This window comes from Cupriavidus gilardii (assembly GCF_017598945.1).
Lineage (GTDB): Bacteria > Pseudomonadota > Gammaproteobacteria > Burkholderiales > Burkholderiaceae > Cupriavidus > Cupriavidus gilardii_E.
This window is the reverse complement of the sequence record NZ_JAGFTW010000045.1, coordinates 170813-227206: the sequence shown is the minus strand read 5'-3', so window position 1 is coordinate 227206 and position 56394 is coordinate 170813. Positions and strand designations below refer to the sequence as shown.

Genomic DNA, 56394 nt, shown 5'->3' with positions numbered 1-56394 from the left:
TAACAGTTCCTCGCGGGGTGGAACGCTACCTTGTCCACACAAAGAGACCTTTTGGCTGGATAACGCGTTGCGGGCGATCGCAAGATGACTGAAAAGACCGTGCTGGTGACCGGGGCGAGAGGGTTCTTCGGCGGCTTCGTCGTCGAGCACTATCTCGCCACGGGCTGGCGCGTGGTCGGCCTCGGTCATGGCTGCCCGGGCAGCGCCTGCGAGGGCCGGGCGGTCTGGCACCGTGGCGATGTCGATCTCGGCACGCTGGAGCGGCTCGAAATCGTGCCCGACCTGCTGGTGCACTGCGCGGGCAGCGGCTCGGTGTCGGCGTCGTTGAGCGACCCCTTCGGCGACCATGCCCGCACCGTCGTCAGCACGGCCGCCGTGCTCGAATACGTGCGGCGCCATTCGCCGCATACGACGGTGGTTTATCCGTCCAGCGCTGCCGTCTATGGCAATGCGGCGCATTGCCCCGCGAAGGAGGGCGGCACGGCGCGACTGCAGCCGGCGTCGCCCTACGGCACGCACAAGCTGATGGCCGAGCAGCTGTGCGCCTCGTATGGCGCGCACTTCGGCGTATGCGTTGCGGTGGTGCGTTTCTTTTCGCTCTATGGCGAGGGGCAGCGCAAGCAATTGCTGTGGGACGCATGCCGCAAGATCTGCCAGCGCGACGATCTCTATTTCGGGACCGGCGACGAATGCCGCGACTGGCTGCATGCCGACGATGCGGCGCGCCTGGTGTCCGCGGTGGCCGCGCAGGCGTCGCCCGCGTGTCCTGTCTATAACGGCGCGAGCGGCACGACCACCACGGTCAGGCAGGTGCTGACGCTGCTGTATCGCGAACTGGCGCCGTGTCGCCATCCACGCTTTTCGCAGGCGCCGCGCAACGGCGATCCGTGCGACCAGTGCGCCGATATCGGCCATACCCTGGGCACGGGCTGGGCGCCGCAAATCCGGCTGGAAACCGGCGTGCGGCGTTATGCGCGGTGGTTCGAGGCGGTGTGCCGTGATTAGGGTCGGCTTCGTCTTCGCCTTCCAGGATCGTGGCTGGCTTGGCGGCATCAGCTACTTTCGCAATCTGCTGTGGGCGTTGCACACGTTGCCCGAGCGCACCATCGATCCGGTGATCCTGACCGGCCAGCGCACGCCGCCGGAACTGCTCGAAGGCATGCCGCCGCTGCCGGTGCATCGCACCGGTCTGCTCGATCGCCGCCATCCATGGTGGTGCCTGCGCAAGGCGTGCCAGGCGGCGAGCGGCACGGACCTGATGCTGGCGCGCTATCTGTCCGGCAAGGGTATCGCGGTGTTGTCGCACCACAACCCGCTCGGACCGAGCGCGGGCGTGCCGACGCTCGGCTGGATCCCGGACTTTCAGCATCTGCATTTGCCCGAGCTGTTTTCCGCCAGCGAAATCGCGCTGCGCGAGCGTCTGTTCGAGACGCTGTGCCACGGGTCCGCGCGGATTCTCGTCAGCAGCCACGCCGCGTGCCGCGATCTGCAGCGCTGCTATCCGGCGCAGGCCCATCGCGCCCGCGTGCTGCAGTTCGTCGCCAACATGAATCCGCTCGCGCCGGTGCCGCCCGTGGCCGAACTCGAGCACCGCTACGGCTTTCGTGGCCCCTACTTCCATTTGCCGAACCAGCTGTGGCAGCACAAGAACCACGGCATCGTGATCGAGGCGCTGCGCCTGCTGAAACGGCGCGGCATCGAGGCGCTGGTGCTGTCGACGGGGCAGACCGCGGATCATCGGCAGCCGGGCTATGGCCAGCAGCTGCTGCGCAGTGTCGAGAGCGCGGGCCTGCAGCGGAACTTCCGCATCCTCGGCGTGGTGCCGCATGACGACCTCGCCGGTCTGATGCGCGGCGCGATCGCGCTGATCAATCCGTCGCGCTTCGAAGGGTGGAGCACCACGGTGGAGGAGGCCAGGTCGCTGAACAAGCCGATCCTGCTGTCCGATATCGAGGTGCATCGCGAACAGGCGCCGCCGCGCGGGGTGTATTTCGCGCCCGACGATGCGCCGGCGCTGGCCGATGCCATGGAACAGGCCCTGAACCGCGCTCCGTCGCCCGCCGACGAAGCCGAGCAGGCGCGCATTGCGCGCGACGACCTGGCGCATCGCCGCCGCCGCTTCGCGCAAACCTACCAGCAGATCGTGATGGAGCTGGAGCACTGACTGCGGCCTGCCGTTGCGGCCACCGGAATCGGTCAGCGTGCAAGGGGCTTGCGCTTGCCGATTGCGCGCGCCGGCGTGCCCCCGTAGACGGTCCAGGCCGTGGCCAGCGATTTGGTGACCACCGAGCGCGGTGCGACCACCGCGCCTTCGGCCACCGTCACGCCCGGTGACAGGAAGCTCTCCGCGCAGATCCACACGCGCGGCGCCAGCGTGATCGGGAAGGCGATCAACTGGAAGTTGGGGCTGTTGTAGTCGTGCGAGCCGGTGCACAGATGCGAGCCTTGCGACACCACGCAGTACTCGCCGATGTCGATCCGCTCGATGTTGTACAGCGTGACCCCGTCGGCGACGCCGGCATTGTTGCCGATGCGCAGATTCCACGGCGCCCAGATCCGGACGCCGGGGTAGACATGGACATTGCGCCCCAGTTCGGCGCCGAACAGCCGCAGCAGCGCGGCGCGCCAGGCGTGCGCGGGCCGCGGGCTGGGACGGAACAGGAACAGCCAGACCCAGTTCCAGATCTGTCGCTGCACGCGGTTCCCCAGCGAGAACGAGGGGCCCATGGTCGGATCGTCTTGCGTAATCAGCATCGGCTGTCCTGGTAGGCGCGTGGCGGCAAGCGCGTGAAATACCCGGAACGATGGTGCGCCGGCACACGGAGCCGGTCGGTGCGGCCGGACACAGACAGGCTCGCTTCGGCGGGCGGGCGGACGGCATGGAATGGGACTTGCACGAGGGGTGGATCCTGCTGGAGGGCTTTCATGCGGATCCACCATCTGAATTGCATCTCGACCTGTCCGCTCGGCGGGCGCCTGATGGACGGGCGTTCGCGCTCGATCCTCGAGCGCGGCGAGCTGGCCTGCCACTGTCTGCTCGTCGAGTTGCCGGAGTGCCTGATGCTGGTCGATACCGGCATGGGCCGGCGCGATGTGCAGGACCCGCGCTCACGGCTGAGCGGCTTCTTCCTGACCCTGTTGCGGCCCGATTTCCGCGACGAGATGACCGCTTATCGCCAGGTGGAGGCGCTCGGCTTCGACCCGCGCGACGTGCGGCATATCGTGCTGACGCACCTGGACTTCGACCACGCCGGCGGACTCGACGACTTCCCCTGGGCCACCGTCCATCTGATGGCGGCCGAACGGGACTATGCGCGGCTGCAGCGCACCTGGCTGGACCGCCAGCGCTTTCGCCCGCAGCAGTGGTCGACGCAGGAGCGCTGGCGCACCTATGCGCCCGACGGGGGCGAGCGCTGGTACGGCTTCGACCGTGCACGTACGCTCGACGGCCTGCCGCCGGAGGTCGCGATGATCGCGTTGCCGGGTCACACATTCGGTCATGCGGGTATCGCGGTGCAGGCCGAGGGCGAGTGGCTGCTGCAGGCAGGCGACGCCTACTTCCATCACGGCGAGCTGGACTCGGTGCGGCCGTGGTGCACGCCGGGGCTGCGCTTCTATCAATGGATGATGGAAAAGGACCGCGAGGCGCGGCTCGCCACGCAGCGGCATCTGCGCGCGCTGAAGGAACGGCGCGACGGCAATGTGACGGTCTGCTGCGGCCATGACGTGGTCGAGTTCGAACGGCTGTCGCGGCGCTCGGCCCGCGTGCCGGCCCGCGCGTTTGCCTCCGCGCCCTGATTCGCTCGGCCCCAAATATGCAAGCCCGTGGAGCAATTTCTGCAAGCGGTGCCGAGCGGCGCAGGGACCGCATGTCGCCGATGGTCGGCCAACGCCGGCATGCGGCTTGCGTGAAGAGGGCGTAGATCACCGCATCACCGCATCACCGCATCACCGCATCACGACATCACCACATTGCCACTTCACTACATCGACAGTCAGGAGGGACAGCATGAAACCACGAGATCTGCTGGTGGTGGCCGCGTCGTGCCTCGCGCTGGCCAGCCAGCTCGCGATGGCACAGGGCCGTTCGAGCGGCGGCAGCGGCAAGGCCGGCTCGACCGGCATGAGCGATAACGCCAGCGCGCAGGGCACGACCGGGACGGGCGCGACCGCGTCGGGGACCGGTGCCGGTGCGGGAACCGGGGCAGGGACATCGGGCGGTGCGGGTGGTGCAAGCGGTCCGGTCAGCGGCGGCGCGCGCGGTGCGGTGGGGCCGGGGCAGGGCGCGCAGTCGAGCGCCCAAGGCGCTGCACAAGGCGGCGGTGGCGCGCAGGGTGGCGCCCAGGCGGGGGCCGGCGACTCCCGTCAATCCCGTGCCGGCGATGTCGAGCATGGCGGCAGTCCGACCACCGGCTCGCCGTCGGGCGGGCGGCAGCCGCCCGGCAGCGCGAAGGCGGCGCCCGGCGCCGGTGCCGGCAATACCGGGGGCGGCACCGCGGCCAACCGCGGCGGCGACGCGACCAGCGGCAAGCCGGCAACGGACTCGCGCCGAGCCGGCGGCGTATCCGATTCCACTCAGGGGAGCAGCCGCGCCAGCGCCGGCGGCGGCAAGGCCAGTACGCCGTCCGGTGCGACCAAGGGCAGCGGCACGTCGGACCGCGGCACAGGGGGCGGCGGCGTGACCAGCGGCAGCGACCGGTAAGGCTTCGGACCGGGCGCCAAGGCTTCCAACGTTCGCCGACGTTCCCCGACGTTCTCCGAGGCGCCGGGCCGATCCGCTAATCGGTGCCGACGCTCGCGGCCGGCACGCTGACCGCCGTGGCTTCGCCGCACAGCGCCTGCATCGCGGCCTCCCATCGGCCCAGCACCGCGTCGCGGTCCAGATGCCGCTCGGCCCACGCCCGGCCCGCCTGGCCGAGCGCATCGCGCGTGGCAGGGTCGGCGGCCAGCCCGTCGATCGCTGCGGCCAGCGCGAGGCCGTCGCCGGGCGCCACTACACGGCCACAGCGCGCCGCCAGCCGGGCCAGCTCGGTGCCGGGATGCGCGGTCGCGATGACAGGGCGGCCGCTGGCCAGCATGCCGGCCAGCTTCGACGGCAGCACCAGATCCGCGGCGTCGGCCCGCTGCGGGAGCAGATGCAGATCGGCGGCCGCCAGCAGCGCCGGAAAGCGCGAGGCGGGCTGCAGCGGCAGAAAGCGGACCTGCCCCAGCCCGGCACAGGCCTGCTCCAGCGCGGGCCGACCTGCGCCGTCGCCGCACAGCACGAACCAGATGTCGGGCCGATCGCGCAATTGCCGCGCCGCCTCGGCCAACACTTCCAGTCCCTGCTTGTTGCCCATGTTGCCGGAGTACAAGGCCACCGTCGCGTCGGCCGGAATGCCGAGCCGACGGCGATAGAGACTGCCGCGGCCGGGCTGGATCGCGCGCAGGTCGACCCAGTTCGGGATCAGCTGCGTGCGTTCCGCCGGCGCGCCCTTGTCACGCGCGAGCCGCAGCATCGCTTCGGAGATCGTCGAGACGCAGTCGAAGCCCGCCATCGCGTGGCGCTCGAGCGCATACGCGAGCCTGCGCAACAGCGGTTGCTTCAGCAGGCCCAGCGCGAACGCGGCATCGACCTCGTAATCCTGAACATGCAGCCAGGTCTTCGCGCCGGTCCAGCGGCCGAGCAGCAGCGCGGCGGGGCTGCACAGCAGCGGGGGCTCGACCACCATCACCACATCCGGACGCCAGCGCCATTGCGCCAGCAGGCAGGGCAGGCTGCTCAGCGCGAAGCTGGCCAGATGCAGCACACGCTTGAGTCCCGACGGCTGGCGCGGCACCCAGATGGGCGCGCGCCATACCTGCACGCCGTCGTGTTGCTCGCGCCGGTATTGCCACGCCCGATAGCCGGCGCCAACGCGCCAGGCGGGGTAGTAGGGCGGCGCCGTGACGACGCGCACCTGGTGGCCCCGCGCCGCGAACCAGCGCGCCTGTTCGCCGGTGTACTTGCCGATGCCGGTCAGCTCGGGGGAGTAATTGAGGCAGTACAGGAGGATCTTCATCGGCGCGCGCCGTTCCGGAGCCGCGGGCTCAGCGCAGCGCGACCAGCCGCGGCTGGCGTCGCCCGGGGCTGTCCAGGCGGCCGCTTTGCAGCGCGTCCTGATAGGCCAGCCGCAGGCCGTCGACCAGCGATACGGTCGGCTTCCAGCCGGTCGCCTCGATGCGGTGCGAGTTCAGCCGCTTGCGCGGCGTGCCGTCGGGTTTGCTGGTGTCGAAGCGGATGGCGCCGCGGAAGCCCACCGTGTCGGCGATCAGTTCCGCCAGCACGCGGATGCTGACCTCGTCCGGGCTGCCGACATTGAAGAACCCCGGCGCGCCGGCGTGGTCGCGGTACTCCTGCTGGGGCAGCGCCATCAGATGCACGCAGGCCTGACCGAGGTCGTCGGCGTAGAGGAACTCGCGCAGCGGCGTGCCGGTGCCCCACACCACCACCTCGCTGGCGCCGCTCTGCCTGGCCTCGTGAAAGCGCCGCAGCAGACCCGGAATCACGTGGCTGTTCTCGGGGTGGTAGTTGTCGCCGGGACCGTAAAGATTGGTCGGCATCGCGCAGCGGAAGTCGGTGCCGTATTGCCGGTTGTAGCTCTCGCACAGCTTGATGCCGGCGATCTTGGCGATGGCGTAGGGCGCATTGGTCGGCTCCAGCGCGCCGGTCAGCAACGCGGCTTCGTCAATCGGCTGCGTGGCGAAGGCCGGATAGATGCAGCTCGAGCCGAGGAACAGCAGGCGCTTGACGCCGGAGCGCCACGACTCGTGGACGACGTTGGCCGCGATCAGCAGGTTCTGCTGAATGAATTCGGCCGGATAGGTGTTGTTCGCGTGGATGCCGCCGACGCGCGCCGCGGCGAGATAGACCTCGTCGATGCGCTGCTCGGCGAAGAAGGCGCGTACCTTGGCCTGGTCGCACAGGTCCAGTTCGGCATGCGTGCGGGTGATGACAGTGATGTCCGGACGCGCGCCGAGCGCGCGCACGATGGCGCCGCCGACCATGCCGCGATGGCCGGCAACGAAGATGCGGGTTGGAGGCTGATTCATGGCTGTGACACTGACTGTGGATCGGCGAAGTGGGACACCGGCGCGGCGATCGGGCGATGATCGGGCACACCGGACTGCACCCGGAAGGGCGTGCACTGGACGGACTCTAGCGCGCGCTTGCGCAGCCGACTGTGGGCTGGCGCACATTGACGGAACGTGGCGTGCCGCGGTGTGCGCCATCGAACGGAAATCATGCTTACCCCCCGGCATCGTGCGGCCATGCGGGTCCGTGGCTTCGCGGTTGCGGTCTCCCGGTCCGGCGATCGGCCCGCACGGCATACCCGCTCACCGACTCTGAAGGCGGCCACACCATGCAAACCACCTCGACCCTGCCGATCGGCGCCCGCACCAGCCATTCGGCGATGCTGCTGTACCTCGGGCTGGGCGCACTGTGCGCGATCAAGGTCAATGTGATCGGCGAAGTGTATATCGGCGAGTTCATCGCGGCGGCCTACGGCCTGGCCGCGCTGTCGACGCTGCGGATCGAGCGCGGCTATGCGTCGTTCCTTGGCCTGACGCTGATGTGGGCCTTCGCGCAGGCGCTGTCGGACCTGTCCAATGCTACGCCGCTGACGTCGTCGATCAAGGGGGTGCTCGCCCCCGGCGTGTTCTTCCTGACGGTGTTTGCGATCGGCACGCACTTCAGCCAGGGCAGCCCGAAGCGGATCTGGTATTTCCTGATCGGCGCCGCGCTCAGCGAGATCGTCAACCTCAGCCGCGCCCCCACCGAGGAGATGCTCTACAACCCCTGGAAATGGGGCTACGCCATGCCGGTGCTGATGCTGCTGCTGTGCTATCTGTCGATGGTGCGCGCCGGGGCGCTGCGCATCGCGCTGTGCATCCTGGCCTATTGCGCGGTGTCCGTGGTGTTCGACTTCCGCAGCGCGGCCGGTCTGCCGCTGCTGGCGCTGGCGATCTATCTGATGCGCCGCAGCTCGGTGGTGGCCTGGGTGCGCAGCCTCACCCATACGCGCGGCGGCATTCCGCTGCTGTTCGGCGTGCTGGTGCTGGTGATCGCGGCGCTCAACGCGCTGTTCTCGATGATCTTCGCGCACGCCTCGGACTTCAGCTTCCTGACTCCCGAGGCGGCGCACAAGTACACCGTGCAGGCGACCAGCGAGCTGGGCATCCTGTTCGGCGGCCGCTCGGAGATCCTGATCTCGGTGCGCGCCTTCCTCGATGCGCCGCTGCTCGGTCATGGCTCGTGGGCGGTCGACCGCAACGGCTACCAGGACGCCTACAGCGTGCTGGTGTACCAGATGGGCGCCGCGCTGGACGACAAGATCGTCGTCACCGACGACACGCTGATTCCCGCACACTCCTTCCTGATGGGCGCGCTGATCTGGAGCGGCATCGTCGGCGGCCTGTACTGGATCTGCATGCTGGCGCGCACGCTCTGGCTGTTCGTGCGCAACATGCCTACGATGCCGATCTTCTTCTACGTAGGCACCGCACAGTTCGTCTGGGACGTGTTCTTCTCGCCGTTCTCGGCCGATCACCGCTGGGAGTCGGCGCTGTTCCTCGGCATGCTGTTCGCCTGGCACCATGCCAACGGCTATCGTCAGCCGCTGCGGAGCGTGCGATGAAATTCAGCGTCGTCACGGTCTCGTTCAACCAGGCGCGGTATCTGGAGCAGGCGATCCGCTCTGTCACGGGCCAGCGCGGTTGCGAGCTCGAATACATCGTGGTCGACCCCGGATCGACCGATGGCAGCCGCGACATCATCGCGCGCCATGCGGGCTCGATCGATCGCTGCATCCTCGAACCCGACAACGGTCCGGCCGACGGCCTGAACAAGGGCTTCGCGGCGGCCACCGGCGAGATCTTCTGCTATCTGAACTCCGACGATCTGTTCCTGCCCGAGGCGTTCGCCAAGGTAGCCGCGTACTTCCGCCGCTATCCGTCGTGCGACGTGATCTGCGGCAACGGCTACGTGATCGATGGCGAGGGCGCGCTGGTGCGGCGCGTGTACTCGGACCGCTTCGGCCTGCGCCGCGCCGCCTATGGCGCCAGCATCGCGATCCAGCCGTCGACCTTCTTCCGCGCCGAGACCTATCGCGCGGTCGGCGGCTTCAATGTCGAGAACCGCTCGAACTGGGATGGCGAACTGGTGATCGACATGGCGCTGGCCGGGGCGACCTTTCGCAATGTGCCCGACTTCCTCAGCTGCTACCGCGTCTACGCCGAGTCGATCACCGGTTCGGCGAGGCTGGTGGAGGCGCATCGCCAGTTCGAGCAGCGCATGTTCCGCAAGATTCTGGGGCGCGAACGGCGCCCGTACGACGATCTGGCATCGGCGTACTTCCGCGTCACCAAGCATCTGACCAATCCGCGCGCGACCTATGAACGCGTGGTACGCGGCCCCGTGTTCGGGAGGCAGTCATGATCAGGAAAGTGCTGGCGGCCGTCTCCATCGGCCTGCCATGGCCGCTGCGCCGGCGGCTGCTGAACCGCTTCTGCGGCGCGCGCATCGATCCCACCGCGCGCATCGGCTGGTCGCTGGTGCTGTGCGACGAGCTCGAGATGGGGCCGCACTCGCGCATCGCCCATCTGACGCTGGTCAAGGGCATCCGCCGGCTCAGCCTGGGCGAGCATGCCATTCTCGGCAGCCTGAACTGGGTGTCGGGATTTCCGCAGGGGCTCACCGATTCGCCGCACTTTCGCGATGCCGCCGGCCGCGATCCCGCGCTGGTGATCGGGCGGCATGCCGCGATCACTTCGCGCCATATCCTCGACTGCACGGACACCATCACGGTCGGCGCCTATTCGACGGTGGCCGGCTATCGCAGCCAGTTCCTGACGCACAGCGTGTCGATCCGCGAGTCGCGCCAGCGCTGCGCGCCCGTGACGATCGGCGCCTATTGCTTCGTCGGCACCGGCTCGATCCTGCTGCCTGGCGCGGCGCTGCCGGACTACAGCGTGCTGGCCGCCGGCGCGGTGCTCAATCGCAGCATGGCGGCGCCGCACATGCTGTACGGCGGCTGCCCGGCCAAGGCGGTGCAGGAGCTGCCCGAGGACCTGGCGTATTTCCAGCGGGAGGAAGGGTATATCGTCTGACCGCTTGCGCCGGGTCGACCAACGGCGCAGAAGACGGCGCGGCCAGCGAAGCCGCGCCGTTTTGCATTCGGCCGATCAGCCGATCAGCCGATCGGCATGGCGAGCGGTCGGCCCGATGCCGTCACGGCTTGACCAGCGCGCCCGCCAGTCCGTGCCGCGCAAAGCCGTGGATCTGCGGCAGCAGCACCAGCAGGATCAGCAGCTCGGTGGCCAGCACGCCGAACGAGACGGCCGGCTGCCCGAACAGCTTGCCGCCCACCACCGCGATCAGCAGCCCGGCGATATTGGCGCCCAGATACACCAGCGACAGCCGCGCATGATTGTTGGTCGAGGTCACCATCACCGATGCCGTGTGCCACAGCGAGTTGACCACCGCGGCCGCCAGCAGCCAGCTGTAGTCCGGATGGATCGGCGCGATCTTGCCGTGCGTCCACAGCTGGCAGATCCATTCGCCGGCGATGTACAGAAAGACGCCGCAGGCGCTGGCCAATCCCACGGAAGCGGTCAGCGCATGGCGGAACAACGCGCGCAGCGCGGTGGCGTTGCGCTGGCCGTAGAGCCGGCCGATCTCGGGCGACAGCGCCTGGCTGATCAGCTGGCCCAGCTGGTAGGGAATGCGCGACAAGGTGCGCATCGCGCTGAAATAGGCGACGAACGCCGGCCCGAAGATGAAGCCGGCGCACAGCACCATGCCCTGCATATTGAGGGCGTTGCCGATCGGGAAGGCATTGAGCGCCAGCGCGGGTAGCAGCATCTCGCGCAGTTCGGCGCGCGAGAACGCCGAGACGCCGGCGCGCGCCCATTGCGCGAAGGTCATCATGCGCCGGTACATCACGATCACCAGCAGCACGCGAACGATCGCCAGCAGCGTCAGCAGCAGCAGGAAGCCGCCATCGAACAGCAGCACGCCGGCCGCCAGCGCGCCGAACTCGAGCAGGCGGAACAGGTTGAACCACATGGTGGCCTCGGCGTAGCGGCCCGCGCTCCAGAACACGCCGTGCGACAGCAGCGCCAGCATATAGGTGGAGACCTGGATCGCGATCATCAGCATCGCCAGCACCGCGGCGCCGCCCGCCAGTCCGGTCCAGCCCTGGATCGCGCTGCCGAAGGCCGCGCCCAGCAGCATCGCGACGCCCGCCAGCACGGCGCCGATCAACAGCAGCAGCACCAGCGCCGATTGGTAGCACACCACCGCGGCGCGCTGATTGCCGGCGGCGATGCTCATATTGATGCGGTTGACCGCCACGCCGGTGAAGCCCAGGTCGGCCAGCCCCAGATAGACCGGCACCGCGATCACCATCAGCCAGGTGCCATAGCGCTCCGGACCCCATGCCGCCAGGAACATCGGCACGCTGAGCAGCTGCGTCACGATGGTGACCGCCTGGCCCAGCGCATTGGCGCCGATTCCGCGCAATATCCGCTCCACGCTCGCCTCTTGTGTTTGCGGCCCCGCCGCCGCAGCAGGCCGGGGCCGTCATTTCATGCGTTCATGCCTTCATGCGTTGCTGCATGGCGCCTCGTCATTCGTGATGATCGTAGGCACGGAAGCCCGCCAGCTTGCACAGCGCATCGCGCCGCGCCGCCGCGTAGTCGGCGGCGATCATCTCGCGCACCAGTTCGTCGAAGCTGGTGGTCGGCGACCAGCCCAGCCGCTCGCGTGCCCGGGTGGGGTCGCCCAGCAGCGTGTCGACCTCGGTCGGACGGAAGTAGCGCGGATCGACCCGCACGATCACGTCGCCGACCTTGCGGCCTGGCGCCAGTTGCTGACGGCCGTTGTCGATCGCGGCGATCACGCCGATCTCGTCGACGCCGCTGCCTTCGAAGCGCACCGTGATGCCGAGCTCGGCGGCGGCACGCTGCACGAACTCGCGCACGCTGTGCTGCTCGCCGGTGGCGATGACGAAGTCCTCGGGCGCTTCCTGCTGCAGCATCATCCACTGCATCTGTACGTAGTCGCGCGCATGGCCCCAGTCCCGCAGCGACGACAGGTTGCCCAGGTGCAGCGTGTCCTGCAGGCCGAGCGCGATCCGCGCGATGGCGCGCGTGATCTTGCGCGTCACGAAGGTCTCGCCGCGCAGCGGGCTCTCGTGATTGAACAGGATGCCGTTGCACGCATACATGCCGTAGGCCTCGCGGTAGTTCACCGTGATCCAGTAGGCGTAGAGCTTGGCGGCCGCGTACGGGCTGCGCGGATAGAACGGCGTGGTCTCCTTCTGCGGAATCTCCTGCACCAGGCCGTACAGCTCGGAGGTGGAGGCCTGGTAGAAGCGCGTGGTCCTCTCCAGGCCGAGGATGCGGATCGCCTCGAGCAGCCGCAGCGTACCGAGCGCATCGGTATTGGCCGTGTATTCGGGCTCTTCGAACGACACCTGCACGTGGCTTTGCGCGGCCAGGTTGTAGATCTCGTCCGGCTGCGATTGCTGCACCACGCGCACCATGCTTGCGGTGTCCGTCATGTCGCCATGGTGCAGGATCAGCCGGCGGTCCGGCGCCTGCGGATCCTGGTACAGATGGTCGATGCGTTCGGTATTGAACAGCGAGCTGCGCCGCTTGATGCCATGGACCTCGTAGCCCTTGGCAAGCAGCAGTTCGCACAGATAGGCGCCGTCCTGGCCGGTGATGCCGGTGATCAGCGCACGCTTGCGGCGTGCGCCGCTGCCGGCCGCCGCATCGTCGTGCTGCTGCGGCTGGAGTTCGAGATCGCCGGCCGCCAGCGGGCCGAGCGGTTGCAGGTCAAGTGCGCCCATAAATATCTGCCATCCTGATGATGTCGTCTTCGCCAAGGTACGAGCCGGACTGGATCTCGATCAGTTCGAGCGGGATCCGGCCGGGATTTTCCAGACTGTGGGTTTCGCCGATCGGGATATAGGTGGACTGATCCTCGGTCAGCAGGAATTCGACGTCGCCGCGGCGCACGCGCGCGGTGCCGGACACCACCACCCAATGCTCGGCGCGGTGGTGGTGCTTCTGCAGCGACAGCTTGGCGCCGGGTTTGACGCTGATCCGTTTGACCTGATAGCGCTGGCCGTGGTCGACGCTGTCGTACGAGCCCCAGGGCCGGTAGACCTGTCGATGCTGCGTGGCCTCGGGGCGCCCTTGCGCGCGCAGCGTTTCGACCAGCTGCTTGACGTCCTGCGCATGGTCCTTGTGGACGACCAGCACGACGTCGGGCGTCTCCACCACGATCACGTTTTCCAGCCCCGCCACCGCCACCATCCGGTGCGAGGCATGCACGAGGCAATCGCGCGCGCCGTGCGTGACCACATTGCCGACCGCCGCGTTGTTGCCATCGGTCTTGTCGGCCGCCTTCCATACCGCGTCCCACGAGCCGATATCGCTCCAGTCGGCGGCCAGCGGCGCCATGCGCCCGTCGCGCAGATGCTCCATCACCGCATAGTCGATCGAGTCGGACGGGCACGCGCCGAAGGCGTCGGCGTCGAGCCGGCAGAAATCCAGATCGGATTTGCCGCGTGCCACTGCCTGTTCGGCGGCACGCAGGATGTCGGGCGCGAACTGGCGCAGCGCATCGAGATAGACCGACGCGCGAAACAGGAACATGCCGCTGTTCCAATAGCAATTGCCTTCGCCCAGGAAGTCGGTGGCCTGCTCCAGCGAGGGCTTCTCGACGAAGCGTTTGACGGTCATCAGCGCGCCGTCGTTGGTCGGCACCGCCTTGATATAGCCGTAGCCCGTTGCCGGGAAGGTCGGCACCACGCCCAGCGTGGCGACCGCGCCGGCGGCGGCGGCCGCGCTGGCTGCGGCGACCGAGCGCGCGAAGGCGTCGTGGTCGCGCACCAGATGGTCCGACGGCAGCACCAGCAGGATCGGATCGTCGCCGCCGGCCTGGGCCTTCAGCGCAGCGACCGCGGCCGCCGGCGCGGTGTTGCGCGCATGCGGTTCGAGCAGGATCGCCGCCGGCTCGCAGCCGATTTCGCGTGCCTGTTCGGCGACGACGAAGCGATGCGCTTCATTGCTGACCAGGATCGGCGCGCCGACACCCTCGATGCCGCGCACGCGCAGCAGCGTGTCCTGCAGCAACGTATGCTCGCCCAGCAGACGCAGAAACTGCTTCGGATGGCCGTCGCGCGACAGCGGCCATAACCTCGATCCCGTGCCGCCGCACAGTACGACCGGTACGATTCGATTCTCGCTTGCCATGACACCTCCAATCGGCCGCTGCGTGCGTACCGATGCGATAGGGTGAAACTGTGAGGGCAAGTGTATCGACCGCTGTGCCGCAGCAATGTTTGATAGGCAACACAGGTTCGCGGCATCGCACCGCACGTGCTGCCGCAATGACAAAGGGCCGGCGCAGTGGCCGGCCCTGTGGGGTGAAGGAAGGGTTGACCGGGTTCAGCCCGGCGACAGTCGCGTCATCGAAAGCGACAGGCAATGCACGGCGACTTACCGGAATCGAACCCAATGACCCGGCCGCATCACCCAGCCACGCGGTCCCTGCACCCAGCGTTCGGGCACATACCGGTAGCCGGGGCGTGCGCGTTCCCAATGGCCCGGTTGCCACACATAGCGCGGACCGGCTGCACGCCAGTAGCCCGGCACCCACACCTGTCCCCGGCGTGCGGCGCGTGGCGCCTCATGACGCGGCGGCGGGGGTGCATCGCGCCGGTAGCCATGGTCGCGGTCGTAGCGTGGGCCGTCGTACGCCTGGGCCGGCGACATGAAACCGAAGGCCGAACCGGCGGCGAGCGTGGCGAGCGCGAGAATCAGAGGACGGGTCATGAGGTACTCCTGCTGCTGGAAACTGGCTTGGTGTTGCTGCATTGCTTTCACGCATCGGCGCGAATGCATTCCGATCCGTCGTCAATAACGGTGATGGCGATGGTGATGCCCGTGTCCGTGTCCATGGGGGACCACGATGCAGGCCGACAGCATGGCGGCGGTGGCGGACAGCAGCACGAGCATGGCGAGCGTTCGTTGGGTTCGTTTCATCTGTGAGCTCCTTTGCAGGGCGCGTTGAACATGGCTGCAATGTAGCGGCGCCGACGCTGCGGCGGCCGTTGCACTTGTAAGGCACTCTCACAGGGCAGTGGCATGGAAGCAGGCCCGCCATTCGCGAGCGGAGATCCGGATATCTCCTTACGCTACAAGGCTTGTTGATCGATGAGGCGGTGCGAGCTCCTCATCCGCGGGATGTCGTCGACGTAATGCGGCGTTACATCCGAAATGGATACGGATGGGAGCCCTCGGGCATTTGTCCGCCGCTGCACTCATCGACAGGCTCGGCGTGCGCTTCGACTATGTGCCTTCAAGCGCCTCACGCGCGCGACAAGGCGACGTTCAGGGCGCTGATCGTGAACCGGGGATCAAGACCTGATGGGAAGTCCCCGCCGGCTTGCGCAGAAACGGGTACGGCCCATCTCGGTACTGCGCCGGTAGCACGCAGAAATGGGTACGCAAGCCGGGCTTGTCTCACTTCAGCGTCGGTACTACGGCCATCGGATCTGCGATGGTGACGCGCGAAGCCGGCCGAGGGCCGGGGTGTTGAGCGGCGATGGCACTCTCGCCCTCGCAACCGACAATCACACCCGGCTCGGCATCGCCACCAGATACCGGCGCGGATCGAAGCGCGAGGTGGCCAGCATCACCAGCACCACCGCGGCGAGGTGGTACCACCAGGCGGCGGCGAAGCTGCCGGTGGCGTCGTGCAGCACGGCGGCAAGCCATGGCGCGCAGCCGGCCAGCAGGAAGCCGCCGCCCTGCATCAGCGCGCCAAGCGCGGCGGCGTCTTCGGGGCGCGGCAGGTGGTCCAGCGCGACCACCAGATAGAGAGAGAAACAGCCGCCGAGTCCGGCGCCGCCGATCACGGCCCAGGCCAGCGGCGCCAGGTCCGGCCATCCGGCCAGGCCCGCGAAGCCGATGGCCTGCAGCGCCAGCGCCAGCGCGAGCCACGCGCGGCGATCGGGACTGCGGGCCGCCAGCGTCGGCAGCAGCAGCGCGGCCACCGCCTGCGCGACCGACATCACGGCGATCAGGCTGCCCGAGGCCGGGCCGCTCCAGCCGCGTTCCTGGTAATAGGCGGCGAGCCACGCGATCAGCGACGCATAGCCGCCGTTCATCACGCCGAACGAGGCCATCAGCAGCCAGGTGCGGGGACGTTTCAGCAGGCGCAGCACGGGGATCGCGGTGGGGCGGCTCGTGTCGGCGCCGGCTTGGGAAACATGGCTGGCCACCACTGCGGGCTCGACTGTCGCGTCGTGCGGCAGCGTCCGCCACGCCAGCAGCCACCCGGCCCACGCCGGCAGCGCCCACACCGCCAGCCCCGCATGCCAGCTGCCGCTCAGGCCCGCGATCCACGGCGTCAGTTGCGCGCCGAGCGCGCCGCCCGCCATCAGCGCCGCGGAATAGAGGCCCATCACCATCGCCATCCGGGCCGGGAACTGCCGTTTGATGATGGCCGGCAACGCGGCTTGCGCGGCGGCCACGCCGAGGCCGCACAGCGCCGCGGTGGCGATCAGCGCGGCGCCACCGGGCCAGGCCAGCCGCAACAGCGAACCGATGCCGACCAGCGTCAGCGCGAGCAGCACCGCGCGCCGTTCGCCTAGCCAGTTGCGCATGGCCGGCGCCAGGCAGGCGCCGACCCCGATCAGCACCATCGGCAGCAGCGTCAGCCACGCCATGCCGCGATAGTCCAGGCCGGTGCCGGCGCTGATGGTGGGCGCCAGCGGGCCGATGCCGGTCAGGAAGGGACGCAGGTTCAGGCCGGCCAGCACGATCGCGGCCAGCGCCCAGCCGGGCGCGGCGATGCCGCGCCTGCCGGTGAAGACTTCAACTGCCATGGATTTCAACGGCCATAGACCGCATCGGCGGCGATACCGACATCGAGCCGGATCAGCGGCAACGGCGGCGGATCGAGCGTCAACCGCAACGCCTGATAGGTGGCCTCGCTCGACAGGCCGTAGGGCGCGGCGTCGTTGTTGTCGAACGCGTAGTAGACCTCCTGCACGCCGCTGATCACCAGCGCCGCCAGGCACATCGGGCACGGATGGCCGCTGGCATAGACCGCGCAGCCGCGCAGATCCGGGCTCTGCAGGCGCCGGCTGGCGGCGCGGATCGCCTCCATTTCGGCGTGGCTGGTCGGGTCGTGGCTGTGGACGATGCCGTTGACGCCGGTGGCGATCAGCTGGCCGTCGCGGGCCAGCACGGCGCCGAAGGGCCGGCCGCCGCGCGCGCGGTTGGCCTGCGCCAGATGCACGGCCTCGCGCAACAGGGATTCGTGGTTGGACATGGGGACGCCTCGCGAAAAAAGAGCCTGCGGGTAGAGGAGCAGACTGTACGCGCGCGCTTGGCAATTGGGAAATTAAATGATGGAATGCGTCGCAGTGACAAATCAAATACCTGCGTTGAACGACATCCTCGATCCCCAGCTGCTGCGCAGCTTCGTCGCCGTGGCCGACAGCGGCAGCTTCACCCGCGCGGCCGAACGCGTCCATCTGACCCAGTCGACCGTCAGCCAGCAATTGCGCCGGCTCGAGGAGCAGTGCGGCTGCGTGCTGCTGGATCGCGGCGGGCGCTATGTCACGCCGACGCCCGAAGGCGAACGCCTGCTCGGCTATGCGCGCCGGATCCTGCAGCTGTCGGGAGAAGCCGTCGCATTGATCCGCGACAGCGCGGTGCAGGGCGAGATCCGGCTCGGCGTGCCGGAAGACTTCGCGGCGCAGACGCTGACGCCGGTGCTGGCGGATTTCGCCGACGCCTGGCCGGGCGTGCGGCTCGAGGTCACCAGCGGCCTGAGCCACGAGCTATGGCAGGGCTTCCAGGAGGGCGAGTTCGATCTGACGCTGATCAAGCAGCGCGAGGGCAGCGCCGCCGGGCTGGCGAGCTGGCCGGAGCCGCTGTGCTGGATCGACAGCAGGCGGCGGCCGGCCTTCGAGCGCGAGCCGGTGCCGCTGGCCGTCTTCCCCGGCGGCGCGTTGTATCGCGGCGAGATGACGCACGCGATCGAGGCGAGCGGGCGGCGCTGGCGCATCGGCTTCGTCAGCGCCAGCCTCGCCAGCCTGAGCTCGGCGGTGGCCGATGGCCTGGGCATCAGCCTGCTGCCGCGCCGCGTGATCACGCGCGCGCACCGCGTGCTCGAGGAACCGACGCTGATCGGCGCGGTGCCGCCGGTCGAGCTGAGCCTGCATGTCAGGCCGGAGCCGTCGGCACCCGCCCGCGACATGGCGGCACGGCTGCAGGCGATGTGCGATGCCGCGATGCGACGCGACCAGCGGCGCTGAACGCCGCAGGCAGCGGCGGCGCAATCAGCGGTCCGTGCGGATCGGCCCGTACTCGACCGGCACCCAGGTATAGCCGTTGCCGTCGGCACGCACATGGCCGATGCCCGGGAACGGCAGATGCATGCCGGCGACCCATAGCTTGTTGCGCGCGGCATCGTGGAACAAGCGCTTGCGCGTACGTACCGCCGCGCGGCTGTCCACGTCGAACTCGATCGCCACGTCGGGCCGGCGGAACTGCACCGCGTGGCTGTGCACGATATCGCCCCAAACCAGCAGGCTCTGCGCCTTGCCGTTCTTTTCCGATCGCAGCAGATAGCCGGTATGGCCCGGTGTGTGCCCATACGCGGCCACCGAGGCGATGCCCGGCAGGAGCTCGTCGCCCGCCTTGAAGGTACGGAAACGGCCGCCCGCCTGGTAGGGCGCCACCGCATCGCGCGCCATCTTGAAGTAGGGCTGCGCCTCGGCCGGGGCCTTGTCGGCGATGTCCTGCGACAGCCAGTAGTCGGCGTCCATCTGCGACGCATAGACCGTGGCGGTCGGGAATACCGGCTTGCCGTCGACCGTCAGCCCGCAGGCGTGGTCGCCATGCAGATGGGTCAGCAGCACCGTGTCGATCTGCATCGGGTCGTAGCCGGCCGCGCGCACGTTGTCGACGATCTTGCCCATCGTCGGGCCGAAGCAGCCGCCGGCGCCCGTGTCGATCAGCACCAGGTTCTTGCCGGTGTGGATCAGGAACCCGTTGACCGCGGTTTGTACGCCCGGGGTCGATTCGACGAACATGCGCGCCAGCAGGGTTTGCACCTCGCGCGCGCTGGTATTGCGCAGCAGCTTCGGGTCCACGTCGATATAGCCGTCATACAGCGCGGTGATCTCGAACTCGCCGAGCATCATCCGGTAATAGCCGGGCACCTGGCTCTGCTGCTGCGCCGGCACGCCTTGCGCGTGGCTCGGCACGCTGGTCAGCGCCGCGCACGACAAGGCGGCGGCCAGGGCCAGGGGGAGAAAACGACGCGGGAAGACGAAACGGGACGAACTCATGCGGCGCTCCATGCGAAGAACGGTGATTGGCGCAATGACGAGAACAACAGACCGAAATACGGGCTGGCGCTAATGTATCACTCGTCACATTTTCCCGCAGACCCTCACTCCGCCCCCGGCAGCCGGTATGGCACGCTGCCGTGCTCGTTGGTCGCCTCGACCAGCCGGATCAGATAGAGCAGGAACCGTTCGCGATCGGCCGGCGGCAAATGGTCGACCGTGCGATCGTGCGCGCGCTGGACTGCCGCCTCCATCTTCCTGACCAGCGTCTTGCCCTTGCGGGTGAGCTTGACCAGCTTGACCCGCCGGTCCGTCTCGCTTTGCCGCCGCTGCAGCAGTCCCCGCGTCTCGAGCCGGGGAATGACCTCGGCGACCGTGGTCCGCTCCAGCCCCACCTCGAGCGCCACGGTGTTCTGGTCGAGCTCGCCGTGCTGCTCCAGCGCGGTCAACAGGCTGTACTGGACCGGCGTGATGCCGAACGGCTCGGTCTCCTCCAGAAACAGCGAGCAGTGAACCTGATGCAGGCGGCGGATCAGAAAACCGGGGCGTCCGAGCAGCGTGGAGCGATGCCGGGCGGCATCGATCTCCGTCTTGATGGCGATGGGGCGTTTGGTGGTCGTCATGCGGTGTGGTGGTCAGAAACGATGGCTCCGCGTCGTCGGCAGATTGGCGCCAGGTCAAGCACGAGCCGTTCCAGAGGGGCTTCGGTGGCCCATTATCGCCGAATAGGTGGCATACCCCGTATTGCACAGCAAAGGGGCACGCCCGCTGCCGGCGGCGTCCGTCTACGCCGGTTCGCGGTGCGCCGGCACCAGCGTCGCGCATGCCGAACTGACCCCGATAAGTGGCATACCCCGTATTTAATGTAACGGCCAGAGAACCGGAAAGCCTTGCGCCGCAACGGTTTGCGGCGAGGCCGGGGCCAACGCCGGCACGCACTGGCAAAGTTCTTGCGTTTTGCAGGCAGCGTTTCCAACCCACGAGGCCAGCATGACTGCAAGCAATCGCGACATCGTTCTACGGCAGGGCCGCGTCATCGATCCGGACGCCGGCATCGACGCGGTGTGCGACGTATGGATCCGCAACGGGCGCATCGCCGCGATAGGCGACAGTTCGCTGGCGTTGCCCGCCGAGGCGGCCGCTGCCGACGTGATCGATTGCCGCGGCAAGCTGGTATTGCCGGGCCTGATCGATACGCACGCTCACGTGTACCAGTACGTGACCGGGCGCTTCGGCCTGAACGCGGACATGTGCGGCGTGCAGTCCGGCGTCACCACGCTGATCGATCAGGGCGGCGCGAGCTGCATGACGCTGCCCGGCTTCCGGCACTACGTCGCCGAGCCGGCCAGCAGCCGGATCTACGCCTTCCTGTCGGCCTATCTGGTGGGCGGGCTCGAAGGCCATTACTACGCCGAGCTGTATCGGCCTGAATGTGTCGATGTCGATGCCACGGTGAAGGCGGCGCTCGCCAATGCCGATCTGGTGCGCGGCATCAAGGCCCACGCCGAACTCGGCGGGTTTGCGCGCTGGGGCGTCGAGGTGATGCGCGCCTCGGCGGAGATCGGCCGTCAGACCGGACTGCCGGTCTATGTCCACTTCGGCCAGCTGTGGCCGATGCCCGGTCACGCCGAGCACGAAGTCGATCCCGACACGATCCTCGAGCAGGTGGTCGACATGCTCAAGCCCGGCGATGTGCTGGCGCACCCGTTCAGCCGCCATCCGGGCGGCTTCGTCAACCGCGACGGCACCGTGCACCCGCTGGCGCGCGAAGCGGCCGCGCGCGGCCTGAAGATCGATGTCGGCCACGGTTCGCACTTCAGCTACCGGATGGCGCGCACCGTGCTGGAGGCCGGCATCGTGCCCGATACGCTCGGTGCCGACATGCATGGCTACAACACGCACGTGCCCGCGCCGGCAGGCACGCCGGCCGAACATCCGGACCAGGACCATATGTTCCTCGGCCGGGTCCGCTTCAGCCTGGTGTCGGCGATGACCAGCATGCTGGCGCTCGGCCTGCCGCTCGATCACGTGGTACGCATGGCGACCGTCAATGCCGCGCGCATGGCCGGACTGAACGATGGCGCGGGCACGCTGCGCGTCGGCGCCGAAGCCAATGTCTCGGTGCTCGAAGACCTGCGCGGCCGCTGGGTTCTTGCCGACAACGAGGGCACCCAGGTGGTGGCCGAGCGGATGCTGGAGCCGGCGTTCTGCCTGCGCGCCGGACAGCGCTTCGACGCCGGCGCGCCGATCCTGCCCGTGGCGCAGGTCGCGTAGGGAGATCGCCATGACGACCCCGTGGAGCAGCGAGGAGAACGGCAAGGACAGCGGCAAGGGCAGGGACAAGGACAGCGGCATCGGCGCGCGGCTGCGCCGCAAGGAGGATGACCGCTTTCTGCGCGGCCGCGGCGACTATGTCGCCAACTTGCGCATGGTCGGCATGCGCGACGTCGCGTTCGTGCGCAGTCCGCTGGCGCATGGGCGCATCCGCGGCATCGAGAAGCCCGACGGGCTGGCCGACGCGGTGTTCACGCTGGCCGATCTCGATGGCGTGCGCCCGATCGTCGCCAACTCCGGGCTCGCGGGTTTCAAGCCGTCGGCGCAGCCGGTGCTGGCCGACGGCAAGGTGCGCCAGGTCGGCGAGATGATCGCGATGTGTGTGGCACCGACGCGCGCGCAGGCCGAGGACATCGCCGCCCAGGTCTTCGTCGACTTCGACGAACTGCCCGCGGTGGTCGACATGCTGGCCGCTCGCGAGCCCGGCGCGCCGCTGGTGCACGACCACTGGGGCGACAACGTCTTTCTGGAGACCGCCGTGGGCTTCGATGCCGACAACGAGGCCGCGCTGGCGGCGATCCGCGCCAGCGCGCCGATCCATGTCGCACGCACGCTGCGTACCGCGCGCCAGAGCATGGCGCCGATGGAGGGCCGCGGCGTGGTCGCCTGGTGGGACCGCCGGCTGGCCCAGCTGGTGGTGGTCACCGCCGCGCAGATGCCGCATATCAATCGCACGGGCCTCGCAGGCTGCCTGGGCCTCGACGAAGGCCAGGTACGCGTGATCTCGCCCGACGTCGGCGGCGGCTTCGGCTACAAGGGCATCCTGCTGCCGGAAGAGGTCTGCGTCGCCTGGCTGGCGATGCGGCTGGGGCGGCCGGTGCGCTGGATCGAGGATCGGCGCGAGCAGCTGACCGCCAATGCGAATTGCCGCGAACACGCCTACCGCATCGACGCCTGGGCCGATCGCGATGGCCGGCTGCTGGCGGTCGACTGCGAGGCCACGGTCGATTCCGGCTGCTATTCGTCGTATCCGTTCTCGGCGTGCCTCGAAGCCGCACAGGTCGGCAGCATCCTGCCCGGGCCTTACATGATGGCGCGCTATCGCTGCCGCACCTGGTCGGTGGCGACCAACAAGCCGCCGATCCTGCCGTATCGCGGCGTGGCGCGCACCGGCGTCTGCTTCGCGATCGAGAGCGTGATGGACGCGATTGCGGTGCAGGCCGGCCTGGAGCCGTACGAGGTGCGCCTGCGCAATCTGGTGCCGCCCGAGCGCATGCCGTTCGACAACATCACCGGCAAGCATTTCGACAGCGGCGACTATCCCGAATGCGTGCGCCGCGCCGTCGCGGCCATCGACCTGCCGGGCCTGCGCGCGCGCCAGCAGCGCGGCGAGCCCGACGGCCGCCGCATTGGCGTCGGGCTGGCGGTGTTCTGCGAGCAGGGCGCGCATGGCACCTCGGTCTATCACGGCTGGGGCATTCCGATGGTGCCGGGCCGCGAGCCGGCCGTGGTGCGGCTGACGCCGGACGGCGTGCTCGAAGTCCGGGCCGGCGTGCATTCGCACGGGCAGAGCATGGAAACCACGCTGGCCCAGATCGCGCACGAGGTGCTCGGCGTCGATACCGATCAGGTGCGCGTGCTGCTCGGCGATACCGCGATCACCCCGTATTCCACCGGCACCTGGGGCTCGCGCTCGATCGTGATGGCGGGCGGCGCGGTGGGGCAGGCCTGCAAGCAATTGCGCTCGCGCCTGCTGCGTATCGGTGCCCACCTGCTCGGCATGCCGGAGCCGGCGGTGCGCTGGCAAGACGGTGCGGTGGTGGCCGATGGCGGAGGCCGCGTGACGCTGGCCGAGCTGGCGCGGGTCTGGTACCTGCAGCCGCAGAAGTTGCCGGCCGATGCCGATCCGGCCGGCCTCGAAGTCATGACGACCTATCAGGCGACGCGCGACACCGGCACCTTCAGCTATGCCTGCCACGCGGTCGCCGTCGCGGTCGATACCGAGCTCGGCAAGGTCGAACTGCTCGACTACGCGATCGTCGAGGACGGCGGCGTGCTGATCAATCCGATGGTGGTCGACGGCCAGGTCTACGGCGGCGCGGCGCAGGGCATCGGCACCGCGCTGTACGAGGAGATGCGCTACAGCGACGACGGCCAGCCGCTGGCCTCGACGCTGGCCGACTATCTGCTGCCCGGCGCCACCGAAGTGCCGGCGATCCGCATCGACCATATGGAAACGCCGGCGCCCTATACCGAGTTCGGCCAGAAGGGCATCGGCGAGAGCGGGGCGATCGGCTCGCCCGCCGCGATCGTCAACGCGATCAACGACGCGCTGCGGCCGCTCGGCGCCGAGCTGCGCGAGCTGCCGGCAAGCCCGCGCGCCATTCTGGCCGCGCTGGAAACGGCGCGCGCCGCACAGGCAGGCCAGTCGAGTCCGATGCCGTCGTCGGCCGAGGAGGTGGCGGCATGAAACCGGCACCGTTCGACTATCAGCGGCCCGCGACCGTCGACTCGGCCGTTGCCGCGCTGGCGGCCGGCGGGGGCTTTGCCAAGGCCGTCGGCGGCGGCCAGTCGCTCGGCCCCATGCTGAACCTGCGGCTCGCGCAGCCCGCCGAGCTGATCGATCTGCGCGGCATCGCCGCCTTGCGCGAGTGCCGCGACGAGGGCGCGGCGGTACGGCTCGGCGCGGGCATCACGCATGCCGAGATCGAGGACGGGCGCGTGCCCGACCCCAGCCGCGGCCTGATGCCGTGGGTCGCGCGCGGCATCGCCTATCGCGCCGTGCGCAATCGCGGCACGCTGGGCGGCAGCCTGGCCCATGCCGACCCCGCCGCCGACTGGATCAACGCGATGGCGCTGCTCGACGCCAGCTGCATCGTGGCCGGCCCGCGCGGCGAGCGGGAGGTCGCGCAGCGCGACTGGATGGCCGGGGCGTTCACCACGGCGCTGGCGGAGGACGAAGTGCTGCTCGCGGTCAGCGTCAAGCGGCTGAGCCCCGGCGCCCGCTGGAGCTACTACAAGGTCAACCGCAAGCCGGGCGAATTCGCCGAGGCGATCTGCGGCTTCGTCGACGACGCGGCACAGGGCTGGCGTCGCGCGGTGATCGGCGCCATCGACGGCGCGCCCTTCGTGATCGACGATGCCGGCGAACTGATCGACCGCTGGGACGAAGCGTTGGCGCATCGCCACCTGCGCGCGGCCGGGCTCGAACCCGGCACGCACGAATACCAGCTGCACGCGGTCGCGCTGCGGCGTGCCGCAGCCGCGCTGGCGGCCTTTACCGGAGAGGACGCATGACATCCCCCATGCCTGTCGAACTGCGCGTCAACGGCGAGCGCGTCAGCGCCGCCGTCGAGCCGCGCACGCATCTGGCCGACTTCCTGCGCGAACAGCTGAATCTGACCGGCACCAATCTCGGCTGCGAGCAGGGCGTCTGCGGCGCCTGCACCTTGCACGTGGACGGCGTGCCGATGCGCTCCTGCACGGTGCTGGCGGTCGGCTGCGCAGGCGCCGAGGTGCGCACCATCGAGGACTTCGATGCCGACCCGGTGATGGCGCAGCTGCGCGACGCCTTCAGCGCCGAACACGCGCTGCAATGCGGCTATTGCACGCCTGGCATGCTGGCCACCGCGCGCGACATCGTGCTGCGCCTGCCGGATGCCGACGATGCGCGCATCCGCCTAGAGCTGTCGGGCAATCTGTGCCGCTGCACCGGTTATGTCGGTCTGGTGCGGGCGATACGCAGCGTGCTCGACGCACGCCGGGCCGCCCGCGCGGCGATCCGCTGACAAGAACCAACGCGAGCCACGAGGCCGATCCCCGCATGGAACTCCAACAGACCTTCCTGCTGCCATTCGCGCGCGACGCGGTATGGCGCTGCTTCCACGATACCGAAGGCGTGGTCGCCTGCCTGCCCGGGGCCGCGCTGTCGGCGCCGCCGCACGATGGCCGGCTGCCGTTGACGATGACCGTCAAGCTCGGCCCGATCGTCGCGGCCTTTGCCGGCGAGGGCGAGATGCGTCTGGACGATGCCCACTATCGCGGCGCGGTGGCCGGCACCGGCGCGGACCGCAAGAGCGGCTCGCGCGTCAAGGGCGAGGCGGCATTCTCGCTGCACGACGTCGAGGATGTGTCCGGCATGCCGGCGACGCGCGTCGACATCGCGGTCGACTATGCGATCGCCGGCAGCCTGGCGCAGTTCTCGCGCGGCGGCATCGTGCGCGAACTGGCTGGCCGGCTGACCGCAGCCTTTGCCGCCAACCTGCGCCGCAAGCTCGAGGCCGAGGCCGGCCCGGCCGCCGCTGCGGCGCCGACGGTGGCTGCCGTCGCCGTGGCCGAGCCGCCTGCCTTCGTCGAGACGGCGCCCGCCGTGCCCCGACAGGCGCCGGCCGATGTGCCCGCCAACGCGCCGCTCGATCTGAACGCGCTGCTCTGGCCCGCGTTGTGGGCACGCCTGCGGCAGTGGCTGTCGTTCGGCCGCCGCTGAATTCACCGTCCCCTCCCTTCATTCGCCCCAAAAAACCTGTCCCGTGACGAGGTATGCCATGACCCCCAAGCTGTTCCGTACCGCGCTGCTGTCCGCGCTCCTGATGGGCGCCACCGCGCTGGCCCACGCCCAGTCCACCATCCGCATCGGCGCGCCGCTGGCGCTGACCGGGGGCCTGGCCGACGAAGGCAAGAAGCAGCAGGTGGCCTACGACATGTGGCTCAAGCGGGTCAATGCCGCCGGCGGCATCAACGTCGGCGGCACCAAGCGCAAAGTCGAGCTGATCACCTACGACTACCAGTCCGACGAGAAGCGCGCGCAGCAGATGGCGGAGAAGCTGATCACGCAGGACAAGGTCGAATTCCTGACCGCCCCGTTCGGCTCCGGGCATACCAAGGTGGTGGCGGGCGTGGCCGAACGCTACGGCGTACCGGTGATGGCGTCCGCCGCATCGTCCGAGTCGGTGTTCGACCAGGGCTACAAGTATCTGTTCGGCACGCTGGCGCCGAACGGCGGCCTGGTCGACTCGATGATCCGCACCTTCACCGCGCAGATGCCGGCGGTCAGGAAGATCGCGATCCTGGGCCGCGAGGATGTGTTCCCGCGCTCGATGGCCGCGACGATGAAGGCGCATGCCGAGAAGGCGGGCCTCAAGGTGGTCCACAACGAGTATTTCCCGGTGGGCGCGCTCGACCACTCGGCATCGCTGTCGCGCATCAAGGCATCGGGCGCCGACTGGATCTACATCACCGGCTATACCAAGGACCTGATCCTGGTGCGCAAGCAGATGGCCGACCTGGGCACCACCGCGCCGATCATCACGATGATCACCGGTCCGGCCTACCAGGAGTTCATCGACGCGCTGGGCCCGCTGGCCAACAACGTCAGCAGCGCAACCTGGTGGCATCAGTCCTCGCAATACAAGGCCGACGACGTGTTCGGTTCCACCAAGGCCTTTTACGACGAATTCGTCGCCCGCGAGAAGCATGACCCCGACTACGTGCACGCGTCCGCCGCGGCGGCGCTGATCGCCCTGCAGAAGGCCATCGAAAAGGCCGGCACCACGCAGGGCGCCAAGGTGCGCGACGCGCTGGCCTCGCTCGACACGATGACGTTCTACGGCCCGATCAAGTTCGGCTCCAACGGCATGAATGCCGGGCGCGACCTGCCGATCATCCAGGTCCAGTCGGGCAAGGTCGCCGTGCTGTATCCGCAGGCCGTCAAGCAGGCCAACCTCGTCGCCGTGCGCTGACGCGAACCGCCGGAAGCCACCGCCATGAGCCTCTACGCACAAATCGTCGTCAACGGCCTGATGCTTGGCGCGCTCTACGCCTGCATCGCCGTCGGCTTTTCGCTGGTCTGGGGCGTGCTGAACGTCATCAACATGCTGCACGGGTCGTTCATCGTGCTCGGCGGCTATCTGGCCTACTTCGCGTGGCTGCACTGGCAGGTCAGCCCCTTCGTGATGCTGCTGGCGGTGTCGGCGGGGTTGTTCGTGCTCGGCTTCCTGCTGCAGTACGGGCTGGTCAACCGCGTCGTGTCGCAGCCGGTGCTGACCACGCTGACGCTGACCTTCGGCCTGGACATGATCCTCTACAACCTGATGAACCTCTGGTTCGACGCGACGCCGCGCAGAATCTCGCTGGACCTCGGGCGGCTGGATCTGGGCGGCGTGATCGTGCCGAACGACCGGCTGCTGGCGATGCTGCTGGCGCTGGCGATGACCGGCCTGCTCTATCTGGTGCTGCGCAGCTCGCGCATCGGCCGCGCCATCGTCGCGGTGCGGATGGACCGCGACGCCGCCACGCTGATGGGCATCCGCGTCGGCCGGGTCTACGCCATCACCTTCGGCATCGGCGCGCTGATGGCCGGCGCCTGCGGCGTGCTGATGTCGGTGGTGTTCCCGATCACCACCAATATCACCGGCCTGCTGCTGGGCAAGGCCTTCGTGATCTGCGTGATCGGCGGGCTCGGCACGGTGCCTGGGGCACTGGTCGGCGGCCTCGCGCTGGGGCTGATCGAGAGCGTGGCGGGCAACTTCCTCGGCGCGCAGAGCGCGATCCTGGTCGGCTCGCTGCTGATGCTGGTCCTGTTGATGACGCGGCCCACCGGGCTGATCGGCAAGCGAGGCTACCAATGAACGCCAACCGTTTCCCCGGGCTCGGTGCCCATGTCGTGTTCGCCGGCGGCGTGCTGTTGCTGGCGGCGATGCCCTTCCTCGCCGACAACTACTTCGTGCGGCTCGCCACGTTCGTCTGCATGTACGGGGCGCTGGCGCTGTCGTGGAACTTCATCGGCGGCTATGCCGGCTATCCCTCGTTCTCGACCGCGGCCTTTGTCGGCCTGGGCAGCTATGTCGGCGGCCTGCTGCAGAACGCGGGCGTGCCGATGGTGCTGGCCTGGCTCGGCGCCACCGTGTTCGTCAGCCTGTTCGCCGCGCTGCTGGGCGGCGCGATCCTGCGGATGAAGGGCCATTACTTCGCGATCGGCTCGATCACGCTGGTCGAGGTGCTGCGCATGGTCGCCTCGCTGTGGGTCGATGTGACCGGCGGCGGCGACGGGCTCAATATCCGCATCCTCAGCGGCGGGCCGGATTTCGCCGGGCGAGTCTTCCTGTACGCGATGCTCGCGGTGATGCTGTGCGCGTGGGCCACCACGCTGGCGGTCGACCGCTCGCGCCTGGGCTTCGGCCTGCGTTGCATCAGCCAGAACGAGGAGGCCGCCGATATGGTCGGCATCGACACCAACCGCTACAAGACCGCGGCCTATACGCTGTCGGCGGTCTATTGCGGCACCGTCGGCGCGATCTACGCGTCGTGGGTGTCGTATATCGCGCCGACCGATGCGTTCGGCATCCTGCTGACGCTGAAGGTGCCGGTGATGGCGATGCTGGGCGGCCTGGGCACCGTCTATGGGCCGCTGGTCGGCGCCACCGCCTTCGTGCTGATGGAGGAAACCATCTGGGCGCGCTTCCTCGATTACCACCAGGCGATTCTCGGCGTGGTGATCGTGCTGCTGATCTTCTTCCTGCCCGGCGGTCTGCTGAAGATCGACTATCGCGGCCGGCTGTCCCGCATCAAGTCGGCCATGGGTTCGCGCGCCGGCCGCGCCGCCGCGACGGAGGTGCGCTGATGGGCAAGCTGCTGGAAGTCCAGGCACTGGACAAGCATTTTGGCGGGCTGCACGCGACCCGCCAGGTCAGCTTCACGCTGGAGGAAGGCGAGATCGTCGGACTGATCGGGCCGAACGGCGCGGGCAAGACCACGCTGGTCAATCTGATCACCGGCGTGGTGCGTGCCGACGGCGGCTCGGTCGTGTTCCGCGGGCGCGACGTCACGGCGCAGCGGCCCTGGCAGGCGGCGCGCAGCGGCCTGGCGCGGACCTTCCAGATCGTGCAGCCGTTTCCGCAGATGACGGTGCTGGAGAACGTGTGCGCCGGCGCGCTGTTCGCCGGCCACGCGGCCAGCATGGCGCAGGCCCAGCGCGACGCGATGGAGCATCTCGAATTCGTCGGCCTGGCGCACGAGGCGCGGCGCCCCGCCACCGCGCTGACGCTGCCGTCGCGCAAGCGGCTGGAGCTTGCCAAGAGCCTGGCGATGCGGCCGCGCCTGCTGCTGCTCGACGAGGTCAATGCCGGGCTGAACAGCGCCGAGATCGACCAGGCGCTGGCGCTGATGCGCGCGATTGCGGCGCGCGGCGTCACCATCCTGCTGATCGAACACCTGATGAAGGTGGTGATGTCGTTGAGCCAGCGCATCCTGGTGCTGCATCAGGGCGAGCTGATCGCGCAGGGCGAGCCGCAGGCGGTCATCCGCGACCCGCGCGTGGTGGAGGCCTATCTGGGCAGCAAGTTTGCCGCGCGACAGGCGGCGCATGGCGCAGCCGCGACGCCGGCTGCGGAAGCCACCACGGAGGTCCACTGATGAACGTCCAGACCAACGCCGCCATGGGTGCCCGCGCCACCGGGATGCCGACCGGCGTGGCCGCGCCCGCCAACACGCCGCTGCTGGAGATCGCCGGCCTGCGCGCCGGCTACGGCGACGTGCAGGTGCTGTGGGGCATCGACCTGCAGGTCCCGGCCGGCGAGATTACCTGCATCGTCGGCTCCAACGGCGCCGGCAAATCGACGCTGCTGCGGACCATCTCGGGCATGGTCAAGCCCACCGGCGGCCGGCTGACGTTTGCCGGCAAGGACATGACCGGCGCCAGTCCCGACGCGATGCTGCGCGCCGGCGTCGCGCATGTGCCCGAGGGGCGGCGGCTGTTTCGCGGCCTGTCGATCCGCGACAACCTGCTGCTGGGCGCCTATCTGCGCAGCGACAGCCGTGCCGACATCGAGGCCGATCTCGACTTCGTCTTCACCATGTTTCCGATCCTGAAGACACGCCAGAAGCAGGACGCCACCACGCTGTCCGGCGGCGAGCAGCAGATGTGTGCGATCGGCCGGGGCATCATGTCGCGCCCGCAGCTGCTGATGATCGACGAGCTGTCGCTGGGGCTGGCCCCGCGCGCGGTCGAGAACCTCGGCGAGGCGCTGCTGCAGATCAACCGCGCCGGGCTGACCATCCTGCTGGTCGAGCAGGACGTGCTGACGGCATTCGAGCTGGCCCGCCATGCCAACGTGGTCGAGACCGGGCGCGTGTCGCTCGCCGGGGAAACGCGGCTGCTGGCCGACGATCCGCGCGTGCGGCACGCCTATATGGGCATGTGAGCGGAGGCGAGGGCGGCAATGAAAGCGATCGATCCGAATGAAGAGGCCCGCCGGGCCGCCAATGCCCGCGTGCTGGCGCGGCTGATCTCGGTGCAACCCGCCTGGACCGCGGTCAGGCCGGCGCGCGAGGCGCTGGGCCTGGACCGGGACCACCATATGCTGCTGCACGCCGGCCCCCCGTTGACGGACCCGTGCCGGCCACCGCCGCCGTTGCTGGCTTCGGCCGTACTGTGTTGCCTGCACGAGGGCTGGGCCAGCGATGTCGCGGCGGCGCAGCGTTTGATCGCCTGCGGCCGCGTGGCATTGCGGTCCGCCCAGGACTTCGGCGCGGTGACGCCGCTCGCGGCGCTGATTTCGCCTTCGTCGGCGCTGGTGGAGGTCACCGATCTGGCGGCTCCCGGCGCGCAGTCCGCTCGGCTCGATCAAGCCGCTGGTGGCCGGGCGTGGTCGCTGCTCGGCAGCGGCGCGGGACCGCAATTGCGCTTCGGCAGCCGGGATCCGGCCATCCTGCCCAGACTGGCGTGGCGCGATGGCCCGCTGGCGCGCCGGCTGAACGCCGTGCTGGCCGCCGGACCGCTGCCGTTGCTGCCGCTGGCGGCAGCCGGACTGGCCGGCGGCGACGACCTGCATGCGCGGACCACCGCGGCCAACACGGCCTTGTGCGAGCGGCTGTTGCCGGCGTTGGACGCAAGCCGCGATGGGGCGGGGAACGCTGCGGATGGCGACGACGTGCAGGCCGTCGCCCAGATGCTGCGCCAGACGCCGCTGTTTTTCCTGACGCTGTGGATGGCGGCCTGCCATCTGATGCTCGGCCGCGCCGCCGATGGCGGCCGCGATGCGGCCTCGACCTTGGTCGTGGCGCTGGCCGGCAATGGCGAACGGGTCGGCATCCGCGTCGCGGGCCAGCCGCATCGCTGGCATACCGCGCCGGCCGCCGCACCCGCGGGCCCGCCGCTGAACGCATCGGCGGCCGCGGCCACTGCCTCGCCGGTGGTGGGCGACAGCGGGGTCATCGACGCGTTGGGCTGCGGCGGGCAGGCGCTGTCTGGCGCGCCGGAGATCGCCGGCGTGCTGGCGCCCTGGCTGCCGGCCGATTGGCCCCAGCGTCCAGGCGCCTTGCTGGCCGGCCGGCATCCGGGTCTGGCACCGCAGGGGTTGCCCGTCGGTCTCGATGCCGCGAGCGTGGCACCGGGTCGCGAGCCGCTGACCGCGATCGCGATGATCGATGCCGCCGGCGAACTGGGCCTGCTCGGCCGCGGCCTGTTGGTGCCGCCTGCGGAGCTGTTCGCGCGCGCCGTGCGGGACATCGCCACGGCCTGACGCGGCCTTGGCCTGAGGCTGCCGCCCTCCCGTCAGAGCCCGCAATCCGCAGGCACCGCCTGCTCGCTTTCCCCACGCTTGCCGCCACTGTGCCGTCCCCCTATAGTCGGGCCAATGTCCTTCAAATCGGGAAACGGCATGACCACTAGCGATTCCGCTTCGAAACGGCCGGGCGCCGGCGCTGCTGCGCCGGCCGAGGCCGACCCGCGCGGCCAGGCCGCGCAGCCGCCGGTATCCGAGCGCATCCGCGCCCGGCTGGTCGCCGCGCGCCAGCGCTTTCACGCCAACGACAATATCTCGCGCTTTATCGAGCCGGGCGAACTGGACCTGTTGTCGAAGGAGGTCGAGGGCAAGCTGGCCGACGTGCTGCGCAGCCTGGTGATCGATATCGACAACGATCACAACACGCAGGAGACCGCGCGCCGCGTCGCCAAGATGTACATGAAGGAGATCTTCGCCGGCCGCTATGTGCATGCGCCCAGCGTGACCGAGTTTCCCAATGTCGAGCAGCTCAGCGAACTGATGATCGTCGGTCCGATCCGCGTGCGCAGCGCCTGTTCGCACCATCTGTGCCCGATCATCGGCAAGCTGTGGGTCGGCGTCATGCCCAACCAGCATTCGAATCTGATCGGCCTGTCCAAGTATGCGCGGCTGGCCGAATGGATCATGTGCCGTCCGCAGATTCAGGAGGAAGCGGTCAGCCAGATGGCCGACCTGCTGCAGCAGAAGATGAATCCCGACGGCCTGGCCATCGTGATGGAGGCCGAGCACTTCTGCATGCACTGGCGGGGCGTGCGCGACACCGACGCGAAGATGACCAACAGCGTGATGCGCGGCTCGTTCCTGAAGAACGACAGCCTGCGCCGCGAATTCCTGACCCTGCTCAATCTGAACCGCGGCTGAAGGAGGCCATCATGCTAGTTCGTCTGCTTTACGCCAGCCGCGCGCGCCAGCCCGCCGACGAGGATCTGGTCGACACCATCGTCGCCACCAGCATCGAACGCAATCCGGCACAGGGCATCACCGGCGTGCTGTGCTATGGCAACGGCGTGTTTCTGCAGGCGCTGGAAGGCGCCCGCGCCGAGGTGTCGGCCCTCTATCACCGGATCGCACAGGACCCGCGCCACGAGGACGTGGTGCTGCTGCACTACGAGGAAATCGGGGAGCGGGAGTTCGCCGGCTGGGCGATGGGACTGGTCGATACCTGCCGCATCAATACCGCCACGCTGCTGAAGTATTTCCCGCGTGCGGAATTCGATCCCTACCGCACCAGCGGACGCGCCTCGCTGGCGCTGCTGGGCGAATTGATCGCGGGCAATGCGGTGGTGGCGCGCAGCGCGGAACGGCCGCGCTATTGAAGGGCATTCCGATAGGACTGGCAGACGCCGTCCTCGCCGCGAACGCGGCGACCCAGCGGCTCCGCGAGACGCTGGGCGCCCGCAGGCGCGGGAATGACGAAGCGGCCGTCAGTCCTTGCCGAGCTCGTGGCCGATATAGCCGCCGACGGCCGCGCCGCCGATCGTGCCCCACGGGCTGCCGTCACTGACTTCGTGTCCGATCGCGCCGCCGGCAACCGCGCCGCCCAAGGTACAGCCCTGCATCGAGATGGTCATCGCGCCCGCCGCAACGAGCGTTGCAATCAGCTTCCACATGATGATCTCCTGAGCGGCGTGGTTGCCGCCTGATGCGTCCAGCTTAGGTCCGACCGGACCGGCGTCGATTCCGCCCTGGACTGAATTGCCTGTAGGAAAGAGACGACACCCCGTGCGGCGGCGACGTCACAACGACCGCCCGGTTGTGCGCCGCGGCATGCCGCAGCGGCATGCCGGCCATGCCGACGCCGCGCTTGAGCGGCACCCGGCCGCACGCGATCATCGTGGCACCGTTCCGGCCATTCCCGGACTAGGAGAGACGATGCCCGCGCGGTCCACGCCCACTCTGGAGTTCTGGTTCGAGTTCGGCAGCAACTACAGCTATCTGAGCGCGATGCGGATCGAGCCGCTTGCGGCCCGGCACGGTGTCGCGCTGCTGTGGAAGCCCTTTCTGCTCGGCCCGGTGTTCGCCGCGCACGGCTGGCAGGGCTCGCCCTTCGTGGTGCAGCGCGCCAAGGGCGCCTACGCGATGATCGACACTGCCCGCCAGTGCGCCAAATATGGCCTGCCATGGCGGCAGCCGAGCCAGTTTCCGCGTCGCGCGCTGCTGCCGATGCGCGTGGCCTTGCTCGGTGCCGAGGAGCCCTGGATCGGCGCCTATTGCCGCCGCATCATGCGGATGAATTTCGCCGAGGACCGCGACATCGACAACCCGGAGGCGGTCGGCGAGGCCCTGGCCGAACTGGGTCTGCCGGCCGACGCGCTGCTGTCCGCGGCGGTGTTGCGGCAGAACAAGGAGGCGCTGCGCGTGCAGACCGAGCGGGCGCTGCAGCGCGGCATCTTCGGCGCACCGACCTTCTTCGTCGGCGAGCAGATGTTCTGGGGCAACGACCGGCTCGAAGACGCCCTGGCGCTGGCGGCCGAGCCGCACGCGAACGCCTGATCCGCACGGGGCGGGGCACGCCGCGACGCGTGCTACCATCCTCGCCCCATGCCGACCAATATCGAAATCAAGGCCCGCGTCGACGACCGCGACGCCCTGGCGCCCCTCGCGGCCGAACTGGCCGACCACGGTCCCGAGCTGCTCGAGCAGGACGATACCTTCTTCCATTGCGGCAATGGCCGGCTCAAGCTGCGCGCGTTTCCGTCCGGGCGGGGCGAGCTGATCTTCTATCGCCGCGCCGACGACAGCGGCCCCAAGCCCAGCCACTACCAGATCGTGCCGACCTCCGAGCCGGACCAGCTGCGCGCCGCGCTGTCGGCCGCCTACGGCGAGGCCGGGCGCGTGCGCAAGGCCCGCATCCTCTACCTGGTCGGCCGCACCCGCGTGCATCTGGACCGCGTCGACGGGCTGGGCGACTTCCTGGAGCTGGAAGTGGTGCTGCGCGATGGCGAAGCGGCCGAGCACGGCGTGGCGGAAGCGCATGCGCTGCTGCGCAAGCTCGGCATCGACGCCAGCCAGCTGGTGCCCACCGCCTATGTCGACCTGCTGCAACAAAGAGGCTGAGCCGGGCCGGCTTTTCGCAGACGGCTTGATTCCCGCGCCGCCGCCGCTGCCATTCCCGTGAACACCCTGATTTGCACCCGCTTTGATGTAGTACATACTGAACGTCCATTCGGTAAACGCTACATCAAGGGCGATGCCGCGAAGCGCCGCAGGCCGGCGTTGGGCCGGGGACGAGCGCGAACCCGGTTGACGTGGCATGCTTGCACGGTTCAGCACGGGCGCGGCCGCTGGCCCGTTCCTTGCGTCGATCGGCCCGTCGTCATTTATGTAGTGAATCCTGAATGAAAACAGTGCGCGGCACGCCGTCCGGACGGATGGCCGCACCAGCACTGTGCCGGCCCGGTGCCGGTGCGCCATGCCGTTCCGACGTCCGTTCCACCGTCCATTCCCGCCATCTGGCGACTCGCTCAGCAAAGGAAGAACGATGCACAACCGAATCCGCCCCCAACGACGACTGCGCCGCGCCACCGCCGCCATGGCAGTCACCGTGTCGGCGCTGCTCGGCAGCGCCGCGGCGCTGGCGCAGAACACCATCAAGATCGGCGAGATCAACAGCTACAAGGCGCAGCCGGCGTTTCTCGAGCCGTACAAGCGCGGCTGGGAGATGGCGGTCGACGAGGTCAATGCCGCGGGCGGCGTGCTCGGCAAGAAGCTGGAAGTGGTGTCGCGCGACGATAACGGCAATCCGGGCGATTCGGTGCGGGTGGCCGAGGAACTGGTGGCGCGCGAACGCGTGGCGCTGCTGTTCGGCGGCTTCCTGTCCAATACCGGCCTCGCGCTGACCGACTATGCCAGGCAGCGGCGCGTGTTCTTTCTGGCGGCCGAACCGCTGACCGACAAGATCGTCTGGCAGAACGGCAACCGGTACACCTACCGGCTGCGCCCGTCGACCTATATGCAGGTCGCGATGCTGGTGCCCGAAGCGGCCAGGCTGAAGAAAAAGCGCTGGGCCATCGTCTATCCCAACTACGAGTACGGCCAGTCGGCGGTCGCCACCTTCAAGAAGCTGCTGAAGCAGGCGCAGCCCGATGTGGAATTCGTCGCCGAACAGGCGCCGCCGCTGGGCAAGGTCGACGCCGGCTCGGTGGTGCAGGCGCTGGCCGATGCCAAGCCCGATGCGATCTTCAACGTGCTGTTCGCCGCCGACCTGGGCAAGTTCGTGCGCGAGGGCAATACGCGCGGGCTGTTCGAGGGCCGCGAGGTGGTGTCGCTGCTGACCGGCGAACCGGAATACCTCGACCCGCTGCGCAGCGAGGCGCCGAAGAACTGGATCGTCACCGGCTACCCGTGGTACGCGATCGATACGCCCGAGAACAAGAAGTTCGTCGAGGCCTATCGCAAGAAATTCAACGACACGCCGCGCGTGGGCTCGGTGGTCGGCTACGCCGCCGTCAAGTCGATCGCCGCCGGCCTGAAGAAGGCCGGCAGCACCGACAGCGACAAGCTGGCCGCCGCCTTCTCCGGCCTGAATGTCGACACGCCGATGGGGCCGATCGTCTATCGCCCGCAGGACCATCAATCGACCATGGGCGCCTACGTCGGCCGCACCGGCGTGCGCGACGGCAAGGGCGTGATGACGTCGTTCGTCTACGTGGACGGCGCCAAGGTGCAGCCGAGCGACGCCGAAGTGAAGGCGATGCGGCCGGCGCAATAACAGGGTGCAATAACGCGGCGCAATGTCACGGCGCCAATGTCACGCTGCAATAGGGCGGTGGAACAAGGCAGTGCAATAAGGCGGTGCAATAGAGGCCGGTGCGTCCCGGCTGGAGTCGATTGATGACACTGACAAGCTTGCTGGTCCAGTTGCTGAACGGCCTGGCCGAGGCCTCGACGATGTTCCTGGTGGCCGCCGGGCTGTCGCTGATTTTCGGCGTCACGCGCATCGTCAATTTCGCCCACGGCTCGTTCTTCATGCTGGGCATCTACCTGTCCTATACGGTGCTCAGCCGCATCGGCGAGACCGCCGCGGGCTTCTGGGGCGGTGTGCTGGTGTCGGCGCTGCTGGTCGCCGCGATCGGCGCGCTGGTCGAGTGCCTGATCCTGCGGCGCATCTATCAGGCGCCCGAACTGTTCCAGCTGCTGGCGACCTTCGCGCTGGTGCTGGTGATCAAGGACGCGGCGCTGTTCGTCTGGGGCGCCGAGGACCTGTTCGGCCCGCGCGCGCCCGGCCTGAGCGGCGCGGTCGAGGTGCTGGGCCAGCGCTTCCCGCAATACGATCTGGTGCTGATCGCGATCGGCCCGCTGGTGCTCGGCCTGCTGTGGCTGCTGCTGACGCGTACGCGCTGGGGCAAGCTGCTGCGCGCGGCGACGCAGGACCGCGAGATGGTCGGCGCGCTCGGCATCAATCAGGCCTGGCTGTTCGCCGGCGTATTCGCGCTCGGCTGCTTTCTGGCCGGGCTCGCGGGCGCGCTGCAGGGCCCCCGCGTCCCGGCCAATCTGGCGCTGGATCTGGAGACCATCGGCAGCGCCTTCGTGGTGGTGGTGGTCGGCGGCATGGGCTCGATTCCCGGCGCCTTCCTCGCCGCGCTGTTGATTGCCGAGATCAAGGCGCTGTGCATCGCGCTCGGTACGGTGTCGTTCGGCGGCGTCGAGATCGCGCTGACCAGGATGACGCTGGTGGTCGAGTTCCTGGTGATGGCGGTGATTCTGGTGGTGCGTCCGTGGGGGCTGCTCGGCAAGCCGCAGGCGCCGTCGCGCAATGGCGCCGAGCTCGAGGCCCCGCTGCGCGCGCCAGGCACGGCGGTCAAGCTCGCCGGCGGGCTGGTCGTCGCGGCGCTGCTGCTGGTGCCGCTGCTGGCGCAGGCCTATCCCTATCTGACGGTGCTGCTGGTGGAGATCCTGATCGCGGTGCTGTTCGCCGCCAGCCTGCACTTCATCATGGGACCGGGCGGCCTGCATTCGTTCGGCCATGCCGCCTACTTCGGCCTGGGCGCCTATGCGGCCGCGCTGCTGCTGACGAAATGGCAACTGCCGATGGAGGCCACGCTGCTGCTGGCGCCGCTGGTCGCCTGCGTCGGGGCGGTGGTGTTCGGCTGGTTCTGCGTGCGGCTGTCCGGTACCTATCTGGCGATGCTGACGCTGGCCTTCGCGCAGATCGTGTGGTCGGTGATCTACCAGTGGGACGGTTTCACCGGCGGCAGCAACGGCTTGCTGGGCGTGTGGCCGGCGGGTTGGCTGTCCTCGCCGACCGCGTTCTACTACCTGACCATGGGGCTGTGCTGCCTGTGCGTGCTGGCGCTGCGCCGCATCCTGTTCGCCCCGTTCGGCTACGCGATGCGTGCCGGCCGCGACTCGGCGCTGCGTGCCGAGGCGATCGGCATCGACGTCAAGCGCGTGCAGTGGGTGGCTTTCGCGATTGCCGGCCTGTTCTGCGGCATGGCCGGCGTGCTGTTCGCCTATTCGAAGGGCAGCATCTCGCCGGAGGCGATCAGCGTCGGGCGTTCGGTCGACGGCCTGGTGATGGTGCTGCTCGGCGGCGTGCAGACGCTGGCCGGGCCGCTGGTCGGCGCCTCGGTATTTACCTGGCTGCACGACACCATCGCGCGCGAAACCGAATACTGGCGCGCCCTGCTGGGCGCCACCATGCTGCTGCTGGTGATCCTGTTCCCGGCCGGCCTCGTGGGCTCGCTGCGCAAGCGATTCGTGCACGAGGCCGAGCCTGCGCAGATCGGAACACCTTCCGCGGCGGCCGGCGCGTCGACGTCTTCGTGGCAATCCCCCTCGCTGAAGGAGCCGGCATGACGCTGCTGCAAGTCAGACATCTCGGCAAGGCATTCGGCGGCGTCAAGGCCGTCAGCGACGTGTCGTTCGACCTGCCGGCCGGCCAGCTGCTGGCGCTGCTCGGGCCCAACGGCGCCGGCAAATCGACCTGCTTCAACATGCTGAACGGCCAGCTGAAGCCGGACCAGGGCTCGATCCGCTTCGACGGCCACGAGATCGCCGGCATGCGCCCGCGCGATATCTGGCGGCTTGGCGTTGGCCGCACCTTTCAGATCGCCGCGACCTTCGGCTCGATGACGGTGGTCGAGAACGTGCAGATGGCGATCCTGTCGCGCGAGCGCAAGCTGTTTCAGCTATGGCGCCCGGTGCGCGCGCACCATCGCGACGAGGCGATGGCGCTGCTCGAACAGGTCGGCATGGCCGCCCAGGCCGAACGCGCCTGCGGCGTGCTGGCCTATGGCGACGTCAAGCGCGTCGAGCTGGCCATCGCGCTGGCCAACCGGCCGCGGCTGCTGCTGATGGACGAGCCCACCGCCGGCATGGCCCCCGAGGAGCGCCGGGCCCTGATGGCGCTGACCAAGGAGCTGGTGATCCGGCACCAGCTGTCGGTACTGTTCACCGAGCACAGCATGGATGTGGTGTTCGCCTATGCGGACCGCATGATCGTGCTGGCGCGCGGCCAGCTGATCGCCGAGGGCGACGGCGAGGCAATCCGCAACGATCCGAAGGTGCGCGAAGTGTATTTCGGCACCGGCAAGACCTTCGAAAGCCAGCGCAAGCCAGCGCACGCGACACAGGAGGGCACGGCATGAACGCCGACACGCTGCTGGAAGTGAGCGGACTCAACGCCTTCTACGGCCGCGCGCATATCCTGTTCGACGTCGGGCTCGAGGTGCGGCGCGGCGAGGTGGTCGCGCTGATGGGCCGCAACGGCGCCGGCAAGTCGACCACGATGAAGGCGCTGATGGGCCTGCTCGATCGGGCGCACGGCAGCATCCGCTTCCGTGGGCGCGACCTGGCGCGCGCCAAGCCGTATCAGATCAGCCGCATGGGCATGGGCTTCGTGCCCGAGGACCGGCGTATCTTCACGGACCTGACGGTGATGGAGAACCTCGAGATCGGCAAGCAGCCACCGCGCGCCGATGCGGTCGAATGGACGCCGGAAAAGCTGTTCTCGCTGTTCCCCAATCTGGGCGAGATGCCGCACCGTCCGGGCGGGCAGATGAGCGGCGGCGAGCAGCAGATGCTGACGGTGTCGCGCACGCTGATGGGCAATCCCTATCTGGTGCTGCTCGACGAGCCTTCCGAAGGCGTGGCGCCGGTCATCGTCGAACAGATGGCCCACATGATCCTGGCGCTCAAGCGCGAAGGCATGTCCATCCTGTTGTCCGAGCAGAACCTGCATTTCGCCGAACTGGTCAGCGATCGCGCCTATGTGCTGGAGAACGGCCATATGCGCTATCACGGCACCATGGCGGAACTCGCCGCCAACGACGAGGTTCGGCGCAACTATCTGGCGGTATAGGCGGTATAGGCGGTATAGGCGGTATAGGCGTGTATTGCGGGTATGACGAGGGCCGGCCTCAGTGGCCGGTCTCCTGGATCAGCCGCAGCAGCGCGTCGGGGCTGACCGGCTTGACCAGATGCTGGCCGAAGCCGGCGGCCTTGCTGCGATCGCGGTCGGTGTCCTGGCCGTAGCCGGTCAGCGCGACGAAGCGGCACGGATGGTCGCCGAGCGACTCGCGCAGACGGCGTACCAGTTCGTAGCCGTCCATCACCGGCAGGCCGATGTCGAGCACGGCGACGTCCGGCGCAAAACGCTGGACGATGCGCAGCGCGGAGACCGGGTCGTAGACCACTTCCACGTGATGGCCGTAGGCCTTCAGCAACTGCGCCAGCGCCTGCACCGAATCGACGTTGTCATCGACCAGCAGCACCCGTCGCGCATCGCCGGCGGCAACGGCGGCGCGCTCCTCGCGATGCGCGGCGGCGACCAGTTCCGCGCTGGCCACCGCAGGCAGCCGGATCGTGAACGCGCTGCCGTGGCCCGGCCCTTCGCTGGCCGCGGCGACGCTGCCGCCGTGCAACTCGATCAGATTCTTGACCAGCGCCAGGCCGATGCCCAGCCCGCCCTGCTGCCGGTCGATCTTGCGCGGGCCCTGGTAGAACAGGTCGAACAGATGCGGCAGCATCTCGGCGCCGATCCCGATGCCGTTGTCGCGCACGCGGATCACGATGTCGCCATCGCCATCGCCATCGCCATCGCGCTGCGCCGACAACACGATCTCCCCGCCGATATCGGTGTAGCGCGCCGCATTGGTCAGCAGATTGGCGACCGCCTGCGCCAGCCGCACCGGATCGCCTTGCCAGACCAGCGTGCGGTCCACGTCCATCGACAGCCGATGGCTGCGCTGCTCGAGCAGCCGGCTGGCCATCTCGACCGCCTTGGCCAACACCTCGGCCAGATGGACCGTCTCGATCTTCAACTCGATATTGCCGCGCGTGATGCGCGAGACATCGAGCAGATCGTCGATCAGCCGCACCAGATGATCGACCTGGCGCTCGATGATGGCGCGCTCGCGTTCGGTCTCCGTGGAGCCGCGCATGCGCATCAGCTGCAGCGCGGTGACGATCGGCGAGAGCGGGTTGCGCAGCTCGTGACCCAGCATCGCCAGAAACTCGTCCTTGGCCTGACTGGCGCGTTCCAGTTCGCGCAGCAGCCGCTCGCGCTGCTGCTCCGCAATCTCGCGCGCCACCCGGTCGCTGGCGTCGCGCGTGAAGCAGCGCGTATAGCGCAGCTTGCCGTCCTCGAAGCAGCCGTTCGAATGGATCAGCACCGACTTGATGCTGCCGTCCTTGCAGCGCAGCCGCGCGGGCTGGTCGTACAGCGTCTCGCCGGCCTTCAGGCTGTCCAGGATGTGTTCGATCACCGGGGCATCGGCGTGGAAGTCGGTGATCGGGCGTCCCACGTATTCGTCGTAGCGGTAGCCGAGCATCTGCAGCTCGGCCTGGTTGGCCCACAGGATGGTGCCGTCGGCCGCCACGCGATGCACGCCCTCGGCGGCGTTGTCGAGGAAGTCGGTCAGTTCGATCTCGCGCCGGCGCAACGTGGATTCGGCCCCGCGCAGGCGCTTGACCTCGTTCTCGAGCGCCAGCGCCTTCTGCTGCCATACCGAGGCGCGCAGGTCGGCATCGGCAATCTCCGCGGGTTTGCCGGCGGCGGTCGCGTAGAAGTGGGTGTGGACGTCGCAGACGCAGCGGAAGTGGCGGGCCTGCTCGCTGCTGGCGAAGACGCGGTGCGGATAGGCACACAGCAGCCGGAAGCCATGACGCCCGATCAGATCGTTCCAGAGTTCCTCGAGCCGCAGCGCGGCGTCGTGCAGACCCTGCTCGCACAGCAGCGCCACCATCTCGCCAAACGCATGCAGCGGTGGCGAGCGCTGCGCTTCGGCCGCGACCAGCTCGCCGACGCTTGCCAGAAAGCGCTGCTCGTCCGGCCATCCGTCGACCATGAAGCGGTCCAGCGTCGCCTGCGCCGGCAGCGCGATCAGATTGCCGGTGTACCAGGGCTGTTCGTCGCGGCCGGGGCCAAGGCCGCGCAGCAAGGGCAGCAATGCGTCCAGATGCGCCTCGGTGGCGATCAGGATCGCGCTGCCGCCGCAGCGCAACGCCTCGTCGGCGAACTCCCGCACGTCCGCGATCAGGAGCGAATCCTCGTCGTAGAAGCGGACCAGGTGGGCGGCATCGGGCTTGGCCAGATGCCCCGGGATAACGGCTGACATGGAAGCGGTATGGGGGCGCTGCGGCGTGTAGAGGCTGCCATGATACTGCGCCCGTACGGCCGGTCGGTCAAATCGGCCGGCGATCGTCCGCAAATGCCTGCCGCGGCCGCGGCCGCGCCCGTGGGCCGCCAAAGCCCCGTAGCGAAGCCATGCCCGATATACTCTGCGCAACCCTCCTTCCGATGCCGCCACGCAAAGTGTCCACCTCGTCATCCAACAAGAACAAGACGCCGGTCCCTTCCTACGATTTCACCGATCAGGTCGGCCATCTGTTGCGGCGGGCCTATCAGCGGCATGTCGCGATCTTCCAGCAGACCATTCCCGATTCGCAACTGACCGCGGCGCAGTTCGTGGTGCTGTGCGCGGTCAAGGAACGGCAGTCGTGCTCGCTCAGCGAGATCGTGCGCGCCACGGCGATCGATCAGGCCACCGTGCGCGGCATCATCGAACGGCTGAAGGCGCGCGAACTGATCGCGGTGTCGCACGACCCCAGCGATCGGCGCAAGGTGGTGGTCACCGTCACGCCCGCCGGGTTGGCGCTGATCGACGAGACCATTCCGTTCGCGCACCAGATCACCGAACAGACCTTCGGCGACCTCAATCCGGCCGAGCGCGTCGCGATCACCTATCTGCTGAAGAAGATGAGCGAGTTCGACGAGCGGGAGCCCGGGGCGTAATCGGCTGCGTTCTCAGGCGGCCTCGGTGGCGCGGGGCACCGTCTTCCGTGACAACGCCGCGCGCACCGATTCCGGCGTGAACGGCGGCCGCCGCAGCCGAATGCCGGTGGCATCGAACAGCGCATTGGCCAGTGCCGGCGCGCCGGGCAGCGACGCCGACTCTCCCGCGCCCAGCGGCGCCTCGTGCTGCCTCGGCATCAGCACCACCGAAATCGGCGGCAGCTCGGGGAAGGTCAGCAGCGGATAGCTGCCCCATTCGCGGCTGGCGACGCCATCGGCGTTGAAGCGCACCTGCTCCTTCAGCGAGCGGCTGAGGGTCTGCACCACATTGCCGTGCACCTGATGGCGGACGCCGTCCGGGTTGACCATCATGCCGGTGTCCTGGCCGACCACCACGCGCAGCACGCGGATGTTGCCGCTGTCGGGCTCGACCTCCAGTTCGACGACCCACGCCGACCAGGCCGCGCCAAAGCCGGGGAACTTGCTGTGGATATAGCGGGCATAGGCAATGCCCCGGCCGCGCAGCTTGCCGTCCGCAGCGGGGATGCCGCGCGTACCGCGCTCGCCGTCGCGCCAGCCGGCTTCCTGCGCGACCGCGCGCAGCAGGTCCGCGGCCCGTTCGTCGGGAAGGTGGCGCAGCCGGAAGGCCAGCGGATCGCTGCCGGCCTCGTGCGCCAACTCGTCGATGAAGCACTCGTGCGCGAAGGTATTGGGCAGCGCCGACACGCCACGCAGCCACGCGGCGCGGACGATGGCCGGCGTATCGTCGCAGGCGATGTGCGTGCGCGCATAGTCGTAGGGCGGCACCGCGGTGCGGTCGCCCATCTGCAGCATGCGCGGCGCCGGGTCGATCTTGCCGGTCAGCAGCAGCGCGAGCGTAGGCGCGTCGTTCGACGGATAGCGGCTGACGAAGTCATAGCCGAGCAGCGCGCCGTCGGCGCCCAGCGTGCCCTGTACGTCCATCAGTTGCGCCGCGCCCTTCGGCTCCCACAGATGTTCCTGTTCGCGCGACAGCTGCACGCGCACCGGCTGGCCGACCGCGCGCGACAGCAGCACCGCGTCGGCGCAGACATCGTCCGCACAGTTGCGGCCATAGCAGCCGGCCGCCTCCATCCGCACGATCTCGATCCGGCTTTCGTCGAGGCCGGTCAGGCGCGCCAGGTCGATCCGAAGCACATGCGGGTTCTGCGTGCCGGACCAGACCGTCAGCGCGGTGCCGCGGCCGTCGTCGGACCCGTCTTCGCGCCACTCGGCCACCCCGCAGGAGGGGCCGATCGACGCGTGCATCTGGTAGGGCCACACGTAGCTGCGCTTCAGCGTGGTGGCTGGCTGTGGCTTCTGATGCTGCTGCGCGGAGGCGGGATCGCCATCGGCCCGCAGTTCGCGACGTTTGGCGGGATTGGCACGCAGCGCGGGCTCGGGGTCGTCGAGCGGCGGCAACGGTGGCGCGGCGCGCCATTGCACGCGCAGCCGCCGTGCCGCTTCGATGGCCTGCTCCTCGCGCTGCGCGACCACGCCGACGAAATCGCCGACGATCACGACGTCGATGACGCCAGGCACATCGCGGATCGAATCGCGATCGACCGAGATCAGGCTGCGTCCGACGAAGTCGCCGGCATCGCGTCCCGCATACGGGGGACGAATCACGCGGCCATGCAGCATGCCGGGCACGCGCACGTCATGGACAAAGGTCAGCGCGCCGGTGGCCTTGGCCGGAATATCCACGCGCGGCGCGGCCTTGCCGACCACGCGATAGTCGCTGGCCGGCTTGGTCGCGACCTCGTCGGCCAGCGGCAGTTCGATATGCTCGTCGCCGAGCAGGGCAGCGTAGGGCAGCCCGGCTTCGTCCCGCATATCGGCATTGGTCGGACGGAGGCGAACGCAGCCCTCTTCCACCATCAGGCTGTCGACATCCACGCCCATACGCTCGGCGGCGCGCGCCAGCAGAAACGCCCGCGCCTGCGCCGCGGCACGGCGCAGCGGTTGCGCGGAAATCTGGATGGTCGCGCTGGCGATGGTCGGCCCCTGATTGGGGGTGGCGTCCGTATGCCCCAGCACCATGCGCACCGACGCGAGCGGCACGTCCAGCTCCTCGGCGACGATCTGCGCGAGCGCGGTGCGGATGCCCGTGCCGAGATCGACGTGGCCATTGAAGGCCAGCACCTCGCCATCGGCGCGCACCGCAACGAAGACATCCGGCAGCGCCGGCACATAGTCGGATGCCGCGCCGGGTTGGCCGGGCGCGGGTTTGGGCGCCGCCTGCGCGGCGCGCGTGATCAGCAGCACGCCGCGCGCCTGCGCCAGGGCCAGTCTTAGAGCGCGTGGAGAGTCATCGTGGTGCATCGGCATTTCGTTCGTTTTCCTTCGATGGCGGGTGCGCCGCCATGGCCCCGCAACGGTCTCGCACAGCGCGAAAGGCGTGCGGCTGCGGGCACCTTCGACAGTTATACTGGCAGCTTCGCAACGCCAGATCCTCGCAACCGACGACATGACCACCGCGACGGCAAGAACCAGGGCAGCGGCCGGCACGCGGGCCAGGCAAGCCCAGGATACGCGCGCCAAGATCCTCAAGGCGGCCATCAAGGTTTTCGCCGAGCGCGGCTACGACGGTGGGCGGGTCGAGCGCATCTCGTCGCTCGCCAAGACCTACGACCGGATGATCTACTACTACTTCGGCAGCAAGGAAAAGCTGTTCGTCGAAGTGCTCGAGACCATCTACACGCAGCTGAACGAGGCCGAGCAGGCGCTGGAGCTCGATCCGGACAATCCGGTGCGTGCGCTGATGCAGCTGACCGACTTCGTCTGGCACTACTATCTGGACCACCCGGAGTTCGTCGCGATCCTGACCAGCGAGAACATCAGCCAGGGCCGGCATGCGAAGAAGTCGGGCCGCCTGAAGGAAATCTCCAGCTATGCGTTGTCGGTGCTCGACGGCGTGCTCGAGCGCGGCAAGGCCAGCGGCCACTTCCAGCCCGAGGTCCGCGCCCGCGACATCTATCTGGTGATCGCTTCGCTGGGCTACTTCTACAACTCCAACCACCATACGCTGAGCGCGTTCCTGGGCGAGCCGATGATGAGCAAGCCCGCGCTCGAGCACTGGCGCAACGTGATGCAGCACACCGTGCTGAACGCGGTGTGCCGGCCCTCGATTGCCGCGGAGCATGCCGGGACGGTGGAGCCGCCTGCCGTGCCGCGCGCCAGCAAGGCCGCGCGCAAGCCGGCACGCAAGACCGCGCAGAGCGCTCGCGTGGCGGCGGCCGGTTGAGGCGCGGCGCATCGGCGGTCTCCGGCGGTCCGTCGCCGCGCTAGCGGCCCTGCGCCGCGGCTGTTGCCGCGATGGCCGCCAGCGCCTCGTCCCGCGGCATCACGGTGGCGTACTTCTGCTCCATGTCGAACAGATTGGCCTGATGCGGGCCCAGCGCGCGGTCGCCAACGCAATCGGACAGCACCAGCGGGCGAAAGCCGTACGACATCGCGTCGACCACGCTGGCGCGTACGCAGCCGCTGGTGACGCAGCCCGCCACCAGCAGCGTGCGCACGCCGCGATGCGCGAGCCACGCGGCCAGCGAGGTCCCGAAGAACGCCGACGGCACCGTCTTGCGCACCACCAGTTCGCCGTCGCGCGGCGCCAGCTGCGGCACGATCGCGCTGTTGTGGCTGTCCTCCCTCAACGTCAGCATGCCGGGCACCTTCTGCGTGAAGACGTTGCGATCGGCGCCGTCGTCGGCAAAGACGATGCGCGTATGCGCGATCGGCCAGCGCTGTTCGCGCGCCGCGGCCAGCAGCGGCCCGGTGTTGGCGATCGCCTCGGCGATATTGCCGCCGCCGAATACTTCCGGGTCGGCGAAGCCGTTGACGAAGTCGATGATCAACAGGCCGAACGGCGCGGCGAGCTCCATGGTCGCGCCAAAGCCCTGGCGCTGGTACGTCGACACTTCATCCTGCATGTCAGGCTCCGTTGGTCCCGTTGGTTCGATAGTCGAAGGCTCGCTGCATCGGCGCGCCGCCATCCATCACGCGGCCGCGCTCGACCACCGTCTCGCCATCGAGGCTGACAGTGGAATGGCGCACCGGAATGTCGATGTGGCAGGCAGTGGTGCGGCTGCCGCCGGCCTCGTTGTTCGGGCCGAACGAGCACAGGAAATTGCCTTCGTAGGCGCGTGCGTCCATGCCGATGGTCGCCTCTCGGTCGTACATCGCCAGCGTGGACCAGCGCGCCCGCGGCTGCAGGCCCCAGCCGATGTGCGACATCGCATAGGCCTCCGGGTCGTTGAACGAGGCCATGTAGTCGGCCAGCAGCTCGGCATCGAGCTCGCCATCGATCGACGTGACGTAGCCGTTCTCGACCGTGATGTCGATCGGTGCCTGGATGTAGGACTTCATCGGCAGCAGGATGTCGCCGCGGTCGAGCACGACGCGGCCGTTGGTGCCGCCTTCGTTGGGCCAGGTCAGCACGAAGCCGCTGGGCCAGTGGTCCCAGCGGCCCGGTTCGTCGACGAAGCCGTATTCGCTGATGGCCGGGAATTCGCCGAGCGCGCAGCGCAGGTCGGTGCCGGCGTCGGAGACGACATGCATCTCGCGCGCCCGCGACAGCCGCGCGGTGGCGGCGCGCACGCGGGTGCGGTCCGCCTCGGTCGGCACCAGCCGTACCAGCACCTCGGGCGGCTCGACCGCCAACAGGATTTTGGTGCCGGTGGCGAGGATCTCGTGCTGCTCGGGCGAGAACAGCAGCGTCATCAGGTCGAGCACCAGGTCGCTGGCTTTAAGCGCGGCGATCGCGGCCGGATTGCCGGTCAGCGGCGTGGTGCCCAGATACGCCAGCGAATCGCGGCTCAGAGCTTTCTCCGCGTTGACCGGCGGCAGATCGAGCCGGTTGACGATGGCGCCCATCGACGAGGCCGCCAGCAGCGCAGTGCGCATCGTCTGCGGATGCGTGGCGGCGCTGGTCAGCACGGTGACGCTCTGGCCCGGCTGCAGCTTCGACAGCGTCAGCACCTGCTTCCAGGCTTGCGTCAGATCATGATCGCTTACCGGCATGCGTTCTCCTTGATCGATGAGTCGGTGAGTCGGTGAGTCGGTGAGTCGGTGAAGGGTAGGGCGAGGCGCTCATGCCTGCAGCGGCGCGCCGAGGAAATCGCCGAAGGCGCGATAGAAGCCGTCTTCGTCGTCCCACGGAATCATGTGGCCCGCATCGGGTACATGGGCGACTTGTACCTGCGGCATCAGCCCGCGGATTTCCTCGACGTCCTCCGGCCGGATCACGTCGCCGCGGCCGGCCACCATCAGCAGCGCCGGCACGGTGACATGCGGCATGTCCGCATGCACGTCGTCCTGATGGAAACCGTCGAAGCTGGCCACCACCGCGCGCTCGTCGCAGGTGTGCAGCCATTCGGCGCGCAGCCGCAGCTGCGCCTCCGTCCAGGTGGGGCAGAAGGCGCGCATGCCGTCGACATCGATGCCGCGGCGTGCCAGCCGGATCGAGTCGACATACCACGGCAGTTGCGAGGGATAGGGCCGGCGGCCGGGGCCGGACACCGGCGGATCGATCATCGCCAGCCGCACCAGACCCGTGGGCCTGGCGCGCGCCGCGCGCAGGCCGATGCGGCCGCCCATCGAATGGCCCACCACGCTGTAGCGTTTCAGGCCGAGGGCGTCGGCGAAGGCGATCACGTCGGCCGCCTGCGCATCGAGGCTGTAGTCCAGCGCGTCGCTGGCCTCGGACAGGCCGCGGCCCCGCACATCCAGCACATAGGTATCGAACCGGCGGCCGAAGCGTTCGCCGACGAAGCCCCAGGTGATCGCCGGGCTGGTGATGCCCGGCACGACGATGACCGGGTCGCGTGCATCGCGGCCTTCGCCTGGGCCGCCATAGCGCAGATAGTGTTGGCGGATGCCGTTGGCGAAGACGTTGCCGCCGTAGAGAAAGGATGTCGTCATGGCTGTCTCCGCGCCGCTCAGTACGCGCCCGACAGCAGCGTGCCGCCGCCCGGCACCACGGCCTCCAGGTCCAGCGCCTTGAGCATCGCGTAGGTCGTCGCGACCGCGGCGGTAATGACCGGCTTGCCGGTCATCGCCTCGACCTTTTCCACTACCGGCAGCGAAGGCATCTGCACGCACGCCGACAGCACCACGGCATCGACATCGCGCGTATTCATCTGCGCGACGATGGCCGGAAGTCGATTCGGATCGTGGCGTCCGACCTCGAGGTTGTCCGGAATCTCCAGTGCGCGCCAGTCGACGACCTCGTAGCCCTCGTGCTGGATGTAGTCGACCACCAGCTCGGTCAGCGGCTTCATGTAGGGCGCCACCAGCGCGATGCGCTTTGCGCCGATCACCTTCAGCGCGTTGACCAGCGCGCCGGCGCTGGTCACCACGGGCGCGGTGCCGTCGTTCTCCGCGGTGCGCGACTGCAGGCGCTTCTCCGACACGCGGTGATAGCCGCGCCCCATCGACATGATCGCGACCAGGCAGGCGTAGCCCAGCACGTCGACCCGCGCATCGCTGAGCTCGACCGCACAGCGGTCCGACTCGGCATCCATTGCCGCGAGCTCCTCCTTCTTGACGGTCTTCATCCGCATCCGGCTCGAATGAAAGGTGAAGCGTTCCGGCCTGACCAGCTGGCGCGCCGCCAGCATCGCGGGTATCTCGGTTTCCATGGTGGTGTTGGAGCTCGGCACGATCTGGCCGATCCGGAAGACTTTCTGCACTGTCGACTCCGTTTGTCAGTAGAGGGGGCGCGTCTCGGCAAGCCGTCTGCGTCTGCCGGATCATTGTAGTGTACACACTGTATTACGACAACCTTCTCGCTGACCGTGCCGAATGCACCATTTTAGTAAGTGCTAACCGAACGAAAAACTTGGATGGTGCACGATATCACGCATTTGGCGCATTGCAATGTACGGTTCACTTTCATACCTAGGGATTACACCGAGTCGGCGCATTCCGGCTTTACGCAAAAAAATATGGTGTGTACACTCAATTTCAATCGCTGGCCCCGGCCGGCGCGAACCGTGTTTGATGGAAGTGATGGCCAGGAGAAAAACGTGCAAGGCAAACCTCGGATCGCCGTGATCGGTGCAGGACTGGGAGGAACGGCCGCGGCCGCGCTGCTGCAGCGTGAGGGTTTCAACGTCAGGCTGTATGAACAGGCACCGGCGTTCTCGCGGCTTGGCGCCGGCATCCATGTCGGACCCAACGTGATGAAGATCATGCGCAGGATCGGCATCGAGGACGGACTCAATGCGATGGGCTGCCATCCCGACTATTGGTACAGCCGTGACTGGAAGACCGGCGAGGTGATCGCGCAGATCCCGCTCGGCGACTACGCGGTGTCCCATTACGGCGCCACCTACCTGACGGTGCACCGCGGCGACTTCCATGCGCTGCTGACCGATGCGGTCGAGCCGGGCACGCTGCTGTTCGACAAGAAGCTGACGCAGGTCGAGGACCTGGGCGAGGTGGTGCGGCTGCGCTTTGCCGACGGCACCGTCGAGGAGGCCGATATCGTGATCGGCGCCGACGGCGTCAATTCGAAGATCCGCGAAACACTGCTGGGCGCCGAGCCGCCCAAGTACACCGGCTATATCGCGCACCGCGCGGTGTTCCCGATTTCGCGCGTCAAGGGCTTCACGCACGACCGCTGCACCAAGTGGTGGTCCGACGACCGCCACATGATGGTCTACTTCGATACCAGCAAGCTCGACGAGATCTACTACGTGACGGGCGTGCCCGAGCCGACCTGGGACATGAGCAAGAGCTGGCTGCCGAGCAGCATCGAGGAAATGCGGGCAGCGTTCGACGGCTGGCACCAGGGCGTGCAATCGCTGATCGACGGCACGGTCGAGGTCACCAAGTGGCCGCTGCTCGAGCGCGATCCGCTGCCGCTGTGGAGCCGTGGCCGAATGGTGCTGCTGGGCGATGCCTGCCATCCGATGAAGCCGCATATGGCCCAGGGCGCGGCGATGGCGATCGAGGACGCGGCGATGCTGACGCGCTGCTTCGCCGAGGCCGGGCTCGACGACTTCGGCACGACCTTTGCGTTGTACGAAGCCAACCGCGCCGAGCGCGCCAGCAAGGTGCAACGCGTCTCGCACGAGAACACCTGGCTGCGCACCAACGAGAATCCGGACTGGTGCTTCGGCTACGATGTGTTCGAGGTACCGCTGGTCGAGCCCGCCCGCGCGGCAGCCAGCCCGGCCACCGCGGCCGCCGCGGCCTGAGCGCAGGCATCGCGCGGGCCCTCGGGCCCGCCGGCGCGGTCCGGCCGGCGGTGCCCACCGTGAATCCCGGAGGCGCGGCAACCTCGCATTGCCGTCCCCAAGCCAAGCCAGCCCCATGAGCGTGCCTCGCCCCTACAGCCAGCTCTCGCTGAACGTCAATCTCACCGAACGAGCGGTCTGCGTCGACCCCGCGACGCCGCTGCTCTATATCCTGCGCAACGACTTCGAATGCAACGGGCCGAAGTATGGCTGCGGGCTGGGCCAGTGCGGCGCCTGCACGGTGCTGATCGACGGCATCGCGGCGCGTTCGTGTGTGGTGCCGGTCCGGGCCGCGGTCGGGCATGCGGTGACCACGCTGGAAGGATTGGGGCAGGGCGAGCAACCGGACCCGGTGCAGCAGGCTTTCATCGATGAACAGGCGGCACAGTGCGGCTACTGCCTGAACGGCATGATCATGACTGCCAGAGCCTTCCTGTCGACGCATCCCGATCCGACCGACGAGCAGATTCGCGAAGCATTGCGCTTCAATCTGTGCCGCTGCGGCACGCATGTCGAGATCGTTCGCGCGGTCAAGCGTGCCGCGACGTTGCTGCGGCTGGCGCCCGAGCAGGTGGAGCAGCGATGAACGATCTGGCCAGGGTGCCGGACCGCGGCGAACTCACACAAGCGGCACGCGTGGCGACGCCGGCTTGCCCGCCGCCCGCGCGCGAGCAATGGCTGTTCGGCGAAGTCGTGCGACCGCACGATCCCCACGGCGCCAGGCTGCGCAGCTTCGATGCCGACGCGGCTCGTGCAGTCGCCGATGTGGTGGCGGTGGTATCGCGGGGCAATTTTCTGGCGGTGGTCGCACGATCGCCGGCGCAGGCAGCCGCCGGGGCGGCGGCGTTGCGGCCGGTATGGGCGGAAGTTGGCGGACGTGCCGACCGCCGCGTTCCGCGGCGGCGTCGCATGCTGGCCTCGCGTGGCGATGCGGCATCGGCGCTTGCCAGCGCTGCCTCGCGGCTCGAACGGGACTATCGCTGGCCGCTGGCCGGCATGGCACCGCCTGCGGCCACCGCGATCGCGGACTGGCGCGAAGGCGAGCTGCGGGTCTGGCTGCCGGACAGCCGCCCCGGTGCGTTGCGCGCAGAACTGGCGAAGCTGCTCGAGATTTCCGAGGCTGCGGTCACGCTGATCTGTTGGCACGAAGACGAGCACGACGGTGGGCACGACGGCGCCGACATCACCGGACGGCTCGCGCAGGCGAGCGTGTCCCACCATGCCGCGGCCGACGCCGCGCTGCTGGCGCAGGCGGTGGGCGCACCGGTGCAGGTTCGCTTCGATGCCGCGGCCTTCGACGATGCGGCCGGCTGGATGACGACGCGGATTGCCAGCGCGACGTCGACCGGCGAGCCGGGCAGCGATGCCGTCGGGCTCTTCGCCTATCAGGCCACGGCCACGACGATGCCCTTGCATGTCCGACCGCTCGCGTCGATCCAGACCGGTACGCCGTCGGCCGTATCGGATGTCGGCAGCGACGAAGCCCTCGGGCTCGTGCCGCCATATCGGTTCGACCATCTCGAAGTCGCGTCGACCGACACGGTGCACACGTCCGCCGCTCCCATCGCCGTCAATCCATTGGCAGAGGCCGTCGCCCACGTCTTCGCGCATGAATCGCATCTGGACGAGGCGGCCGCCGTGGGCGGCGTCGACCCGGTAGCCCTGCGCCTGCGGCATTTGCACGACGAGCGGGGCGCGGCACTGGTTCGGCAGGTCGCGCAGCAGGCCGGATGGCAAAGCCCTGCCCAGCGCGCGTCCGCTCGCGAACCCGCGGCGGGCGTTCGCCGCGGGCGTGGCTTTGCCTATGCGAGCGTGCTCGAAGCCGATGGCGACAAGCCAATGCACAGTTGGGCCGCGTGGGTTGCCGATGTCGAAGTCGATGCATTCAGCGGCGAAGTCAGCGTGACACGGGTCACGGTGGGCCATGACAGCGCCGCGTCGGCGGCATCGCCCTCGGCCTTCGCACCCCGGGACGCTGCGCCGTCGCTGGAACACGCGTTGGAGCTGGAGCACGATATTGCCCAGGCAACGCGGCGATTGACGGCTGACAAGCACGCGTTCGACAACGGGTCCATCGCGTCCGCAGACCCGTCCGCAGACTCGTCCGCTCTGCCCGCGACGCTCGGCACGTTCGCGCCGGAGGTGCGCGTCGTTGGCGGTCTGACGACGACCGCGGGACTGCGCGGCAGTGCCGCTGCCACCTTGCCCGCCGCCGCCGCCATCGCCAATGCGATCTTCGACGCCACCGGCGTGCGGCTGCGCGAACCGCCGTTCAGCGGCGAACGCGTACGGCTCGCGCTCGCCGGAGATCGCGCCGGTGCCGTGCCTTCCAGGCGCAAACGCCATTGGCTTTTGGCGGCCGGCGCCGCGGTTGCCGGACTGTGCGCCACCGTGATGCCATGGCGCTCCGCCATCGCTCCGGTAGCTCCGCCGGAGCCGGGCTTCTATTCGGCCGCCACCATCGAACGCGGCCGGCTGGTTGCCGCCGCCGGCGACTGCGCCGTCTGCCACACCGCGCCCAACGGCGCGAAGAATGCCGGCGGGCTGCCGCTCGAAACGCCGTTCGGCACCATCTACAGCACCAATATCACGCCCGATGTCGACACCGGCATCGGCAACTGGTCGTACGCCGCTTTCGAGCGCGCGATGCGCGAAGGCATCCATCGCGACGGACGCCGCCTGTACCCGGCCTTTCCCTATACCGCCTTCGCCAGGATCAGCGAGGGCGATATGCGGGCGCTGTACGCGTATCTGATGTCCGCCGAGCCGGTGCGCGCGCCGGCGCCGAAAACCGAGCTGGCCTTCCCCTTCAATCTGCGGCCGCTGATGGCGGGCTGGAACCTGCTGTTCCATCGCAACGAGCCCTTCCAGCCCGACCCGTCGCGCTCCGTGCAATGGAACCGCGGCGCGTATCTGGCCGAAGGGCTGGGACACTGCAGCGCCTGCCATTCGCCCCGCAATGCCTTTGGCGCCGAGAAGGGCGGCCGCGCCTATCTGACCGGCGGACAAGCCGAGGGCTGGGAAGCGCCGGCATTGACTTCGCTGTCGCGCGCGCCGATTCCCTGGACCGAGGAAGACCTGTTCCAGTATTTGCGCACGGGCTATTCCGCACGCCATGGCGCCGCAGCCGGCCCGATGGCGCCGGTCGTGGACGAGCTCGCGCAACTGCCGGAGAGCGATGTGCGGGCGATCGCGCACTACGTGGCCTCGTTCAATCCGTCCGTGCCCGATGCCGCCACGATCGAACGGCAGGCGCGCGAGCTGCAACAGCGCAGCGCGACACTGGCCCGCACGATGACCGGCACCGCGGACCGGCTCTATCAAAGCGCGTGCGCGGTCTGCCATCAACCGGATCAGGGCGTGCCGATGTTCGGCGTCAAGCCTTCCCTGGCGTTGAACACCAATCTGCATAGCGACAAGCCGGACAACGTGATTCAGGCCGTGCTCAAAGGCATCCCGGCGCCATCGTCGAATGCGCTGGGCGACATGCCGGGCTTTGCCGACAGCTTCGACGACAGGCAGGTCGCGGAACTGGTGCACTACCTGCGCGCCCGTTTTGCGCCGGACAAGCCGGCGTGGCAGGGCGTCGACCAGGCGATCACGCGAATACGTACAGGCGCGGCCACCGGCGCGCACGGCGTGCAATAAGGTGAGGGACGCCGCCCCCTGATCCCCAAGCGTTCACCGACGAATTCCCGATCACGATGCAGCACGCACTGCATCGGACCCCAGTCACCCCGACTCCGTACCTTGCGTCATCGACGCCGAGGCGGGGACGGTGTTGGCGCCAGCACCCAAAGGTAGACCAAGCAAGGAGCGAAGATGTCGTATCAGTACCCGCAAGGAACGGCCGGCGCGCTGGCCCCAACGACGGAACCGGATGTCTACCGCAAGGTGACATGGCGCCTGATTCCGTTCTTCTGTCTGTGCTATCTGGCCGCGTATCTGGACCGCATCAACGTCGGTCTGGCCAAGCTGCAGATGCTCGACGACCTGAAGTTCAGCGAGACGGTCTATGGCCTGGGCGCCGGCCTGTTCTTTGTCGGCTATATCCTGTTCGAAGTGCCGAGCAATCTGGTGCTGCAGAAGGTCGGCGCCCGCCTCTGGATCGCCCGCATCATGGTTACCTGGGGCCTGCTGTCGGGCGCCACCATGTTCGTGACCACGCCCACGCAGTTCTATATCGTGCGGTTCCTGCTGGGCGCGGCGGAAGCGGGCTTTCTGCCCGGCGTGCTGCTGTATCTGACCTACTGGTATCCGACCCATCGCCGCAGCAAGATCATCGCGCTGTTCATGATCGGGCTGCCGCTGGCGAGCATGATCGGCAGCCCGATCTCCGGCTGGATCATGACGGCGTTCTCGGGCGTCTATGGCTATGCCGGCTGGCAATGGCTGTTCTTTCTCGAAGCGCTGCCTTCGGTGCTGCTTGGCGTGATGGTGTTCTTCTATCTGCCGAACAATATCGAATCGGCCAAATGGCTCGATGCCGGCGAGAAACGCACGCTGCAACGCAATCTCGAAGCCGACGTGCTGGTCGAGAACCATCATTCGCTGAAGGCGGCCTTCACCGACCGCCGCGTCTGGATGCTGGGCGTGATCGACATGTGCCTGCTGATGGGAACGTATTCGATCGGCTTCTGGATGCCGACCATCATCCGCGACTC

52 protein-coding genes (1 of these 52 running past the window's edge) are annotated in these 56394 nt (G+C 68.6%); 33 read left to right on the top strand and 19 right to left on the bottom strand.

Annotated elements, in window-relative coordinates:
* Positions 1-84 precede the first annotated feature (84 nt).
* Together J5T34_RS17055 and J5T34_RS24125 are read left to right on the top strand one after the other, a co-directional pair.
* A complete protein-coding gene (locus tag J5T34_RS17055; RefSeq protein WP_208581014.1) occupies positions 85-1005 on the top strand; it encodes an NAD-dependent epimerase/dehydratase family protein in 921 nt (306 codons plus the stop codon).
* A complete protein-coding gene (locus tag J5T34_RS24125; RefSeq protein ID WP_208581012.1) occupies positions 998-2164 on the top strand; it encodes a glycosyltransferase family 4 protein in 1167 nt (388 codons plus the stop codon). The genes J5T34_RS17055 and J5T34_RS24125 overlap by 8 nt, the downstream gene beginning before the upstream one ends.
* 32 nt (positions 2165-2196) lie before the next feature.
* Here the strand turns inward: J5T34_RS24125 and J5T34_RS17045 are convergent, their stop codons facing one another.
* A complete protein-coding gene (locus tag J5T34_RS17045; protein WP_208581010.1) occupies positions 2197-2754 on the bottom strand; it encodes a putative colanic acid biosynthesis acetyltransferase in 558 nt (185 codons plus the stop codon).
* 171 nt (positions 2755-2925) lie between these two features.
* On the opposite strand from J5T34_RS17045, the gene J5T34_RS17040 reads away from it, so the two are divergent.
* Together J5T34_RS17040 and J5T34_RS17035 are read left to right on the top strand one after the other, a co-directional pair.
* A complete protein-coding gene (locus tag J5T34_RS17040) occupies positions 2926-3798 on the top strand; it encodes an MBL fold metallo-hydrolase (protein ID WP_208581008.1) in 873 nt (290 codons plus the stop codon).
* 211 nt (positions 3799-4009) lie between these two features.
* A complete protein-coding gene (locus J5T34_RS17035; RefSeq protein WP_208581006.1) occupies positions 4010-4702 on the top strand; it encodes a hypothetical protein in 693 nt (230 codons plus the stop codon).
* 76 nt (positions 4703-4778) lie between these two features.
* Here J5T34_RS17035 and J5T34_RS17030 read toward each other — a convergent pair whose 3' ends face one another.
* Positions 4779-6041: a glycosyltransferase WbuB gene (locus J5T34_RS17030; protein ID WP_208581004.1), complete on the bottom strand. Its 1263-nt coding sequence runs from the start codon at positions 6039-6041 to the stop codon at positions 4779-4781.
* A gap of 28 nt (positions 6042-6069) precedes the next feature.
* Positions 6070-7071 carry a GDP-L-fucose synthase family protein gene (locus J5T34_RS17025; protein WP_208581002.1) on the bottom strand — a complete coding sequence of 334 codons (1002 nt, stop codon included), beginning with the start codon at positions 7069-7071 and terminating at the stop codon, positions 6070-6072.
* 311 nt (positions 7072-7382) lie between these two features.
* On the opposite strand from J5T34_RS17025, the gene J5T34_RS17020 reads away from it, so the two are divergent.
* Genes J5T34_RS17020 through J5T34_RS17010 form a run of 3 tightly spaced genes read left to right on the top strand, consistent with a single transcriptional unit; the run spans position 7383 to position 10128 of the window.
* Positions 7383-8657, top strand: coding sequence for a hypothetical protein (locus J5T34_RS17020; RefSeq protein ID WP_208581000.1), 1275 nt, complete (start codon positions 7383-7385; stop codon positions 8655-8657).
* Positions 8654-9457 (top strand): glycosyltransferase family 2 protein, encoded by an 804-nt coding sequence (locus J5T34_RS17015; RefSeq protein WP_208580998.1) that lies wholly within the window; start codon positions 8654-8656, stop codon positions 9455-9457. Before J5T34_RS17020 ends, J5T34_RS17015 begins: the two co-directional genes overlap by 4 nt.
* Positions 9454-10128, top strand: coding sequence for an acyltransferase (locus J5T34_RS17010; protein WP_208580996.1), 675 nt, complete (start codon positions 9454-9456; stop codon positions 10126-10128). The genes J5T34_RS17015 and J5T34_RS17010 overlap by 4 nt, the downstream gene beginning before the upstream one ends.
* A gap of 121 nt (positions 10129-10249) precedes the next feature.
* Here the strand turns inward: J5T34_RS17010 and J5T34_RS17005 are convergent, their stop codons facing one another.
* The 7 genes from J5T34_RS17005 to J5T34_RS16980 all read right to left on the bottom strand — a co-directional run bounded on the left by J5T34_RS17005 (position 10250) and on the right by J5T34_RS16980 (position 17374).
* On the bottom strand, positions 10250-11542 hold the full coding sequence (locus J5T34_RS17005) for a lipopolysaccharide biosynthesis protein (RefSeq protein WP_208580994.1): 1293 nt from the start codon (positions 11540-11542) through the stop codon (positions 10250-10252).
* Positions 11543-11648: 106 nt separating this feature from the next.
* The gene (gene gmd, locus J5T34_RS17000; protein WP_208580992.1) at positions 11649-12875 is read right to left on the bottom strand and encodes a GDP-mannose 4,6-dehydratase; all 1227 of its coding nucleotides are present in this window, start codon (positions 12873-12875) and stop codon (positions 11649-11651) included.
* Entirely contained in the window at positions 12862-14286 is a 1425-nt protein-coding gene (locus J5T34_RS16995; RefSeq protein WP_208580990.1) for a mannose-1-phosphate guanylyltransferase/mannose-6-phosphate isomerase, read from the bottom strand. Before J5T34_RS16995 ends, gmd begins: the two co-directional genes overlap by 14 nt.
* 246 nt (positions 14287-14532) lie before the next feature.
* Positions 14533-14868, bottom strand: coding sequence for a YXWGXW repeat-containing protein (locus tag J5T34_RS16990; protein WP_208580987.1), 336 nt, complete (start codon positions 14866-14868; stop codon positions 14533-14535).
* An 81-nt stretch (positions 14869-14949) separates the two neighbouring features.
* The gene (locus tag J5T34_RS24080; protein ID WP_279633789.1) at positions 14950-15078 is read right to left on the bottom strand and encodes a hypothetical protein; all 129 of its coding nucleotides are present in this window, start codon (positions 15076-15078) and stop codon (positions 14950-14952) included.
* Between the two features lie 590 nt (positions 15079-15668).
* A complete protein-coding gene (locus J5T34_RS16985) occupies positions 15669-16925 on the bottom strand; it encodes a cyanate transporter (protein WP_208580985.1) in 1257 nt (418 codons plus the stop codon).
* Between the two features lie 5 nt (positions 16926-16930).
* Positions 16931-17374: a nucleoside deaminase gene (locus J5T34_RS16980; protein WP_208580983.1), complete on the bottom strand. Its 444-nt coding sequence runs from the start codon at positions 17372-17374 to the stop codon at positions 16931-16933.
* Between the two features lie 124 nt (positions 17375-17498).
* Here J5T34_RS16980 and J5T34_RS16975 point away from each other — a divergent pair, with 124 nt between their 5' ends.
* Positions 17499-18365 (top strand): LysR family transcriptional regulator, encoded by an 867-nt coding sequence (locus J5T34_RS16975; protein WP_432207678.1) that lies wholly within the window; start codon positions 17499-17501, stop codon positions 18363-18365.
* Positions 18366-18389: 24 nt separating this feature from the next.
* On the opposite strand, the gene J5T34_RS16970 is transcribed toward J5T34_RS16975, so the two are convergent.
* Both J5T34_RS16970 and J5T34_RS16965 read right to left on the bottom strand, forming a co-directional pair.
* A complete protein-coding gene (locus tag J5T34_RS16970; protein WP_208580981.1) occupies positions 18390-19403 on the bottom strand; it encodes an MBL fold metallo-hydrolase in 1014 nt (337 codons plus the stop codon).
* A gap of 104 nt (positions 19404-19507) precedes the next feature.
* Positions 19508-20026: a MarR family winged helix-turn-helix transcriptional regulator gene (locus J5T34_RS16965; RefSeq protein ID WP_208580979.1), complete on the bottom strand. Its 519-nt coding sequence runs from the start codon at positions 20024-20026 to the stop codon at positions 19508-19510.
* A gap of 367 nt (positions 20027-20393) precedes the next feature.
* Here J5T34_RS16965 and J5T34_RS16960 point away from each other — a divergent pair, with 367 nt between their 5' ends.
* The 13 genes from J5T34_RS16960 (at position 20394) to J5T34_RS16900 (ending at position 33552) form a co-directional block, all read left to right on the top strand.
* Positions 20394-21677 (top strand): amidohydrolase/deacetylase family metallohydrolase, encoded by a 1284-nt coding sequence (locus J5T34_RS16960; RefSeq protein ID WP_208580977.1) that lies wholly within the window; start codon positions 20394-20396, stop codon positions 21675-21677.
* Between the two features lie 10 nt (positions 21678-21687).
* Positions 21688-24147 (top strand): xanthine dehydrogenase family protein molybdopterin-binding subunit, encoded by a 2460-nt coding sequence (locus tag J5T34_RS16955; RefSeq protein WP_208580975.1) that lies wholly within the window; start codon positions 21688-21690, stop codon positions 24145-24147.
* Positions 24144-24974: an FAD binding domain-containing protein gene (locus J5T34_RS16950; protein WP_208580973.1), complete on the top strand. Its 831-nt coding sequence runs from the start codon at positions 24144-24146 to the stop codon at positions 24972-24974. Before J5T34_RS16955 ends, J5T34_RS16950 begins: the two co-directional genes overlap by 4 nt.
* Complete coding sequence (locus J5T34_RS16945; RefSeq protein WP_208580971.1) at positions 24971-25465, top strand: (2Fe-2S)-binding protein; 495 nt, start codon at positions 24971-24973, stop codon at positions 25463-25465. The genes J5T34_RS16950 and J5T34_RS16945 overlap by 4 nt, the downstream gene beginning before the upstream one ends.
* A gap of 35 nt (positions 25466-25500) precedes the next feature.
* Positions 25501-26163: an SRPBCC family protein gene (locus J5T34_RS16940; protein ID WP_208580969.1), complete on the top strand. Its 663-nt coding sequence runs from the start codon at positions 25501-25503 to the stop codon at positions 26161-26163.
* Between the two features lie 58 nt (positions 26164-26221).
* Positions 26222-27415 carry an amino acid ABC transporter substrate-binding protein gene (locus J5T34_RS16935; RefSeq protein ID WP_208580967.1) on the top strand — a complete coding sequence of 398 codons (1194 nt, stop codon included), beginning with the start codon at positions 26222-26224 and terminating at the stop codon, positions 27413-27415.
* Positions 27416-27439: 24 nt separating this feature from the next.
* Positions 27440-28303, top strand: coding sequence for a branched-chain amino acid ABC transporter permease (locus tag J5T34_RS16930; protein WP_174106256.1), 864 nt, complete (start codon positions 27440-27442; stop codon positions 28301-28303).
* Complete coding sequence (locus J5T34_RS16925) at positions 28300-29295, top strand: branched-chain amino acid ABC transporter permease (RefSeq protein ID WP_208580965.1); 996 nt, start codon at positions 28300-28302, stop codon at positions 29293-29295. Before J5T34_RS16930 ends, J5T34_RS16925 begins: the two co-directional genes overlap by 4 nt.
* Positions 29295-30086, top strand: a complete 792-nt coding sequence (locus J5T34_RS16920) for an ABC transporter ATP-binding protein (RefSeq protein WP_208580963.1) — start codon at positions 29295-29297, stop codon at positions 30084-30086. Before J5T34_RS16925 ends, J5T34_RS16920 begins: the two co-directional genes overlap by 1 nt.
* On the top strand, positions 30086-30874 hold the full coding sequence (locus tag J5T34_RS16915) for an ABC transporter ATP-binding protein (protein WP_244259001.1): 789 nt from the start codon (positions 30086-30088) through the stop codon (positions 30872-30874). Before J5T34_RS16920 ends, J5T34_RS16915 begins: the two co-directional genes overlap by 1 nt.
* 18 nt (positions 30875-30892) lie before the next feature.
* Positions 30893-32194, top strand: a complete 1302-nt coding sequence (locus tag J5T34_RS16910) for a DUF1116 domain-containing protein (RefSeq protein ID WP_208580961.1) — start codon at positions 30893-30895, stop codon at positions 32192-32194.
* 138 nt (positions 32195-32332) lie between these two features.
* Entirely contained in the window at positions 32333-33097 is a 765-nt protein-coding gene (folE, locus tag J5T34_RS16905; RefSeq protein ID WP_244259000.1) for a GTP cyclohydrolase I, read from the top strand.
* A gap of 11 nt (positions 33098-33108) precedes the next feature.
* Positions 33109-33552, top strand: a complete 444-nt coding sequence (locus J5T34_RS16900; protein WP_208580957.1) for a BLUF domain-containing protein — start codon at positions 33109-33111, stop codon at positions 33550-33552.
* Positions 33553-33660: 108 nt separating this feature from the next.
* Here the strand turns inward: J5T34_RS16900 and J5T34_RS16895 are convergent, their stop codons facing one another.
* Positions 33661-33846: a glycine zipper 2TM domain-containing protein gene (locus J5T34_RS16895; protein WP_053823305.1), complete on the bottom strand. Its 186-nt coding sequence runs from the start codon at positions 33844-33846 to the stop codon at positions 33661-33663.
* A gap of 262 nt (positions 33847-34108) precedes the next feature.
* Here J5T34_RS16895 and J5T34_RS16890 point away from each other — a divergent pair, with 262 nt between their 5' ends.
* The 6 genes from J5T34_RS16890 to J5T34_RS16865 all read left to right on the top strand — a co-directional run bounded on the left by J5T34_RS16890 (position 34109) and on the right by J5T34_RS16865 (position 40538).
* The gene (locus J5T34_RS16890) at positions 34109-34729 is read left to right on the top strand and encodes a 2-hydroxychromene-2-carboxylate isomerase (protein WP_208580955.1); all 621 of its coding nucleotides are present in this window, start codon (positions 34109-34111) and stop codon (positions 34727-34729) included.
* Between the two features lie 48 nt (positions 34730-34777).
* Entirely contained in the window at positions 34778-35293 is a 516-nt protein-coding gene (locus J5T34_RS16885) for a class IV adenylate cyclase (RefSeq protein ID WP_208580953.1), read from the top strand.
* A 475-nt stretch (positions 35294-35768) separates the two neighbouring features.
* Positions 35769-36947 (top strand): ABC transporter substrate-binding protein, encoded by a 1179-nt coding sequence (locus J5T34_RS16880; protein ID WP_244259018.1) that lies wholly within the window; start codon positions 35769-35771, stop codon positions 36945-36947.
* Positions 36948-37069: 122 nt separating this feature from the next.
* On the top strand, positions 37070-39034 hold the full coding sequence (locus J5T34_RS16875) for an ABC transporter permease (RefSeq protein ID WP_208580949.1): 1965 nt from the start codon (positions 37070-37072) through the stop codon (positions 39032-39034).
* Entirely contained in the window at positions 39031-39825 is a 795-nt protein-coding gene (locus J5T34_RS16870; RefSeq protein WP_208580947.1) for an ABC transporter ATP-binding protein, read from the top strand. The genes J5T34_RS16875 and J5T34_RS16870 overlap by 4 nt, the downstream gene beginning before the upstream one ends.
* Positions 39822-40538, top strand: a complete 717-nt coding sequence (locus J5T34_RS16865; protein WP_208580945.1) for an ABC transporter ATP-binding protein — start codon at positions 39822-39824, stop codon at positions 40536-40538. Before J5T34_RS16870 ends, J5T34_RS16865 begins: the two co-directional genes overlap by 4 nt.
* A 58-nt stretch (positions 40539-40596) precedes the next feature.
* Here J5T34_RS16865 and J5T34_RS16860 read toward each other — a convergent pair whose 3' ends face one another.
* A complete protein-coding gene (locus J5T34_RS16860; RefSeq protein ID WP_208580943.1) occupies positions 40597-42795 on the bottom strand; it encodes a hybrid sensor histidine kinase/response regulator in 2199 nt (732 codons plus the stop codon).
* Between the two features lie 182 nt (positions 42796-42977).
* Here J5T34_RS16860 and J5T34_RS16855 point away from each other — a divergent pair, with 182 nt between their 5' ends.
* Complete coding sequence (locus tag J5T34_RS16855; protein WP_006577596.1) at positions 42978-43472, top strand: MarR family winged helix-turn-helix transcriptional regulator; 495 nt, start codon at positions 42978-42980, stop codon at positions 43470-43472.
* A gap of 12 nt (positions 43473-43484) precedes the next feature.
* Here J5T34_RS16855 and J5T34_RS16850 read toward each other — a convergent pair whose 3' ends face one another.
* Positions 43485-45821, bottom strand: coding sequence for a xanthine dehydrogenase family protein molybdopterin-binding subunit (locus J5T34_RS16850; protein ID WP_208580941.1), 2337 nt, complete (start codon positions 45819-45821; stop codon positions 43485-43487).
* A gap of 139 nt (positions 45822-45960) precedes the next feature.
* On the opposite strand from J5T34_RS16850, the gene J5T34_RS16845 reads away from it, so the two are divergent.
* A complete protein-coding gene (locus J5T34_RS16845; RefSeq protein WP_208580939.1) occupies positions 45961-46737 on the top strand; it encodes a TetR/AcrR family transcriptional regulator in 777 nt (258 codons plus the stop codon).
* A gap of 40 nt (positions 46738-46777) precedes the next feature.
* On the opposite strand, the gene J5T34_RS16840 is transcribed toward J5T34_RS16845, so the two are convergent.
* From J5T34_RS16840 to J5T34_RS16825, 4 genes are all read right to left on the bottom strand, one after another.
* Entirely contained in the window at positions 46778-47419 is a 642-nt protein-coding gene (locus J5T34_RS16840; protein ID WP_208580937.1) for an N-carbamoylsarcosine amidohydrolase, read from the bottom strand.
* Position 47420: 1 nt separating this feature from the next.
* Complete coding sequence (locus J5T34_RS16835) at positions 47421-48509, bottom strand: 2,5-dihydroxypyridine 5,6-dioxygenase (protein ID WP_208580935.1); 1089 nt, start codon at positions 48507-48509, stop codon at positions 47421-47423.
* Positions 48510-48578: 69 nt separating this feature from the next.
* Positions 48579-49409, bottom strand: coding sequence for an alpha/beta fold hydrolase (locus J5T34_RS16830; RefSeq protein WP_208580933.1), 831 nt, complete (start codon positions 49407-49409; stop codon positions 48579-48581).
* Between the two features lie 17 nt (positions 49410-49426).
* Complete coding sequence (locus J5T34_RS16825; RefSeq protein WP_432207677.1) at positions 49427-50179, bottom strand: maleate cis-trans isomerase family protein; 753 nt, start codon at positions 50177-50179, stop codon at positions 49427-49429.
* Between the two features lie 336 nt (positions 50180-50515).
* Here J5T34_RS16825 and J5T34_RS16820 point away from each other — a divergent pair, with 336 nt between their 5' ends.
* The 4 genes from J5T34_RS16820 to J5T34_RS16805 all read left to right on the top strand — a co-directional run.
* Positions 50516-51691, top strand: coding sequence for an FAD-dependent monooxygenase (locus J5T34_RS16820; protein WP_208580931.1), 1176 nt, complete (start codon positions 50516-50518; stop codon positions 51689-51691).
* 115 nt (positions 51692-51806) lie between these two features.
* Positions 51807-52316, top strand: a complete 510-nt coding sequence (locus J5T34_RS16815; RefSeq protein ID WP_208580929.1) for a (2Fe-2S)-binding protein — start codon at positions 51807-51809, stop codon at positions 52314-52316.
* Positions 52313-55378 carry a cytochrome c gene (locus tag J5T34_RS16810; RefSeq protein ID WP_208580927.1) on the top strand — a complete coding sequence of 1022 codons (3066 nt, stop codon included), beginning with the start codon at positions 52313-52315 and terminating at the stop codon, positions 55376-55378. Before J5T34_RS16815 ends, J5T34_RS16810 begins: the two co-directional genes overlap by 4 nt.
* Before the next feature lie 174 nt (positions 55379-55552).
* A protein-coding gene (locus J5T34_RS16805; protein WP_208580925.1) for an MFS transporter crosses the window boundary here: on the top strand, positions 55553-56394 show its 5' portion. The gene runs 469 nt beyond the window's last position; 842 of the gene's 1311 nt are visible here — the first part of the coding sequence; it begins with the start codon at positions 55553-55555; its stop codon lies off the right edge, out of view.

Bases quoted from the DNA above. Each gene is read 5' to 3' on its own strand.
- J5T34_RS17055 (WP_208581014.1), top strand. From the start codon at position 85: ATGACTGAAAAGACCGTGCTGGTGACCGGGGCGAGAGGGTTCTTCGGC.
- J5T34_RS17045 (WP_208581010.1), bottom strand. From the start codon at position 2,754: ATGCTGATTACGCAAGACGATCCGACCATGGGCCCCTCGTTCTCGCTG.
- J5T34_RS17040 (WP_208581008.1), top strand. From the start codon at position 2,926: ATGCGGATCCACCATCTGAATTGCATCTCGACCTGTCCGCTCGGCGGG.
- J5T34_RS17035 (WP_208581006.1), top strand. From the start codon at position 4,010: ATGAAACCACGAGATCTGCTGGTGGTGGCCGCGTCGTGCCTCGCGCTG.
- J5T34_RS17030 (WP_208581004.1), bottom strand. From the start codon at position 6,041: ATGAAGATCCTCCTGTACTGCCTCAATTACTCCCCCGAGCTGACCGGC.
- J5T34_RS17025 (WP_208581002.1), bottom strand. From the start codon at position 7,071: ATGAATCAGCCTCCAACCCGCATCTTCGTTGCCGGCCATCGCGGCATG.
- J5T34_RS17020 (WP_208581000.1), top strand. From the start codon at position 7,383: ATGCAAACCACCTCGACCCTGCCGATCGGCGCCCGCACCAGCCATTCG.
- J5T34_RS17015 (WP_208580998.1), top strand. From the start codon at position 8,654: ATGAAATTCAGCGTCGTCACGGTCTCGTTCAACCAGGCGCGGTATCTG.
- J5T34_RS17010 (WP_208580996.1), top strand. From the start codon at position 9,454: ATGATCAGGAAAGTGCTGGCGGCCGTCTCCATCGGCCTGCCATGGCCG.
- gmd (WP_208580992.1), bottom strand. From the start codon at position 12,875: ATGGGCGCACTTGACCTGCAACCGCTCGGCCCGCTGGCGGCCGGCGAT.
- J5T34_RS16995 (WP_208580990.1), bottom strand. From the start codon at position 14,286: ATGGCAAGCGAGAATCGAATCGTACCGGTCGTACTGTGCGGCGGCACG.
- J5T34_RS16990 (WP_208580987.1), bottom strand. From the start codon at position 14,868: ATGACCCGTCCTCTGATTCTCGCGCTCGCCACGCTCGCCGCCGGTTCG.
- J5T34_RS24080 (WP_279633789.1), bottom strand. From the start codon at position 15,078: ATGAAACGAACCCAACGAACGCTCGCCATGCTCGTGCTGCTGTCCGCC.
- J5T34_RS16985 (WP_208580985.1), bottom strand. From the start codon at position 16,925: ATGGCAGTTGAAGTCTTCACCGGCAGGCGCGGCATCGCCGCGCCCGGC.
- J5T34_RS16980 (WP_208580983.1), bottom strand. From the start codon at position 17,374: ATGTCCAACCACGAATCCCTGTTGCGCGAGGCCGTGCATCTGGCGCAG.
- J5T34_RS16970 (WP_208580981.1), bottom strand. From the start codon at position 19,403: ATGAGTTCGTCCCGTTTCGTCTTCCCGCGTCGTTTTCTCCCCCTGGCC.
- J5T34_RS16965 (WP_208580979.1), bottom strand. From the start codon at position 20,026: ATGACGACCACCAAACGCCCCATCGCCATCAAGACGGAGATCGATGCC.
- J5T34_RS16960 (WP_208580977.1), top strand. From the start codon at position 20,394: ATGACTGCAAGCAATCGCGACATCGTTCTACGGCAGGGCCGCGTCATC.
- J5T34_RS16955 (WP_208580975.1), top strand. From the start codon at position 21,688: ATGACGACCCCGTGGAGCAGCGAGGAGAACGGCAAGGACAGCGGCAAG.
- J5T34_RS16950 (WP_208580973.1), top strand. From the start codon at position 24,144: ATGAAACCGGCACCGTTCGACTATCAGCGGCCCGCGACCGTCGACTCG.
- J5T34_RS16945 (WP_208580971.1), top strand. From the start codon at position 24,971: ATGACATCCCCCATGCCTGTCGAACTGCGCGTCAACGGCGAGCGCGTC.
- J5T34_RS16940 (WP_208580969.1), top strand. From the start codon at position 25,501: ATGGAACTCCAACAGACCTTCCTGCTGCCATTCGCGCGCGACGCGGTA.
- J5T34_RS16935 (WP_208580967.1), top strand. From the start codon at position 26,222: ATGACCCCCAAGCTGTTCCGTACCGCGCTGCTGTCCGCGCTCCTGATG.
- J5T34_RS16930 (WP_174106256.1), top strand. From the start codon at position 27,440: ATGAGCCTCTACGCACAAATCGTCGTCAACGGCCTGATGCTTGGCGCG.
- J5T34_RS16925 (WP_208580965.1), top strand. From the start codon at position 28,300: ATGAACGCCAACCGTTTCCCCGGGCTCGGTGCCCATGTCGTGTTCGCC.
- J5T34_RS16920 (WP_208580963.1), top strand. From the start codon at position 29,295: ATGGGCAAGCTGCTGGAAGTCCAGGCACTGGACAAGCATTTTGGCGGG.
- J5T34_RS16915 (WP_244259001.1), top strand. From the start codon at position 30,086: ATGAACGTCCAGACCAACGCCGCCATGGGTGCCCGCGCCACCGGGATG.
- J5T34_RS16910 (WP_208580961.1), top strand. From the start codon at position 30,893: ATGAAAGCGATCGATCCGAATGAAGAGGCCCGCCGGGCCGCCAATGCC.
- folE (WP_244259000.1), top strand. From the start codon at position 32,333: ATGACCACTAGCGATTCCGCTTCGAAACGGCCGGGCGCCGGCGCTGCT.
- J5T34_RS16900 (WP_208580957.1), top strand. From the start codon at position 33,109: ATGCTAGTTCGTCTGCTTTACGCCAGCCGCGCGCGCCAGCCCGCCGAC.
- J5T34_RS16895 (WP_053823305.1), bottom strand. From the start codon at position 33,846: ATGTGGAAGCTGATTGCAACGCTCGTTGCGGCGGGCGCGATGACCATC.
- J5T34_RS16890 (WP_208580955.1), top strand. From the start codon at position 34,109: ATGCCCGCGCGGTCCACGCCCACTCTGGAGTTCTGGTTCGAGTTCGGC.
- J5T34_RS16885 (WP_208580953.1), top strand. From the start codon at position 34,778: ATGCCGACCAATATCGAAATCAAGGCCCGCGTCGACGACCGCGACGCC.
- J5T34_RS16880 (WP_244259018.1), top strand. From the start codon at position 35,769: ATGGCAGTCACCGTGTCGGCGCTGCTCGGCAGCGCCGCGGCGCTGGCG.
- J5T34_RS16875 (WP_208580949.1), top strand. From the start codon at position 37,070: ATGACACTGACAAGCTTGCTGGTCCAGTTGCTGAACGGCCTGGCCGAG.
- J5T34_RS16870 (WP_208580947.1), top strand. From the start codon at position 39,031: ATGACGCTGCTGCAAGTCAGACATCTCGGCAAGGCATTCGGCGGCGTC.
- J5T34_RS16865 (WP_208580945.1), top strand. From the start codon at position 39,822: ATGAACGCCGACACGCTGCTGGAAGTGAGCGGACTCAACGCCTTCTAC.
- J5T34_RS16860 (WP_208580943.1), bottom strand. From the start codon at position 42,795: ATGTCAGCCGTTATCCCGGGGCATCTGGCCAAGCCCGATGCCGCCCAC.
- J5T34_RS16855 (WP_006577596.1), top strand. From the start codon at position 42,978: ATGCCGCCACGCAAAGTGTCCACCTCGTCATCCAACAAGAACAAGACG.
- J5T34_RS16850 (WP_208580941.1), bottom strand. From the start codon at position 45,821: ATGCCGATGCACCACGATGACTCTCCACGCGCTCTAAGACTGGCCCTG.
- J5T34_RS16845 (WP_208580939.1), top strand. From the start codon at position 45,961: ATGACCACCGCGACGGCAAGAACCAGGGCAGCGGCCGGCACGCGGGCC.
- J5T34_RS16840 (WP_208580937.1), bottom strand. From the start codon at position 47,419: ATGCAGGATGAAGTGTCGACGTACCAGCGCCAGGGCTTTGGCGCGACC.
- J5T34_RS16835 (WP_208580935.1), bottom strand. From the start codon at position 48,509: ATGCCGGTAAGCGATCATGATCTGACGCAAGCCTGGAAGCAGGTGCTG.
- J5T34_RS16830 (WP_208580933.1), bottom strand. From the start codon at position 49,409: ATGACGACATCCTTTCTCTACGGCGGCAACGTCTTCGCCAACGGCATC.
- J5T34_RS16815 (WP_208580929.1), top strand. From the start codon at position 51,807: ATGAGCGTGCCTCGCCCCTACAGCCAGCTCTCGCTGAACGTCAATCTC.
- J5T34_RS16810 (WP_208580927.1), top strand. From the start codon at position 52,313: ATGAACGATCTGGCCAGGGTGCCGGACCGCGGCGAACTCACACAAGCG.